44 protein-coding genes and 2 pseudogenes (1 of these 46 running past the window's edge) are annotated in these 57,671 nt (G+C 66.1%); 25 read left to right on the top strand and 21 right to left on the bottom strand.

Annotated elements, in window-relative coordinates; genetic code table 11:
- A protein-coding gene (pdhA, locus tag ACZ5IK_RS40955) for a pyruvate dehydrogenase (acetyl-transferring) E1 component subunit alpha (protein ID WP_465492628.1) crosses the window boundary here: on the bottom strand, positions 1–19 show its 5' portion. 1,079 nt of this gene lie to the left of the window's left edge; 19 of the gene's 1,098 nt are visible here — the first part of the coding sequence; its start codon is at positions 17–19; the stop codon falls past the left edge of the window.
- 135 nt (positions 20–154) lie between these two features.
- Between pdhA and ACZ5IK_RS40950 the strand changes: the two genes are divergently transcribed.
- From ACZ5IK_RS40950 to ACZ5IK_RS40940, 3 genes are all read left to right on the top strand, one after another.
- Positions 155–634, top strand: a complete 480-nt coding sequence (locus ACZ5IK_RS40950; protein WP_465492627.1) for an Lrp/AsnC family transcriptional regulator — start codon at positions 155–157, stop codon at positions 632–634.
- A 343-nt stretch (positions 635–977) separates the two neighbouring features.
- Entirely contained in the window at positions 978–1,895 is a 918-nt protein-coding gene (locus ACZ5IK_RS40945) for a lysyl endopeptidase (RefSeq protein ID WP_465492626.1), read from the top strand.
- A gap of 303 nt (positions 1,896–2,198) precedes the next feature.
- Positions 2,199–2,660, top strand: a complete 462-nt coding sequence (locus tag ACZ5IK_RS40940; protein WP_410601080.1) for a hypothetical protein — start codon at positions 2,199–2,201, stop codon at positions 2,658–2,660.
- Here the strand turns inward: ACZ5IK_RS40940 and ACZ5IK_RS40935 are convergent.
- Positions 2,617–3,792 (bottom strand): ROK family transcriptional regulator, encoded by a 1,176-nt coding sequence (locus ACZ5IK_RS40935; protein WP_465492625.1) that lies wholly within the window; start codon positions 3,790–3,792, stop codon positions 2,617–2,619. The genes ACZ5IK_RS40940 and ACZ5IK_RS40935 overlap by 44 nt on opposite strands.
- A gap of 92 nt (positions 3,793–3,884) precedes the next feature.
- Between ACZ5IK_RS40935 and xylA the strand changes: the two genes are divergently transcribed.
- Positions 3,885–5,054 carry a xylose isomerase gene (gene xylA, locus ACZ5IK_RS40930; protein ID WP_465492624.1) on the top strand — a complete coding sequence of 390 codons (1,170 nt, stop codon included), beginning with the start codon at positions 3,885–3,887 and terminating at the stop codon, positions 5,052–5,054.
- On the opposite strand, the pseudogene ACZ5IK_RS40925 reads toward xylA, so the two are convergent.
- A pseudogene (locus ACZ5IK_RS40925) lies at positions 5,051–5,485 on the bottom strand (alpha/beta fold hydrolase); the annotation flags it as partial. The gene xylA and the pseudogene ACZ5IK_RS40925 overlap by 4 nt on opposite strands.
- Before the next feature lie 866 nt (positions 5,486–6,351).
- On the opposite strand from ACZ5IK_RS40925, the pseudogene ACZ5IK_RS40920 reads away from it, so the two are divergent.
- Positions 6,352–7,187, top strand: a pseudogene (locus ACZ5IK_RS40920) (IS5 family transposase).
- Between the two features lie 69 nt (positions 7,188–7,256).
- Here the strand turns inward: ACZ5IK_RS40920 and ACZ5IK_RS40915 are convergent.
- The 6 genes from ACZ5IK_RS40915 to ACZ5IK_RS40890 form a co-directional block, all read right to left on the bottom strand.
- The gene (locus tag ACZ5IK_RS40915; protein WP_465492623.1) at positions 7,257–7,493 is read right to left on the bottom strand and encodes a helix-turn-helix domain-containing protein; all 237 of its coding nucleotides are present in this window, start codon (positions 7,491–7,493) and stop codon (positions 7,257–7,259) included.
- 261 nt (positions 7,494–7,754) lie between these two features.
- Entirely contained in the window at positions 7,755–9,542 is a 1,788-nt protein-coding gene (locus ACZ5IK_RS40910; RefSeq protein WP_465492622.1) for a hypothetical protein, read from the bottom strand.
- An 87-nt stretch (positions 9,543–9,629) separates the two neighbouring features.
- Entirely contained in the window at positions 9,630–10,763 is a 1,134-nt protein-coding gene (locus tag ACZ5IK_RS40905) for a 3-oxoacyl-[acyl-carrier-protein] synthase III C-terminal domain-containing protein (protein WP_465492621.1), read from the bottom strand.
- Between the two features lie 80 nt (positions 10,764–10,843).
- The gene (locus tag ACZ5IK_RS40900) at positions 10,844–11,053 is read right to left on the bottom strand and encodes a hypothetical protein (RefSeq protein ID WP_465492620.1); all 210 of its coding nucleotides are present in this window, start codon (positions 11,051–11,053) and stop codon (positions 10,844–10,846) included.
- Positions 11,054–11,090: 37 nt separating this feature from the next.
- A complete protein-coding gene (locus ACZ5IK_RS40895) occupies positions 11,091–11,579 on the bottom strand; it encodes a hypothetical protein (protein WP_465492619.1) in 489 nt (162 codons plus the stop codon).
- Between the two features lie 24 nt (positions 11,580–11,603).
- Positions 11,604–12,701, bottom strand: a complete 1,098-nt coding sequence (locus ACZ5IK_RS40890) for a hypothetical protein (protein WP_465492618.1) — start codon at positions 12,699–12,701, stop codon at positions 11,604–11,606.
- Between the two features lie 322 nt (positions 12,702–13,023).
- On the opposite strand from ACZ5IK_RS40890, the gene ACZ5IK_RS40885 reads away from it, so the two are divergent.
- Positions 13,024–13,485 (top strand): hypothetical protein, encoded by a 462-nt coding sequence (locus ACZ5IK_RS40885; protein WP_465492617.1) that lies wholly within the window; start codon positions 13,024–13,026, stop codon positions 13,483–13,485.
- Positions 13,486–13,621: 136 nt separating this feature from the next.
- Here ACZ5IK_RS40885 and ACZ5IK_RS40880 read toward each other — a convergent pair whose 3' ends face one another.
- Complete coding sequence (locus tag ACZ5IK_RS40880) at positions 13,622–14,461, bottom strand: L,D-transpeptidase (RefSeq protein WP_465492616.1); 840 nt, start codon at positions 14,459–14,461, stop codon at positions 13,622–13,624.
- A 144-nt stretch (positions 14,462–14,605) separates the two neighbouring features.
- Positions 14,606–16,528 carry a S53 family peptidase gene (locus ACZ5IK_RS40875; RefSeq protein WP_465492615.1) on the bottom strand — a complete coding sequence of 641 codons (1,923 nt, stop codon included), beginning with the start codon at positions 16,526–16,528 and terminating at the stop codon, positions 14,606–14,608.
- A gap of 532 nt (positions 16,529–17,060) precedes the next feature.
- Between ACZ5IK_RS40875 and ACZ5IK_RS40870 the strand changes: the two genes are divergently transcribed.
- Positions 17,061–19,361 carry an NB-ARC domain-containing protein gene (locus ACZ5IK_RS40870; protein WP_465492614.1) on the top strand — a complete coding sequence of 767 codons (2,301 nt, stop codon included), beginning with the start codon at positions 17,061–17,063 and terminating at the stop codon, positions 19,359–19,361.
- On the top strand, positions 19,358–21,748 hold the full coding sequence (locus ACZ5IK_RS40865) for an NB-ARC domain-containing protein (RefSeq protein WP_465492613.1): 2,391 nt from the start codon (positions 19,358–19,360) through the stop codon (positions 21,746–21,748). The genes ACZ5IK_RS40870 and ACZ5IK_RS40865 overlap by 4 nt, the downstream gene beginning before the upstream one ends.
- Before the next feature lie 17 nt (positions 21,749–21,765).
- On the opposite strand, the gene ACZ5IK_RS40860 is transcribed toward ACZ5IK_RS40865, so the two are convergent.
- From ACZ5IK_RS40860 to ACZ5IK_RS40835, 6 genes are read right to left on the bottom strand one after another with little or no spacing between them, the layout of a single operon-like run.
- A complete protein-coding gene (locus tag ACZ5IK_RS40860) occupies positions 21,766–23,094 on the bottom strand; it encodes an NtaA/DmoA family FMN-dependent monooxygenase (RefSeq protein WP_465492612.1) in 1,329 nt (442 codons plus the stop codon).
- A gap of 13 nt (positions 23,095–23,107) precedes the next feature.
- A complete protein-coding gene (locus ACZ5IK_RS40855; protein ID WP_465492611.1) occupies positions 23,108–24,256 on the bottom strand; it encodes an acyl-CoA dehydrogenase family protein in 1,149 nt (382 codons plus the stop codon).
- Positions 24,253–25,173: an ABC transporter permease gene (locus ACZ5IK_RS40850; protein ID WP_465492610.1), complete on the bottom strand. Its 921-nt coding sequence runs from the start codon at positions 25,171–25,173 to the stop codon at positions 24,253–24,255. Before ACZ5IK_RS40850 ends, ACZ5IK_RS40855 begins: the two co-directional genes overlap by 4 nt.
- Positions 25,166–26,242 (bottom strand): ABC transporter permease, encoded by a 1,077-nt coding sequence (locus ACZ5IK_RS40845; RefSeq protein WP_465492609.1) that lies wholly within the window; start codon positions 26,240–26,242, stop codon positions 25,166–25,168. The genes ACZ5IK_RS40850 and ACZ5IK_RS40845 overlap by 8 nt, the downstream gene beginning before the upstream one ends.
- Entirely contained in the window at positions 26,239–27,741 is a 1,503-nt protein-coding gene (locus ACZ5IK_RS40840; protein WP_465492608.1) for an ABC transporter ATP-binding protein, read from the bottom strand. Before ACZ5IK_RS40840 ends, ACZ5IK_RS40845 begins: the two co-directional genes overlap by 4 nt.
- A complete protein-coding gene (locus ACZ5IK_RS40835; RefSeq protein WP_465492607.1) occupies positions 27,738–28,766 on the bottom strand; it encodes a BMP family ABC transporter substrate-binding protein in 1,029 nt (342 codons plus the stop codon). The genes ACZ5IK_RS40840 and ACZ5IK_RS40835 overlap by 4 nt, the downstream gene beginning before the upstream one ends.
- A gap of 299 nt (positions 28,767–29,065) precedes the next feature.
- Between ACZ5IK_RS40835 and ACZ5IK_RS40830 the strand changes: the two genes are divergently transcribed.
- Together ACZ5IK_RS40830 and ACZ5IK_RS40825 are read left to right on the top strand one after the other, a co-directional pair.
- Entirely contained in the window at positions 29,066–29,542 is a 477-nt protein-coding gene (locus ACZ5IK_RS40830; RefSeq protein ID WP_465492606.1) for a hypothetical protein, read from the top strand.
- On the top strand, positions 29,535–30,713 hold the full coding sequence (locus ACZ5IK_RS40825) for a DUF6545 domain-containing protein (RefSeq protein ID WP_465492605.1): 1,179 nt from the start codon (positions 29,535–29,537) through the stop codon (positions 30,711–30,713). The genes ACZ5IK_RS40830 and ACZ5IK_RS40825 overlap by 8 nt, the downstream gene beginning before the upstream one ends.
- 51 nt (positions 30,714–30,764) lie before the next feature.
- On the opposite strand, the gene ACZ5IK_RS40820 is transcribed toward ACZ5IK_RS40825, so the two are convergent.
- Entirely contained in the window at positions 30,765–31,409 is a 645-nt protein-coding gene (locus ACZ5IK_RS40820; RefSeq protein ID WP_465492604.1) for a hypothetical protein, read from the bottom strand.
- Positions 31,410–31,751: 342 nt separating this feature from the next.
- Here ACZ5IK_RS40820 and ACZ5IK_RS40815 point away from each other — a divergent pair, with 342 nt between their 5' ends.
- From ACZ5IK_RS40815 to ACZ5IK_RS40765, 11 genes are all read left to right on the top strand, one after another.
- Complete coding sequence (locus ACZ5IK_RS40815; RefSeq protein ID WP_465492603.1) at positions 31,752–32,861, top strand: hypothetical protein; 1,110 nt, start codon at positions 31,752–31,754, stop codon at positions 32,859–32,861.
- Positions 32,862–32,961: 100 nt separating this feature from the next.
- A complete protein-coding gene (locus ACZ5IK_RS40810; RefSeq protein ID WP_020636272.1) occupies positions 32,962–33,123 on the top strand; it encodes a hypothetical protein in 162 nt (53 codons plus the stop codon).
- A 47-nt stretch (positions 33,124–33,170) separates the two neighbouring features.
- Positions 33,171–33,980, top strand: a complete 810-nt coding sequence (locus tag ACZ5IK_RS40805) for a hypothetical protein (RefSeq protein WP_465492602.1) — start codon at positions 33,171–33,173, stop codon at positions 33,978–33,980.
- Positions 33,977–35,362, top strand: a complete 1,386-nt coding sequence (locus tag ACZ5IK_RS40800) for a hypothetical protein (protein WP_465492601.1) — start codon at positions 33,977–33,979, stop codon at positions 35,360–35,362. The genes ACZ5IK_RS40805 and ACZ5IK_RS40800 overlap by 4 nt, the downstream gene beginning before the upstream one ends.
- Before the next feature lie 8 nt (positions 35,363–35,370).
- On the top strand, positions 35,371–36,861 hold the full coding sequence (locus ACZ5IK_RS40795; RefSeq protein WP_465492600.1) for an SCO6880 family protein: 1,491 nt from the start codon (positions 35,371–35,373) through the stop codon (positions 36,859–36,861).
- Positions 36,855–38,372: an ATP-binding protein gene (locus ACZ5IK_RS40790; protein ID WP_465492599.1), complete on the top strand. Its 1,518-nt coding sequence runs from the start codon at positions 36,855–36,857 to the stop codon at positions 38,370–38,372. Before ACZ5IK_RS40795 ends, ACZ5IK_RS40790 begins: the two co-directional genes overlap by 7 nt.
- A gap of 5 nt (positions 38,373–38,377) precedes the next feature.
- The gene (locus ACZ5IK_RS40785; RefSeq protein ID WP_465492598.1) at positions 38,378–39,637 is read left to right on the top strand and encodes a C40 family peptidase; all 1,260 of its coding nucleotides are present in this window, start codon (positions 38,378–38,380) and stop codon (positions 39,635–39,637) included.
- On the top strand, positions 39,525–41,369 hold the full coding sequence (locus tag ACZ5IK_RS40780) for a type IV secretory system conjugative DNA transfer family protein (RefSeq protein WP_465492646.1): 1,845 nt from the start codon (positions 39,525–39,527) through the stop codon (positions 41,367–41,369). Before ACZ5IK_RS40785 ends, ACZ5IK_RS40780 begins: the two co-directional genes overlap by 113 nt.
- Positions 41,369–42,058 carry a hypothetical protein gene (locus ACZ5IK_RS40775; protein ID WP_465492597.1) on the top strand — a complete coding sequence of 230 codons (690 nt, stop codon included), beginning with the start codon at positions 41,369–41,371 and terminating at the stop codon, positions 42,056–42,058. Before ACZ5IK_RS40780 ends, ACZ5IK_RS40775 begins: the two co-directional genes overlap by 1 nt.
- Before the next feature lie 51 nt (positions 42,059–42,109).
- Positions 42,110–42,571 (top strand): hypothetical protein, encoded by a 462-nt coding sequence (locus ACZ5IK_RS40770; protein ID WP_465492596.1) that lies wholly within the window; start codon positions 42,110–42,112, stop codon positions 42,569–42,571.
- A 165-nt stretch (positions 42,572–42,736) separates the two neighbouring features.
- Positions 42,737–43,132, top strand: a complete 396-nt coding sequence (locus ACZ5IK_RS40765) for a hypothetical protein (RefSeq protein WP_465492595.1) — start codon at positions 42,737–42,739, stop codon at positions 43,130–43,132.
- Between the two features lie 131 nt (positions 43,133–43,263).
- Here ACZ5IK_RS40765 and mobF read toward each other — a convergent pair whose 3' ends face one another.
- From mobF to ACZ5IK_RS40750, 3 genes are all read right to left on the bottom strand, one after another.
- Positions 43,264–48,363 (bottom strand): MobF family relaxase, encoded by a 5,100-nt coding sequence (mobF, locus tag ACZ5IK_RS40760; RefSeq protein ID WP_465492594.1) that lies wholly within the window; start codon positions 48,361–48,363, stop codon positions 43,264–43,266.
- A gap of 644 nt (positions 48,364–49,007) precedes the next feature.
- Positions 49,008–49,532, bottom strand: a complete 525-nt coding sequence (locus tag ACZ5IK_RS40755; protein WP_465492593.1) for an HAD domain-containing protein — start codon at positions 49,530–49,532, stop codon at positions 49,008–49,010.
- A 144-nt stretch (positions 49,533–49,676) separates the two neighbouring features.
- A complete protein-coding gene (locus tag ACZ5IK_RS40750) occupies positions 49,677–50,339 on the bottom strand; it encodes a hypothetical protein (protein WP_465492645.1) in 663 nt (220 codons plus the stop codon).
- Between the two features lie 199 nt (positions 50,340–50,538).
- Between ACZ5IK_RS40750 and ACZ5IK_RS40745 the strand changes: the two genes are divergently transcribed.
- The 4 genes from ACZ5IK_RS40745 to ACZ5IK_RS40730 all read left to right on the top strand — a co-directional run.
- Positions 50,539–53,256 carry an alpha/beta hydrolase gene (locus ACZ5IK_RS40745; RefSeq protein WP_465492592.1) on the top strand — a complete coding sequence of 906 codons (2,718 nt, stop codon included), beginning with the start codon at positions 50,539–50,541 and terminating at the stop codon, positions 53,254–53,256.
- A 187-nt stretch (positions 53,257–53,443) separates the two neighbouring features.
- On the top strand, positions 53,444–53,998 hold the full coding sequence (locus ACZ5IK_RS40740) for a hypothetical protein (protein WP_465492591.1): 555 nt from the start codon (positions 53,444–53,446) through the stop codon (positions 53,996–53,998).
- A 93-nt stretch (positions 53,999–54,091) separates the two neighbouring features.
- The gene (locus ACZ5IK_RS40735; RefSeq protein ID WP_465492590.1) at positions 54,092–54,622 is read left to right on the top strand and encodes a toll/interleukin-1 receptor domain-containing protein; all 531 of its coding nucleotides are present in this window, start codon (positions 54,092–54,094) and stop codon (positions 54,620–54,622) included.
- A 59-nt stretch (positions 54,623–54,681) separates the two neighbouring features.
- Positions 54,682–57,671 (top strand): NACHT and WD40 repeat domain-containing protein (locus ACZ5IK_RS40730; RefSeq protein ID WP_465492589.1); only part of this gene is annotated, 2,990 nt, incomplete at its 3' end.

Here is a 57,671-nt window from a genome sequence, read left to right as displayed (position 1 = left end):
CAACAGTCTCCCGCGACATGACGCAGCACCACCTTTCGCAGACATATGATGCTGAAATGGTGGTTTCCGGAGTTCTGGTGTTCAAGGGGCAGGCGAAATGAGTGACAAACTGTCCGCAGAATCGGTTCAGTCGCGCCAACCGTCCACAAGTGGCGTGGCTCACGGGCCGGATCCGGGACGAACGGTCCTTGCCCTCGACGACATCGACCGCGAGATCCTCAACGAACTGTCCACCGACGGCAGGCTCGCCGTCCGAGCGCTGGCGGAGCGGCTGCACATCTCGCGCACCAACGCCTACGCGAGGCTGGACCGGCTGATGTCCGAAGGCGTCATCACCGGCTTCGGCGCGCGGATCGACCCACGGCGGGCCGGACTCGGGACGAGCGCGTACATCCTGATCACCGTCGAGCAGACGTCGTGGCGCACGATGTCGGCCGAGTTGCGGGAGATCCCGTACGTCGAGCACGTGTCGCTGGTCGGCGGCGACTTCGACATCCTGCTGCTGGTACGGACGCCGGACAACGCGTCACTGCGGGACGTCGTCCTGGAACGCCTGCAGGCGCTGGAAGGTGTGCGGTCGACCCGGACCTGGCTGATCTTCGAGGAACAGCAGGGCGCCGCCCCACGCGTTTAGTCCTCTAAATGCGGGGGTTGCGCTCGCTGGCAGTACGTGAAGGTCCCCTTCATATACCTAGGCGCAATGAAGGGGGCTTCACGTACTTCACCTTCTCGGGAAGGCGTGAAGGTCGAGTTTCCTTCGCTGAGCCGAGGGAAGGGGGCCTTCACGCGCCGCGGCGGCGACTGTTGAGGTCCATGGGGTGATTGTGGCGTCACGGACAGTCCGCCCGCTATCAGCCGCGCCGAGAGCGGTCGCATGCGCTGAACGGTCTATTCCACCGGACAGATCTCTGAACAAACCTGGCTCTGCCGTTGGAAAATCTCATACCCTCCGGAACAGGCCGAAGGGAGCTGACCTGATGAGGTGGACCTGGGTGCGGGCGATGGTGGCGTTCGTGGCCGCCGCGGCGATCGTGCAGACGAGTCAACCGAGCGCCGCCGAAGCCCAGACGGCACCCGCCGTGGCCGGACGTTCCGCGATCTACGGCGGGGGACCGTTCTATCAGGACGGACAGGGCGTCATGGACACCCTGCGCTCGTCGGGGTTCACCACGGTCATCCTGTGGAGCATCCACGTCCACGACAACGGGGATCTCTACTACAACGACCACCTCGTGGTCGCGGGCGGCCGGTACGTCGGCGACGCCGGATGGCCGGCGAGGCTGAGGACGCTGAAGCAGGCACCGACGTCGGTCAACCGCATCGAGGTCTCGGTCGGCGCCTGGGGCACGCCGGACTGGGAGGCCATCGACAACCTGATCACGCGCGATGGCACCGGCAGCGGGACCATTCTGTACCGCAACTTTTTGGCGCTGAAGAACGCCACCGGCGCCGACGCGATCAACAACGACGACGAATCACACTACGACGTCGACTCCACCGTCACCTTCGCCCGGATGGCGAACGCCATGGGCTACCGCAACTTCACCCTCGCGCCGTACACCGCGGTCTCGTACTGGCAGGGCGTGAAGAACGGACTCGGCGGCCTGGTCGATCGTGTGTACCTCCAGGCGTACGCGGGCGGCAGCGGCAACAATCCGGCGACGTGGTCGCAGTCGCTCGGCATGCCGGTGGATCCGGGGCTGTGGAGCAAGAACGGCTCCGGCTGCACCGCGGGGAACTCGCCCGCGCAGGTGGAGAGCCGGATGAGGTCGTGGAAGTCGTCCGCGGGCATCCCCGGTGGCTTCATGTGGCTGTACGACGACATCAAGAAGTGTTCGGCGCAAGGCACGGCCGCCGCCTACGCACGGGCGATCAACACCGCCACCACCAGCTGACCCTTGCCGCGCCAGTGAGTCCCGGGGGGACGTCTCGCACGCGTCGCCCCGGGACTCTGTAACGCTCTCCGCCCACCCGCCGAATACAGGCGGGTTCGATGGGCAATCGGTCCTCGGCAGACCAGTGGTTACGTCAGCATCCGGGTTGGTGCCCCGCGGGCGAGACGGGAGCCGTGGCACTCTGTTGACCGAGAGGTACGGCCGCACACCCCATTCGGGTGATAACGGTTCGGCATTCGCTGTATCTGAAGTACTCCCCATTGACACCTCCCTACGATCTCGGCGACTGGGTGGAGGACTGCGGTGACGGTGGAAGGCGCGGGTCAGGATTACCTGACGCGGCAGATCGGGGCGCTGCTCGAAGCGATTCGCGAGGAGGGGCCGGTCGGCGAGGGCAGACGCAGTTTCCGGCTCGCCGGGCATCTCGCCGCGGAGGGCGGGTTCCACCTCGGCGACATCCTCGCCGCGACGGCGCAGTTGCTCGCCGTCCACGCTTGGAACAACGGCTACCTCGGTGCGGCGGAACTGCTGACGCGCCGGATGCGGGATTTCGGCGCCGAGTCCGCCGAACTGGTGCAGCACCTCGTGAGGCTGGAGACCGGAAGCGAGCAGGGGTGGCTACTGCGGGAGGACCGCGAGGCCCTTATCGACTACGCGCGGCGAGCCCAGCGGCCCGACATCGAGCAGCGGGCGCAGGCGATCGAGCCGTTGCTGCCCGGGGTCACCGGCCCTGAGCGTCCTGATCGGATGGCCAGTGAGTCGTGAGATGGTGCTCGGGATCCGCGAGGATGCCGCGGATGACCGAGCCGGCCGCACCTCGTACGGCGGCTCCCGTGCCGAGCGCCGAGCGGACGACCCGCACCGGCGACCACGCCGTGCTGGGTACGCGGCGCTCGAACTCGGCGAGAAGTGGCTCACGCAGCCACGGCTCCAGTCGCGCGTAGGTCCCGCCTAGCACCACCGCCGGGACGTCCATCAGATTGACCACAGTGGACAGTCCGACGCCGAGATGACCCGCGACGACGGCGATCGCGGTGATCGCGGCGGCGTCGTCCGATTCCAATGCGGAGATCAAGTCGTCCACCGTGTCGGCGCCCGCCAGCCGCAGGATCTCCTCCTGACCCGCCATCCGTTCCAGGCAGCCGTTCGCGCCGCAGGAACAAGGCGGGCCATCGGGCGCCACCGGCAGGTGGCCGATCTCGCCGCCCGCGCCGCGGACGCCCTCGAACAGGGCCCGGTCCAGCACGATTCCCGCGCCGATCCCGATCTCTCCCGACACGTGGACGAAATCCGGCAACGCGGTGCCGTGCCAGAGTTCGGCGAGCGCGGCGAAGTTGGCTTCGTTGGCGACGGTGAAGGTCTCGCCGAGCCGGTCCGCGAGGTCGACGTCGCGCCAGCCCAGGTTGGGGGCGAGCCGCACGACGCCGGATTCGACCAGGCCCGGAACCGCGATGCCCACTCCGCCGACGGGCACGCCGAGCGCTTCCGCCCGCTTTCGCGCCGTGCGCAGGAACGCCGACACACGCTGGAAGACACGCGGAGTCCGGTTGTCCGCGTACCGGACCTCCTCGAAGCGGACTGCCCCGTTTAGATCCACCAGGCAGGACGCCAAATAGTCGACGCCGATCTCGATGCCGAGCCCGTGCGGCCCGGTGGGGGAGAGCGACACGACCGTGCCTCGCCGTCCCGGGCCGACGCGGCGCTCCGGCTCGCCTTCGGCCACGAGATCGGCCGCGATCAGGCGGTCGACCACGCTCGACACGGTGGCCTTCGTGAGACCGGTGGCGGCGGCGAGGCCTGCCCGCGAGGTGCCGGGGCCGTCCGCGATCGCGCCGAGGACGAGGGCGGCGTTGTGCTGCCGCACGGTGTGCTGTCCAGCCGGACGCGTGCCGATCATCGCGCGAGTGTATTCGTTCGATGCTTGAACGAAAGCCTTGACCCGCCGGGATGGCGTCGATAAGTTCAGGCATCAAACTAATGGGAGGCGTGATGGTTCAGGCACCGACGCGTGCGGACAAGTTCAGCTTCGGACTCTGGACCGTCGGCTGGCAGGCGAACGACATGTTCGGCCCGGCGAGCCGGGCACCGCTCGATCCGGTCGAGGCCGTGCACCGCCTCTCGGACCTCGGCGCCTGGGGCATCACCTTCCACGACGACGACCTCATCCCGTTCGGCTCGGACGACGCCGAGCGGGCGCGGCACCTGAAGCGATTCCAGGCCGCCCTGGCCGAAACCGGCCTCGTCGTCCCGATGGTGACCACGAACCTGTTCAGCCACCCCGTTTTCAAGGACGGCGGCCTGACGAGCAACGACCGCGAAGTCCGCCGCTACGCGCTGCGGAAGGTGCTGCGGAACCTCGACCTCGCCGCCGAACTCGGCGCGTCGACGTTCGTGCTCTGGGGCGGTCGTGAGGGCAGCGAGACCGATGCCGCGAAGGACGTCCACGCGGCGATGGACCGCTACCGCGAGGGCATCGACTTCCTCGCCCAGTACGTCATCGACCAGGGTTACGGCCTTCGGCTCGCGCTCGAACCGAAGCCGAACGAGCCGCGTGGGGACATCCTGCTGCCGACCGTCGGGCACGCGCTCGCGTTCATCTCCACGCTGGACAACCACGAGATCGTCGGCGTGAACCCGGAGGTCGGGCACGAGCAGATGGCCGGGCTCAACATCGTCCACGGCATCGGGCAGGCCCTGTGGCAGGGCAAACTGTTCCACATCGACCTCAACGGCCAGCGCGGCCCGCGGTTCGACCAGGACCTCGTGTTCGGCCACGGCGACGTGCTGTCGTCGTTCTTCCTGGTGGACCTGCTGGAGCACGGCGGCTACGACGGGCCGCGCCACTTCGACTACAAGCCGCTGCGCACGGAGAACATGGACGGCGTCTGGGCCAGCGCCGAGGCCAACATGGCCAGCTACCTGCTCTTCGCCGAACGCTCCCGCGCCTTCCGGTCCGATCCCGAGGTGCGGGCCGCGCTGGACGCCGCGCTCGTCCCGGAGCTGGCGAAACCGACGCTCGACGAGGGCGAGACCGCCGCGGATCTGCTGGCGGACCGGTCGGCGTTCGAGGACTTCGACCCGGACAAGGCGGCGGAACGCGGTTACGGCTTCATCCGCCTGTCCCAGCTGGCACTCGAACACCTCACCGGGGCGCGCTAGAACCGGTCGACGTCGATGACGGCCTTGGCGAACTCCTCCGGAGCCTCCTGCGGCACGTTGTGGCCGATCCCGTTCAGGACGCGGTGCTCGTACTTGCCGGAGAACTTCGACCGGTAGACCTTGCCGTCGGTGTTCGGGCCGTCGAAGTCGCTGCCGATCGTGATCGTGGGGACCGAGACCGCCGGGCCCGTCGCGAGTTTCTGTTCGAGGGCATCGAGTTTCGGGTCGCCGTCGGCGAGGCTGAGCCGCCAGCGGTAGTTGTGGATCACGATGGCCACGTGGTCCGGATTGTCGAAACAGGCCGCCGAGCGGTCGTAGGTCGCGTCGTCGAAGGTCCACTTCGGCGACGCGATCTTCCAGATCAGCTTGTTGAAGTCGTGGCGGTTCTTCTCGTAGCCGAGGATGCCGCGCTCGGTGGCGAAGTAGTACTGATTCTGTCATCTTCGGTGTGTTAGGGAGCCTACCGGAGGGTGTTGGAGGTGCCTAGTCACCCCTGGGCGAGCTGTCCGGAGAGCAACGGAGAGCCATGGGGTAAGACGGGGCGTCGCAAAGGCATGGGTAAACCATGGATGCCTCGGTCTCTGGGGCATGATCCGGCTGAGATTGGATCGAACACTAGGCATGCCCGAATATGCCCTGGCCAGACCCCGCGTTCACCAAGCCTCGTAGCATCGATAGCTGACACCTGGGATGTCGCGCCGCTCCTCGTGGTCACCGCCTGTGAACGCACTCTGACTGCAACCGCGAGCGCAGGTCGTACTCGCGCTCGCGGTCGGCACAAAGTTCGGTTTAGGCCCTTGTCGTTGTAGGAGCGATCGCTTGATGAAGAGATCGCAGCCTTCTAGGGCGGCGCTATTCATCAGGTGCCAGAGGTCGCTGGCAAGGTCGCTAGTTGCTGCCCTCGCTCGAACTGGCAGGCGGGGCAGGTCCACGTCATGTGCATGTGCCATGACCGCCGGCCCCTCCGCGGTTTCAATACCACGCGGCCGTGGCCACCCGGCATTCTCGATCCACTGCTCCTCGGCGCTGCATGCGGAGCAACGGGAAGCATCAGGTTCACTGGAGAGCTGCGCTTCGTGCTGTGGGCCAACAGTGAAAGCGTAGGTACTGATCCGCTCAAGTGCCCGACCTAGGTGTATTGCCCTGTGAGGTTGTGAACGGGCCGACACGTAGTCGGATGATCTTGGTATGAGGGAGGGCCTCCGGGTTCGGTGCGGATTGCGACATCTGCACCGGCTGCCTGGAGGCTCTCGTGACTCCACGTTAACGCACCGCTGACCCCTGCAGGGAGGCTGCGCTGGAGCCGTTGTTGCCTGTCCCGTCGCGGCCGGGTCGGCCGTCGTTGTGGAGCAGGCGGCAGTTGATCGATGGGATCCGGTGGCGGGTGCGCACTGGCGCGCCGTGGCGGGACATGCCTGAGGCGTATGGGTCCTGGGCTGCGGTGTACGGGTTGCTCCGGCGGTGGCAGCGTGCTGGTGCCTGGCAGCGGATTCTGACGCAGTTGCAGGCGCTGGCCGAGACGGCCGGACGGATCACGTGGGATGTAAGCGTGGACTCCACGATCGCTCGGGCGCATCAGCATGCCGCGGGTGCGCGGAAAAGGGGGATCTGCAGGCCGAGTTGCCGGGTCGGAGCGGCACCGAGCCTGATGATCACGCGTTGGGTCGGTCCCGCGGTGGGTCGACCACGAAGCTGCATCTGGGGTGTGAGCAGGGGCAGAAGCCGGTGTCGATCGTGCTGACCGCCGGGCAGCGGAATGACAGCCCGCAGTTCATTCCGGTCCTGGCCGGTGTCTGGGTGCCCCGTATGGCTGGTGGCCCGCCCCGCACCCGCCCTGAGCGTGTCCTTGCCGACAATGCCTACACCTCGAAAGCCAACCGCGCTTACCTGCGCGGTCGCGGGATCAGGGCGACTATCCCGAGCAAGGCCGATCAGGACGCGCACCGCAAGGCGAAGGGGTCGAAGGGCGGGCGGCCACCGGCCTTCGACCCTGAGATCTACAAGCAGCGCCGCGCGGTGGAGTGCGGCATCAACCGGCTCAAACGTCACCGTGGGGTGGCTACCCGCTACGACAAACTTGCCGTCCGCTACGAAGCCACCACCCACATCGCAGCGATCAACGAATGGCTCTAACCGACTTCGATACAGGCCTTAGTGCTAAACCCAATTTTCGGCTGGCATCTGGATGTGGCGGACGCCGAGCTAGGAGCTCGATCCGTCCATGTCTAACTGGCGGTCACTGCCAGTCAATAGCTCAATGACATGTGCGCCACTGATCTTCCAACGATTGCCGACTCGACGTGACCCGAGAACACCTTTCCGGCACATTGCGTGCACGGCCCATTTCGACTTGCCAATTATCTCACCGACTTCGCGAGGCGAGAGCCAAGCGGTTGGTGCGATCCCAATCACGGCTCCCGTTGTGGACTCTTCCGTCATGCTCCACCACCTCTGACAGCGTCCTCGTGCTTGAGGTGCACCTTGAACTGTCTTGGTTCTGTATCAATCGCGAGAACAGGCGGCTGGCAAAGAACTGAGGACGTCATGGGTTTCTCCCAGGCTCGTGGGTGCACAGTTGTCGCGGGTTACCTCGCGGTATAGGTGAGGTGTGGTCTGTGGTCCCAGGCTATTCGACGGTTTGGTCTTGGCGCAGGCATTCCTGCTTTATTGCCCTGGATATGTTCATCTCTGAAAATCGGATTATTTTTGCGGCTTCTTGAAGATTTCAAAGCGCAGTATCGCGGGCTTCAGGGCATCCAATTTGCGCATTGTTTGCACGGGTCTTGCTCTGATTTGACACGCATTCTGGGTTTGGTGCGACGAGATTGACTCCCTATTGTATAATGGGGCACGGGCGAGTTGGACTCGTCCTCTGCGGATGCGCAACTTGGGCGAACTTCTGGTCTTGGTGTTTGCTTGCGACAAGTCGGGGTAATGTGGTAAATGGCAGAATTGCACAAGGGTGAGTCGTTGTATTTTGGATGCTTTGGAAGTATTGAAATCTGTCGATCTATGAGTGTTGTAATTAGTTTGAGGTGTAGCTTCTTGTGGTTGGCTTGTCGCTATCCAGGTAGCGCGCCACATGGCTTGTTCCGCTTGATGGGTTCGGCGCAAGCGAACATAATCTGCTGCGCCGAGTTGGGGGGCGTGGGGGGTGTACAGAATAGTGGGGGATTTTAACGATAAGCGGGAGGTCAACTCTTCTAAGTGTTGGGTGAGATGCCAATGATCACAGTCGTCCGGTCCTCCCTGGTAGGCGTGGGTGCGGCGGATGAGGCCGAGTCTTTCGGCTGCGTCACGGGCTCGGCGGACAGATTTGGGGTCCAGAAGAGATTCTTCTGCCCAGGTGCGAATAGATAGCGATCCCGACCGAGTGACGATGGCTGTCGCGAGCGCGTCAAGTGCGGCGTAAAGAGTGATCGGCTTCACGTTGATTGACCCTGCTGATGGAGCACGCAAACGAAAAGAGGCGGTGATTCGAAGGACTCGCCGTGTAGCGGTGATTTGCAGGTGGCGGTTTTGTCCTGCTGGGAAGGTTTTCGACTGTGCCCTGAGGCGATATCGGCGAGGGCGTTCGCTGCGTGCTTCGGCGACCGCAGGTAGCCAGCGCTCTATACGCCAGCGATTGTTGCCAAGGTGTCCTGCCTGTTCAGGGGATGCCTGTTCGAAGCGTCTCCATGCGGCGTCCTCTGGAAGATTTTGCTCGGCGTCGACGATCGTTCGAGCGGGTGCCCAGATCCAGCGTTGCCAGGCTCGTTTGCCGATTTCGGCGGCCTTGGCCCCATGACGGTTCGCGGCTCGCCACGCTTGATCGGTGGTCCAGCCTGCGCGGGCCCGCGCGAGAGCGTCGCCGTATTCGCTCTCGGAGCGGCTTCCGGCGTGGGGTGATCGAGAAGGCCGCCGCTGACGACGTGTTGGCGCGCCAGGTCGTTCGGCTCTCGTAGATGCGGGCAGGTCGCGCGCTTTGAGCGTGCCGTCGATGATCGGGCTGGGTAAGCCGAGACGGTGCGGTGCTGCGGTGAGACGAAGTGTGTTCCGGACCGTTGCTGAGATCGCATGGTGCCGTGCGAGTTGAGCGCTGAGGGTGCGAAGTTCCTGCCGGAGTTGCTGAGGGACGAGGGCAATGAGGTGAAGGTGGCCCGGTCTGCCGGAGGAGCGACGTAGCCAGGGAAGGCCGAGGCGATCGCACCAGGAGGCGATGGCGTCGCCGAAGGCGTGTCCAGCTTCGGCGGACGCTCCAGTGTCGCCGGGATCGATGTCGATTCCGCAGGTAGCTGGGTGCAGGGTGCCGACTGTGCTGACAGCGTCGGACGGCCGAGCGTCGGTTCGGTTGGGTCGCTGATGAACGACGGCGATAGCTGTGTTGTCGGCGGTGATGTAGATATACGGAGGGCCGAACAGTGCCTTGTCGAGGTCTGAGCCCGCAGGGTCTCGAGCAGGGTGGTCGACGGCAGTGTGGTCGGGCTGGTCGTTGCGGAGGTCGTTCATGCGGATCACCAGTGCTGCGGTTGGGAGGTCTGGTCGCCGGTGAGTTCAAGGCCCGTGTGGAGTGCACGAGCGCCACTCGGCTCGGCGCTAGCGGAGGTAGCCCTGCTTGGCGTGATTCGTGGGCCTGGGCGGTGTCCGGGTTTTCCAGGGCTGCAGGGTCGGTAGCTGGTAGTTCCGCATCTCGCTGGGGACGGTGGTGATGCGCAGGATGCTGGCGGTCCAGGTCATGCCGATACCGATACCGATGAGTGCGACGTGATCGCCTGGTTGTACGGCGTGGCGGGTGAGCAGGTGGGTGAGGCCGATGAGCTGGTCGTTGGGTCCGACGTGGCCCCATTGGTCGCCGGCGTGGATCAGGCTTCGGTCGGGGGACAGCCGGAGTGGCTGGAGGCATTGGCTGTGCAGGAGACGATGTCCGTAGTGCGGGAGCAGGACCCACGTCAGGTCGGCGGCGTCGAGTTGGGCGTGGTTGAGCGCTTCGTCGACGACGTAGGTCAGACCGGTCGTGTTGCGTTGATGGATGGATGCGGCGCCGACGGTGTCGGTGTAGTGGGCTTTGCGTTCGTGGATGGTTTCGATGCCGACTTCGGTGGTGCCGGGTGGCTGGAATCGTGTCGCGCCGCGGTGGAGCTGTTCGAGGGTGGGGTCGCTCCAGGAGCTGGTCGCGAGGACTTCGGCGAGTCCGGGCTCGCGGCCGATGATGAGTGCGGAGCCGCCGTCGCCGTAGGCGATGTCGCGGTCGGCGGTGAGGTGGTCGAAGGCAGGGGGTCCGAAGGTTTCGCCGCCGGTGAGCATGACGGTTCCGGCGTCCTTGCTGCCGGCGAGGATGCGTGCGGAGAGGTCGAGGCCGCCGACCAGGGAGTTGCTCATGGCGTTGATCTCGGTAGCGATGCCGGGCCCGGCTGGCAGGCCGAGCCGGGAGCGGACGTAGGCGGCGCGGGACCAGAAGTCGAGTCCGCGGGAGCCTCGCCAGATGGCGGCGTGGAAGTGCAGGTCAGGTACGGCGAGAGGGCCGTCGGTCGTCATGGCGAGACTCGCGAGCGCGTTGCGGCCTGCTTGGACAGCGAGGTCCATGCCGGTCCTCCCGCGGGCGAGGGAGATGGACCGCTGTCCCGTCGCGGAATCCGTGCGGCGCGCGGAGGCGGTGGTGAGTTCCCGAACCGGGACGAGGTCGCCAAGCGCGGCTCCGACGCCGCGGATGTGGATGTCAGTCCAGCGCATGTGCACTCCTGGTGGCGGTGGTGAGTTCCCGAACCGGGACGAGGTCGCCAAGCGCGGCTCCGACGCCGCGGATGTGGATGTCAGTCCAGCGCATGTGCACTCCTGGTGCTCGTCGAGTCGTGGCGCAGGTCGCGGACGATCGCGTCGGGAGAGGTGTAATAGGCGCGCAGGTGATGCCGGGACAAACCGGAACAGGCCGCGACCTCGTCCAGGGACAGGTCCGTCTTGTCTCTGTCGCGGGCGTGGTGGGTGAGCAGATCCTTTGCTGTGGCGAGAATGATGGCTCGCATCGGAGGCTCCGGACGGTGTAGTGGGTGCTTGAGGCTTCTAGCGGGTGCGGCGCACGTGCCCGGTTCGGCGGCTCATGAGGCGGTGCATGTGGTCGCTGCGGAGTTTGTCCACTTGCCGGAGTACTCGTGACCCCAGATCGGGAAGGTGTTCGATGTCGGCGCTGAAGCCCGGGTCGCCGCGGAAGCTGAGGATGAGCACTGAGGCGTTGAGGCTCAGATTCACGACGCAATACGGGGTCGACGGCGGGAGGTAGATCATGTCGCCGGGGCGTGGGAGGGCGGTTTCGAGGTGGTGGCCGGACAGGACCGCGGAGTATCCGCTGATGACGGTGAGAATTGCCTCGGTGGTCCGGTGTCGTTGTGGCGTGGTGGTTTTGCCGCCGGGGATGTGCATGCGTCCGGCGGAGACGGCCCGGACAGGTACAGCTGGTGCGTAGATGACGGCGGTGTTGGCGCTGCCGTCGTCGTGAATGTGGGTGTCGGCTCCCGTGGACAGCCGGTGGACGGCTGTGCTGATGCTGCTCATGTCTTGCTCCTGAAAGTTGTCGGTTTAGTGGAGGATGGGCGTGCGAGCGAGCCTTTGTGCGAGCCGTGCGTTGGCGGCGGCGGCCTTCGGTGATCGGCGGCCGAGTCCGCAAGCGGCGGCTATCGTCCTGATTGGACGGTCGAGTTCGTCCTCGGCGAGCTGGAGGGCGATGCGTGACGCCGTGGCGTTGTTTTCGTCGACGAGTCCGGCGATGATGTCGATGTTGCCGCGGAGGTGTCCGAGCACGCGGTAGAAGGAGCGGTCGGTCGGTGGCGCGCTGGTCCCGGTGCACAGGGGAATGTGCGCGGTCGGCATGGGATAGCCGACCTTGGTCAGGCGGCGTTCGAGCGCGTTGAGGTAGAGGACGGCGGCGACCACGTCAGTGGGCTCGAACATGGGCTGATGGGCCAGGTCGCCGTAGCAGAGGTGGATGATCCAGTTGATCTCCGGTGGTGCGGCGGTGATCAGTTCGGCGATTTGTTTCGCAAGACCGAGGGCGAGCATCTTCCACAGTGGCCGCGGCGTGCGTTCGAGGAGGGTGAGCACGGCGGGCGTCTCGAGCTGGAAGGTGACTTCGCTGTCCCAGCGATTGTGGATTTCGAGGATGTCGTCGATCAGCGCGTCTCGGAAGATCGGCAGGGCCGCGAGGGCGGGCCGCGCTGCGCCGAAACAGAAGTAGCTGAGGTCCAAAGCGTTGGGGATCGACACTTGGTGCGGTGGCAGATCTCCCGTGGTGCGCAGACGTGGGCGTGTGGCCATGGCGACGGTGACGTCGCGGACGCGGCGTAAGGAGACATCTTCGGGAGCGAGGAACCGGTCCGGCGCCAGGCGGTAGGTCGGCATGTCGTCATACCCGGTCGAGCGGCCGGTTCGGCGGGGTTGCAGCGTGGGGACGTTCGTGAGGTTGTCGAGCCAGTCGATGATCCAGCGTGGGTCGCGGTCGCTGGGGAGCGTGAGGAGGTTCGTGTCGCCGGCATGGTCGAGGAACCACTGCATGGTTTGCAGGTCGGTGTGAGATATCGCGGCCGGAAGTGATCCGAGGAAATGGACGGATCGTTCGGGGATCTCGCCCGGGTAGGCGTGGGTGTGCGGGGTGGTCTTGGACTGGATGGTCGTTGACATGGTCTCTCCCCGTGGTGGGTAGGAACGTTTGGCGGGTGGGGGCGTGAGGGCGGCGCGGGGAGGTTCGCCGTGGTGTCACGTTCGGTGGGCGGTCTGCCGGTGCTCGTGACCCGTCCTCGTGTGGAGGCGAGGACGGGTCACGGCGTCGCCAGGTGGCTGGGGTTAGCCGGTGACCGGAAGGGAACCGGGTTTCGGCTGAGGTGCTGGCGCGTGCCGGGTATCGCGGTCGTCGTGGTGAGTAGTGCGATCACCAGGGCGACTCGGCTGTGTCGCCTTAGGCGGCTCTCCGGGTTTGGTGGGTGCGGGGGTGTCTGGCGGAGTCGTGCCAGGAGGTGTACCAGCGCTGCAGGCGACCGTCGCGACGGTGATGGTGAGCGCCGTGTTCTTCTGGCGTGGTTCGCTCGTGGTCGTGGTGCTGCCTGACCCGGCCGCGGAGACGGTGATGACGGCTGCGGTCGCCTTGCCCTGGCCGGATGTTCCGGGGCGGACGGTGAGGTTCCCCTTGCTGCCGCCGGAGCCGCTGACCGTGGTCTTGCCGTTGCGGCACGTGGCGGAGAACGGTCCTACTGTGGTTCCGCCGACGCGGACGCTGGCGACGGTTGCTTCGGCGATCCCGGCGCCGGCCTTGACGCTGATTCCGCTGGCGACGACGGCGCCGGATTTGGTGGAGACCGATCCGCCGCCGGTCTTGACCGTGGCACCGCTGGACACAGTGGGCTGTGTAGCGAGGGATTCGGCGCCGCTGACGGAAATGCCGCTTGCGGCGGAGATGGTCTCGGCCTGAGCTGGAGTGAGGCACGAGGTCGTTCCGGCCGCTAGGAGCGCGCCGATGCTGAGTCCGGTGAGCATAATGCGTGCATTGACGCGCTGGAAGGTGGTTGTGGTCATGGTCGGCTCTTTCTGTTGGTGGAGGTGGGCCATCAGTCGATGAGGACGGGGGTGCCGAGGGGAACTTCGGTGCTCAGCAGCCGGAGGGCGTCTGCGGGCACGCGGATGCACCCGTCACTGGAGGGCTTGCCGAACACGTCTGTGCTGGGCCATCCGTGGATCCCGGTGGTGCCGGGGCCGCCGCCGTAGGTCTCCAGACTGGTGGAGTGCGTGCCGAGCGGAAGGATCACGGGGCTGAACGGCTGGTGCGGATCGACGAGCGAGGCCAGAATGAAGGTTCTACCGCGAGGAGTTTCCGTTGACGGTCTCCCCAATCCGACCGTCCAGCGACCGAGGAGTTGGCCGTTGCGGTAGAGCGACAGCTCAAACGATGCGCGGTCTACGGTCACCAGGTATGGGCTCGTCGCGTGTTCGAGTACGGAGTCCTGAGTGGATAGCCAGCCGGTGGATCCGTTGGGGCGGACGGGAAGCAGAACTTGCAGCCATCCTGGCTCGTCCGCGATCACGGGGACCCACGTCTCGGAGCTGACCTGCATGGAAGGCAAAGCGGCGAAGACGTCGGATCCGGGGGCGGAGTAGACGGGAACTGTCCTGGTGGGATGGACGACGTGCCCGACCGGTACCTGCTCGCGGTTGAGGTCGGGGGGCGCTCCGACGACGACGCCGAACGTCGTCGCGCTCGGTAGCCGTGTCAGGTCGGAAACCGGCCGTGGTGCCACAGGGAGCGCTGACACCATCACTGTCGAGGTGTCGTCGGTGGGAGCGATCGCCGGGTCATCGGTCGGCACCAGGAGCGACGCCAGAACAAGGAGACCTACGCTGACGACCGACCAGACCACGATGAATAACGCGAGGCGCGACGTCTTCTTCATACGGCTCGGCGGGTGGTCGCTGCCGTACTGGTCCGCGGCGATGCGGCTGGAAGTTGGTCCTGTCACGAGGAGGCCTCCGACGTGAGTTGCGGATTTGGGGGTTCGCCGTGCCCGCCCGCGACGAACGGGCACGGCGAACGTGGATCAGCGGGCAAGCGCGCGGACGAAGTCGCGGGCCGGGGTGCCGACGCCGGTCACGGGGTCCCAGCCACGGCCGCTGGTGAGGTTCTGCGGCCGGGCATCGAAGTCGACCAAGTAGCTGCCTTCCGCGCCCGGGACCTTGGCGCCGGGCAGAGCGTGCATGACCGTGGTCCACACGCCCGCCTTCTGCGGCACGACGTCGACGAGCGCGGAGGTGTCACCCCGTAGGGCATAGAGCGCCGGATTCAGCAGACCACCTCGCTGCGCACCGCCGCGGGCCTGCTGCGCGTCGGCGGCGAGACCTGCCATCAGTGGCGCGGCCAGCGACGTACCGCCGGAGGTGCTGAGGCCGTAACGCCCTGAGGCGTCGGTGAAGCCGATCAGCAGACCGGTATAGGAATCCGCGAGGGCCGCGACGTCCGGGATCGCCCGTCGTCCACCGGCGACGCTGGCGGGAACGACGCCCTGCTGCCATTCCGGGGCGTCGTAGAGGGCGGAGGGCCCACCGCCGGCTCCGCCGGCGAACGGACCGTCCGCATCGGACTGCGGAATCCAGCGCTGCCCGGACAACGTGTTACCGCTGTTCTCCCAACCAGTGAGGACCTTGGGCTTGTTGTCCTGCCCGAGCCCCACCGTGGTGCCACCGACCGCGGTGACATACGGGCTCGTGGCGGGGAAACTCGCGGTGGGCGTGCCAACAGCTCCGCTGTTGTTTCCGGCATCGCCGCTGGACACCATGATCGACTGACCCTGGATCGCGGCCTGCAACGCCATCTGGTTGAACAGATCCCGTGTGGCGGGCGGCATGCGCCGCTCACCATCGGCGTTGCCCCACGACGCGCTGATCACGTCGACGGCGTTGTCCTCGACCGCTTTGTTGAAGGCCTCGTACAAACCGCCGATGCAGGACTTGCCGGCGTAGTAGCGAAGTTTCGCTGCCGGGGCGATGGTGTGGGCGGCCTGTACGTCGAGCGTCTGCTCGAACTTCCAGCTGCCGGAGTCGCATTCCTTCTCGTCGGTGAACCCGCCCTCGGGAAGAACTTTGCTGTACTGCCCTGAGGTCAGCCCTGGGGTCTGGGTGTCCGCCGCTGCACGGTTGACATCCGCGGCCAGCGTCGCGGAGTCGTAGGCGCCAACGATGCCGATCGTGGTGCCCGAGCCGGACTGGCTTGCGTTCAGGCCGTACATCGCGCGCACCGACGGGCCCGTGTAGCCGCACAGGGAGTTCGACTGCGCTCCGGCCGGATACTTCTGTGGTACGTCGCGATTATTCTGCTCGCCCCACCACCGCGCGCAGTTCTGGGCCTGGGCGGTTGCGTGCGGGATGGTGTGCTGTGGCCGGATGGACTTCTCGCTGTCATCGAGGCCGAGCACCGCGGTGATAGACGCCTTCAGTCGCGCCGGGACGCTGATTGGCGCAGCCGGGGCGACGAGAGTGGTGATCTGGCCGGCGACCTTGTCCCGGTAGGTGGCCAGTTGCGTGCCGAACGCCTGCTCCAAGACCGAAGTCGGCGCATGGGCCCTGATCATGAACCGGTTGCCGCTGACTCCCTCGACCGCAACTCCCTGCGCGGTCAACCAACCGCTCACGGAGGCGACGGCGGTCTCGGTAGGAGCGAACCGATCGAGGAACTGCCGCGAGGTGAGAAAGCGCCCGCGCTCGGCGCTGTTCGGTGACGCCAAGCGTGTGGCGAGCGTCTGCGCGGACGCGGGGTCGCGCAGGGACAGGGCGAGCTGGATGTGGCGGATGGAGTGATCGTTCGCTTCGCCCGTGCGGGACTGCGGTGTGGCCCACGCGGGCACCGTCCCAGCGACAGTGGCACGGTCGCCAGTGTCGAACGGTTGGGCCGAGGCCGGTGCGACGGCGCTCAGTGTCACGGCGGCCAAGCCCGCGACGGCAGCGCCTAGCCAGGCGTTTTTCGGCATGAAAATCCCCTCATGCGTTATCGCGGAATGCGAAATGAATCAATGCGGGCGCGAATTGCCCCTGAACAAATCCCCAGAACCCGAGCGTCTTTAAGGACGATCGGACGTGACGTACTACCGGATGGCCGACATGATCGGCGAGCTGGTCGTGTGCGGAGTTCCGCGCGCAGGAAGCCGGGCTCCGGCGGCCCACGGGCGTGGTATCCGCCTTCGGCGGCGGCTCCCGGACTGTCCATCGAAGCCTTCAATCTCAGGCGTTGAAAGTGCTAAAAAGTGGTCGATCTGAGATCAAGGTAAGACAAAGTAGCCAGATCGTCAACTTTCTAGGACGATTTTGGTAGTTGTCTGCACTCTGGACCTATAGGCAGATGACTAAGTGGGCTTGCTTGGGTCGAGGTAGGTAGATCCACTCAGCTGACGTGTCGTGCGGCCTAGATACACCTGAATGGACCAGTTCCCATCTCGGGAACACGGTGGACAGCACGTCACCGTGTGGCACGATCCAATGTCGAGGAGTGAGGGGGGCGATCGAGTGACCGAAATTCGAGAGGTAGCGAGTCCGGGAAGCGCCACTCGGCCGTATTTAACGCTGGCCGAGAAGTTCCGTGCCGAGGTGATGTCGCTATGCGACGAGCGTGGCTGGGCCTTACGAGAGCTGTCTCGGCGCGCCTTCCTCGACGTCGGATTTCTCAGCAAGCTGATCCGCGGCCTGGTGCCTCCTACGGTCGATGTCGCCAAGGCTCTCGATCAAGCTTTTGGTACCGAAGACTGTTTGCAAAGCCTGGTTGCCCGGATTCGGTCAGACCTTCATCCGCAGCTACCTGTCGGCGGGGCGTTCGTCGGCAGGGACGTGCAGTGCGCGCGACTCGACAGCCTGGTAGCCCAGATGACCGCGGACTCGCCTGCCGCAGTAGCGGTCCTCGCAGGAGCGGCGGGGGCAGGGAAGACCTCCCTCGCCGTCCACTGGGCCAACTCGCAGAAAGCGGCCTTCGACGTGATCCTGTGGGGCGATCTCTATGGATTCACCGGCGACCAGACTCAGCAGGCTAAGCCTGGAGACATCCTCGGGGAGTTGCTGAAAGGCCTCGGTGTCTCCGCCAGCCGTATCCCGGTTACCGACGACGAACGGCTGCACTCCCTGCGTGGGCGCCTCAGCACTCGGGCCGCGCGCGTGTTGATCGTGCTTGACAACGCCGTCGACTTGACGCAGGTGAAGCCGGTATTGCCCGGCACGCCCGGAACGCTGACTCTCATCACCACCCGCACGCGCATCCGAGGACTGGCTCAGATGGCGCGCACGGTTCACGTCCCGGTCAGCCCAATGACCGAGACTGACAGCGTCCACCTCATCAGCTCGCTCATCGGGCCTGACCGCGCCGCGCGGGAGCCCGACGCCGTCGCGCGGGTCGTCGACCTGTGCGCTTCCCTGCCGCTCGCGCTCTCCATCGCGGGGAACCTGATCGCAGCCGACCCGGCGACTACCGTGCTCCAGCACGCCGAGGCCCTCGCGGACCGAGGCCGGCTGCACATGCTCGACGGCGACGACGCGGGGATCGGCGTGCGCACAGCAATCAGCTGGAGTATCGCTTCCGCCCGGCCAGGCGAAGCTCGGCTGTTCCGTCTCCTCGGAATCCATCCCGGACCGAGATTCACTTCAGGCGCCGCCGCCGCGATAGCCGGACTGACCGAACCCGACACACTCCCACTGCTGGACCGGCTCGTAGACGCCCACCTCATCCAGCAACATCAAGGCGGTTACCGATTTCACGACCTTCTCCGCGACTACGCCACTGAGGAAATCCGTGACCCGCTCTGGGAAACCGAACGCCACGCCGCGACGGAACGACTTGTACGGTGGTACGTCCACAGTTGCCACGCCGCCAACCTTGCCCTGACCCCCTTGCGTGATCACCATGAACTGCTCGACGCGCCTCCACCCGGCATCCATCCCGCGACGTTCGACAACCCGGGCGTCGCCTTCGCCTGGTGCACCGCCGAACTTCCAAACATCACGCCGGTCTCACAGCTGGCGCTGGATCAGCGGATGTGGTGGGAAGCCTGGAGACTGCCGACCGTCCTCATCGACTACCACATTTTCGCTCGACCGCTGCACGTCTGGACGAGCAGTATGCAGATCGCCCTGACCTCAGCCGAGAACGCCGAGGAGGACCTCTGGCTGGCCGAGGTGGCCGACAAGCTCGCGGCAGCCTACATACGCACGCGGGATTACGACCGAGCAGATGAGCTCGCCCGCCGCGCGATAGCCCTCACTGAGGATCGCGTTCCCGTCTATCCCCGGCTGGGCTGGCCCTACGTGAACCTCGGCGTCAGCGCGCATGTTCGTGGCGACGTCGCGACGGCAGTCGACCTGATCGGTCGAGGTGTGGACGCGTTCGTTGCCGGTGGATCACGCATCGGTGAACTCGCGGCACGCATCGAGTGGGGCACAGCGCTGCGAGAGGCCGGCGATCGCGACCGTGCGCTGCAGCAAGGTCGTCTGGCGCTCGAGGGATTTCGGGCTGATGGGGATTCTCACGGGCTCGCCTCCGCGCTGGCTCCGCTCGCTCGAACCTGCCGCGCTTTCGGAGAAGTCGACGAAGCGCTGGCGTGCAGCGAGGAAGCCGCTCAGCGTTTCCACTCGGTGGGCGACGCATGGGGTGAGGCTGACGCGCTCGAGATCAAAGGCCTGGTGCTCGCGGATCGCGGGCGTCGTGCTGACGCCATCGATGTGCTGACAGCCGCCCTGAAGCTGGTCGAGACCCTAGACGAGGTCAAGGCCGATCAGCTGCGACGAGCGATCAAGGCATGCGACTCTGCCGGTGGCCTGACATGATCTGCCGCAATCGGGACTCTTTCACCGACCAGGACGAGCCCGGCTCCGGCGTGCCGACTTCCTACCCGTCCGCGGCGGAGCAGTACGGTCAGAGGCTCTTCGAACTCCGAACCCGCCGCGGACTAAGAGTCCGGGATCTCGAAAACCGGACCCGTGACATCGTTGATGCCCGCATCGCCGAACTGCGCGTGCGTCCCGAGAGCGCAGACCTGACGCCAGCCGAACTCGACGATCTCGCCGGGAAACCGGTCAGCAAAAGTGCGATTTCCCGTATCGAGAAGGGAAAGCCGCCGAGTGTCGACGCGAGCCGCCTTCTCGACGAAGCCCTCAGCGCAGGCGGCACGTTGGAGATCCTCGCAGGTCCGGCACGAGCGGAACCCTCCGGCCATTTGCCTGTCAGCCCACCGTATTTCGTCGGGCGGGAATCCGAACTGACGCAGCTGAGCAGGCTCAGCTCTCAACCGCTCGACCCCGAGCTGCCGACGGTGATCGTCATCGGCGGCCTGCCAGGCGTCGGCAAGAGCGCGCTCGCGCTGCACTGGGCCCACGGCATGTACGCCCGGTTCGACCTCGTGCTCTACGCGGCCCTGGGCGGATACACCTCCGGCAACCCAGCGACCCACGCTGAGGTCCTTGCGGATCTGCTCCGCGGTCTCGGTATCGAGCGCGACGACGTACCGGCATCCGAGTACCAGAGAGAAGCCGTTCTTCGTGAGCACCTTCGCCGCCGTGAGCAACAAGTGCTGGTCCTGCTGGACAACGCCCGCGACTCCCAACAAGTCGTGGGCCTGCTGGGAAGCCTTGCGGGCACGACCGTCGTGGTTACCAGCCGCACGGAACTCTCCGGGCTGGTGATCAACCACGCCGCCCGCACCATCCGGCTCGACACTCTCACCGACAACGAGGGGTGCGCGCTCGCGGCGGACATCATCGCCGACGAACGCGTCGACGCCGAACCCGACGCCCTGGCACAACTGGTGGACATGTGCGCGTCGCTGCCGCTAGCGATCCTGGTCGCTGCGGAACGCATCGCCGCTGATCCCGACATCAGTATCAGTGAGCACGTCGCCGCGCTGACTGACGTCGAGCGGCGCCTGCAACTGCTCGACATCGACGAATCCGCCGGTGTCCGCGGCGCGTTCGAATGGTCTTATCGAACATTGCGAGCAGAGACGGGGCGCATGTTCCGCCTGCTCAGCTTGTATCCACGCCCCTGGGTCACCGCCCAGGCGGCAGCGGCGCTCGCGGGCGTGACCGTCGACAAGGGCCTTCGGCTGCTGGACGACCTGGCCCAGGCCCACCTGCTGCACCAGGTCACAGCGGACAGCTTCCACTTCCACGACCTCCTCCGCGTCTATGCCGCCGAGCAAGCCGACCTACAGCCCGAAGCAGAGCGGCGCGACGCGATCGTGCGGCTGGTGGCCTGGTTTCACCACACCGCGAACGCGGCATCGTGGGCGCTGACACCGATGCGTGACCACCACGTCCCCCTTTCCCCGACGCCGCAGAACGTGACCCCGCTGACTTTCGACAGCTTTACCTCAGCGTTTGCCTGGTGCTCGGTGGAACTGCCCAGCCTGCCCGCCGTCGCACGACTCGGCATCGATCACGGCCTCTTCTTCGAGACGTGGCGGATGACGATCGACCTGTTCGACTACCTGGTCCACAGCCGCCCGACTGAGCTGTGGATCACGCTGATGGAACTCGCCGTCGAAGCTGCGGAAAAGGACGGCGACACTGCCCGGCTTGCCGAGGCGCAGGAAAAGTTGGCCGAGGGGTACCGGCGGGGTGGCCGGCTCGACGACGCCCATGACCTCGATGTGCGCGCGGTACGCACCGCAAGCCCGCGCGGTCCGAGCCGCACGCTCGGATTCGCCTTGCTGGGCTTGGGAAACAGCGCACACACAGCAGGCGACCTGGCCGAAGCCTTCGCGCTCACGCGGAGTGCTCTTGACACGTTCACTAGAGCCGGAACGCGCATCGGCGAGGCCATGGGGAACATCGCGCTCGGCAGCGTGTACCGCGACCTCGCTCTGCCCGACCTGGCGATCGAACACGGCGAGAGGGCCGTGGAAATGTTCGCCGCTGTCGACGACCAGCACGGTGTCGCAGTAGCACTGCTGCCGCTCGTCCAGACCTATCTGGCTTCCGGGAACCTCATGCGAGCGTTGCGTGCGTGTGTCGATGCTCAGGCAGCGTATGCCGCAACCGCGGACAGATGGGGACGGGCGGATGCGCTCGGATGTAAGGCACACGTCCTCAACCGACTCGGCGATGCCCAGGCGGCGGTGGCGTGTCTGCGTGAAGCATTGCCGCTCCTGCGAGGCCACGACGACGATAAGGCGGATACCTTCGCCGCCTACCTCTCCGACCTCGAGACTCGCTAGAGCAAGCGTTCCTGGGCTCAGCCGTCTCGCGCGGGATGCTCGCCTGGAAGGCGCGGGCCGTGGCCGAAGAACTTCTCGCGGAGAGTGCCGTTGGTGTATTCGTCTTGCATGAGACCGCGACTCTGCAAAATCGGGACCACATGCTCGATGAACTCCTGGAAAGACCCAGGCGAGGTGACGTATTCAAGGTTGATGCCGTCGACACCGGCGTTGTGCCAGCGTTCGATGTTGTCGGCGATTTGCTCAGGTGTCCCGACAATCCGGCGGTTTCCCCAGCGGAGAAGCAGTTCGCCGAGTGTCCAGTCATCGCGGCTGGACCAGTCGAGTAGCTTCCTCACGGGAGCGGATACGTCGCGGTGCCGGAGGTCTCCGGCTTTCGCGGCGAGGTCTTCGGTTCCCCAGTCGTGGTTTTCGAACACTGCCATCCTGGCAGCGTTCCCTTCGATGGTCTGCCGTTCGAGAAGCTCCGCGTCGCGGCGGCGAGCCTCCTGCTCGGTACCGGCGAGCAGGTAGGACTGCGGGACAAAGATCTTCACGTTGCGCGGGTCGCGTCCAGCGTCGATAGTCGCTTGGCGAACGTCGGCGACGACGGGCGCGGCGGCGTCGGGGTCGAGGGCGCTGATGAACAGCCCTTCGGCGTGCCGGCCCGCGAAGGCTCTGCCAGTGGGTGACATCCCGGCCTGGAACAGCAGCGGGGTGCGTTGTGGGGATGGTTCACATAGATGTGGGCCATCGAGTTCGTAGAACTCGCCGTGATGTTTGACGGCGTGGACTTTCGCAGGATCGGCGAAGGTACGGGTCGCGGTGTTGCGGATGGCGGCGTCGTTTTCCCAGCTGTGCTCCCAGAGTTTGTACACGGCCGCGGTGTACTCCTCGGCGCGACGGTATCGTTCGGCGTGCTCGGGCAGCCCCCCGAATCCGAGATTCCGTCCGGCGCCTGGAAGAAATGAGGTGACGATGTTCCAGCCCACCCGGCCGCCGGTGAGGTGGTCCAGTGTGGACACGCGGCGGGCGAACTCATAGGGGTGGGCCTGGAGGACGTTCGAGGTGAAAACGAACCCGAGGTGCTCGGTGTAGTGGGCAAGCAGCGGGATCAGGACGGAGGGATCCCCTGTGGGGAACTGCATTCCCTCGGCGATGGTCGCGTCTGGGCTTCTGCGGAACACCTCGTACGGTGCCAGGACATCGGCGAAGAAGATCGTGTCGAAGTATCCCTTCTCGAGCAGGACGGCGAGGTCGATCCAGGGTTGCGGCTGGTGGTAGTCCAACTGCTGGCTGCCGGGTTCGAACGCGAGCCCGGGTCCATGGTGTGACGGTGTGATCATCGTGAATGCGTTGAACTTCATGTAAGGGCGTGTTTTAGCCATGGTGACCGTCCTGCGGGGTGGGGGAGAGGATGCCTGCGCCGATGGTTTCCTGGCATATCTCGCCGGAGTAGGCCATGAGCCATCCGGCTTGGGCGTCGCGGAAGGCTCGTTCGATGTCGCCGCGGGTGTAGCCGGAGGCGCCGCCGACGCGGATTCCGAGGTCCGCTGCGTCCCGGGCGATGGCGTTGGCCCGGAGTTTGGCGTGCATGGTCGCGGGCAGGAAGCCGGGGTCGTTCTGGTCGGCGAGCCAGGTCATGTGCTGGGCGTACATCGCGACGGCCTCGAGTCGGGAGGCGCCGTCTCCGACGGCGAAACGCACCCACTGCATCTTCGCCAGCGCCTCGCCTGTGGTCGGGATCGTGCGGGCGCGCGCGTGAGCGGTGAGCGCGGTGAGCGCCGCGTCCGCGACCCCGAGCGACAGGAACGCGAGACCGGCGCGGATGTGGTTGGGCCGCGGCCCGGTCGAGGGCGGGCAACGGCGATCTTCGGGGAGCAGGGTGCCGGCGAACTCGATGAGCTGCGAGCGGCTCGCGCGCAGGCCCAGGGTGTCCCAGATCGGCACGAAGCTCATGGTCGAGGGGTCAGTGTCGAGGCCGAAGAACGCGGGCTGGCTGTCGACGAGCGCGTTGATCAGGAAGTGGTGGGCGACCTCGCATCCCGAGGAGAAGCGTTTCGCGCCCGACAGCCGATACCCGCCGTCGGTGGGTTCGGCGTGCTGGAGGGGCTGGAGGAACAAGTTCCCGCTGCTCGGTTCGGACAGCGCGTTGGCGAACCGCGCGCCGCTAGCGAGTTTGTCGGCCCAGAACCTGGCGGTGTCCGGTGTGGACATCTCGATGAGGCCGACCGCGGCGCCGATGTGCATAACCCAGATGCACGCGGTCGACGGGCACGCGGCGCTCAGCGCGCGGACGATCGCACCGTAGCTGCGGTAGCTGAGTCCTTCCCCGCCGTGGGTGGTGGGGATGAGTGCGGCGTCGATGCCGGCGTCGTGCAGGGAGCGCAGGTTTTCTAGCGGCAGGTCTGCCGTCCGGTCTCGTTCGGCCGCGCTCTTGGCAAACTCGCGTGCGAGCCGTTCGGCGGTGGTGACCCAGTGTTGTTCGGGCGCTGGTGGCGCGAACGGATGGTGGGTTGCGGTGGTCACGTCGGCTCCTTTTGTGGTGGGAGGTGGTGGGCACGTCGTGATCTGCGCCGTCCATCGACGATGAGTAGCGCGATCGCCGCGATCCACGGCAGCAGCTGATACGCCTCGACCGGCAATCCGAGCGATCGGGTTTGCGCGAGCAGGGCGAGGCTGTCGAAGACACCGATCAACATGGCCGTCGCGGCGACCCCGATCGGATGACGGCGCGCGAGGATGACGACGGCGAGCACGATGAAACCACGTCCGGCGGACATCATTGGGGCGAACGTGCCGATCGACGAGAGGGACAACACCGCGCCCGCGAGCCCGCCGCTTCCGCCTGCGATCAGCGCCGCCGTGGTGCGATGCCTTCGCGCGGAGATCCCGAGGATGGCCGCGGAGTCGGGATTGTCGCCGACAGCACGCAGCCGCAGGCCGAGCCTGCTGGAGCGCAACATCCACCACACGGCCACGGTCGCGGCGATCGCGAGGTAGGCCGAGACGCTCGTGCCGGTGAACAGCGGCCCGAGCACCGGGAGCTTGGCCAGGCCCGGTAGAGAGATGGTCGGCAGTGTCGGCACGCTCAGCGCGGTCTTGTCGGCGGGGTCGGCGACCTGGGAAACGTAGGTGCTGAGACCCGTACCGAGCAGTGTCAGCGCGATCCCCACCAGGACCCCGTCCGCGCCGCACGCCAGCCCAGTCGCGTACAGGGCGCCGAGTACGAAACCACTTAGGACACCCGCGCCGAGTCCTGCCCAGGGACCGGCCAGCTCGGAACTGAGTACCCCGGCCAGCGCCCCGCACACGATTGTGCCTTCCAGGCCGAGGCCAATTCCGGCGCCGGAGCGCTCCAGTACCGCCTCGCCTAGCCCCGCAAGGATCAGCGGCGTCGCCGAGCTGATGGCACCGATCAGCACTAGGACCACGAATTCAGACATCGTGACCACCACGGCCGGCGGCCGCATCGGCCGCTGCGGTCCGGCGGGCTGTGGCTCGCTGGACGAGGGCGATCGCGAGTACCGCCGCGCCGAGCAGGACAGCTTGAGCGACAGTACCGATCGCCGAGGGGATCCCAGTACGGACCTGGATACCGCCTGCTCCGGTGGCGATGGCCGCGTAAACGACACCGGCCACGACGATCGGTATGGGGCGGCACCCGCCCAGTACCGCGACGATCAGGCCTCCGAACCCGACCCCGCCGGCCACCGTGGGTGTGAGTCTTTCGTCGACGGCGGCGAGCTGGTACCAGCCAGCCAGCCCGGCCGCCGCGCCAGACACGACAGTCGTTCCCAGAAGTGCTCGCGCCGGTGTGACACCCGTGCGTTCGGCGAGCCAGTGGCGCTCACCGAAGATCTCGAGCAGAACGGCGCTGCGGCCGCGATGCCACCAGATCGCCACGACGAGCAGAACCAGTACGCCGAACACCGCGGCGCTGACCCTGCCGGGCACAGGCAGCCACGGAATGAGCGCGGTCTCGGGAAGATTGGCGCTTCGCGCGGTCGCGGACCCGGCAGGATCCCGCAAGTGGGTTCGCAGCAGATACGCCAGCAGTTGTACTGCGATGAACGTGGCCAGTAGCGCCGTCAAGATCTCCGATATCCGCCACCGCAGCAGCGCGAGGCCGGGCAGCAGTGACCATGCCGCGCCTCCGCCAGCACCAGCCACCGCGCCGAGTGGCAGCGCGAGCCAGGGTGGCAACGATTCGCCCAGGGACAACAGAACCGCTGCCGCGGTTATCGCACCGACGATCATCTGACCCTCTGCGCCGACCACGACGACACCGGCCCGCAGCGGCACCGCCGCCCCGAGCGCGATCACGACAAGCGGAATCGCGGATGTCACGGTCTGCGAGGCGTTGTACGGCAGCCCGAACGCGCCGTCGAACCAGCCGATGACGGCGTCCGCAGGATCGCCACCGGAGGCGAGGACGAGGACGACGACCAGGGCGAAGCCCACGGCAGCGACCGCGGTGCCGATCAGATGTTCGCGTCGCAGCAAGGCTGTCACCCGGCATCTTCCTCGGCGGGGCCGTCCGGAGCGGCGTCGGCAGCAGGCAGACCGGACGTCAGGCGCCACACCACCGTGTCGTCGAGCTCGCCGGCGGGGACGTCAGCGAGGACCCGGCCCTTGGACAGCACGACGATGCGATCCGCGACCTGACGGGCCTCGTCAAGATCCGAGGAGATCACCAGGACGGCTGTTCCGGTGTCGGCCGCTCGCTTGATCTCGGCGTAGATGGCTCGGGTCGCCAGCAGGTCCAGGCCTTGGGCCGGTCCGTGCAGGACTGCGACATCCGGATCGCTACCGAGTTCGCGACCGACCACAAGCTTCTGCTGGTTGCCGCCCGACAGCGCCGTTACAGCGACTCGCGGGTCCCGGGGGCGCACGTCGTGCCGATCTAGCAAGGCTCCAGCGGCCCGTTCGAGAGCGGTCGTGTCGAGCGCGCCCCGGCGGGTAAACGCCGGTTCGCGCAGACGCGTCACCATCGCCGACCACCATGAGGCGCGCCCCGGCAGCAGCGCGTCGAGCCGACGCTCAGGCACGTATGCCACTCGGTGCCCGCTGGACACCGTACCGGCAGACGGGGCGATATGCCCCGCCGCGACCTCGGCCAGTGCGCGCTGGCCGTTGCCGGCGACACCGACAACGCAGACGACTTCCCCCGTTCGCACCTGAAGGCTGATGTCGCGGACCGGGACCGGGTCGCCGCATGTTGCGGTGACGCCAGACAGCACCAGGACCTCCTCGCCGAGTTCACGAGTACGGGGGACGGGAGGTGCTGGCGCCTGCTCATTGCCGATGATGGCGTGCGCCAACGACCCGTCGTCGACGTTGGACACCGGACCGGTGTGGACCACCCGGCCATGCGCGAGCACGGTCGCGGTGTCCGCGACCTGGCGCACGTCGGCGAGGTGGTGGGTGATGAGCAGGACCGCCACCCCCGTATTGGCGACTGCGCGTAGGTGCCCGAACAACTCCTCGACCTCGCGCGGTCCGAGAGCGGACGTGGGTTCGTCGAGCAGCAGAACACGAGCGTCCTGCGCCAGCGCGATCACCAGTTCCCCGAGCTGGCGTTCGCCCCGGCTGAGATGCCGCGCCGGAGTGTCCAGAGCGATCGGAACGCCGGCCCGCGAGGCGACGGATCGCAGTTTCGCTGTGAGCGCGCGACGTCGTACGACGCGATGGGGCTGGCTCAGAGCCAGGGTCTCGACGAGCGTGAGGTCGTCGATGAGACTGTCGGCCTGCGGGATAATCCCGATTCCGTACGCGATCGCGTCACCGCGTCCGCCGAAGCAGACTGGTGAACCGGCGACCTCAATATGCCCTTCGTCAGGCGCGTCCAGTCCGGCCAGGATCTTGCCTGCGGTGCTCTTTCCTGCGCCGTTCTGACCGAGCAACGCGTGAATCTGCCCGCCGTGCAAGGCCAGATCGACGGTGTCGAGCGCCTGGACCGCGGGAAACCGTTTGGAGACCGAGCGCAGCGCCAGCAGCGGCGCCGCGGTCATCGACCCGGCTGCCAGGGCGTGATGGTCACCGCGCCCGCTCGCAGGCGTTCCGCCAGTTCGGCGATCCGCTTGTCGAGATCCGCGGGCATTCCCGGCGCGGCAGCCACCTTGTTGAGGTCAGAAGGCACGAGTGATCCGTTCGAGATCGTCGAGGTTGTGCCCTTGTTACCGAACGTGCCGTCCTTGAGCCGCCCCGCCCACTGGCTCAGGATCGGCAGCATGTCGGTCTTCACCCGGCCGATGTTTACCGATGCCGCAGCGGCACTGGTCGACGCCGCCAGGCCGATGGTCGCGATACCGGCGGTTTGTGCCGCGGACGCGACGCCTGCGCTGTATCCCTCGGCGTTGGTCGCGACAAGCTTCGCGCCGGCCGCGATCTGCGCGCTCGCGGCCTGACTGGCTCGCTGGGCATCTTCGAAACTGCCGGTGTAAACAGGCGGAAGCTGGCGCACCGAAGGATTCGCGGCGTTAAGGCCTTGGCCGAAGCCGTGCCATTGAGCCTGGAGAAACGGGACCTGCTCGCCGTCGACGACACCGACCGGGGAAAGCTGGGTCGAACCGGCGATGTACCCCATCAGGTAGCCGAGTTGCAGCGCGTCGTAGGTCCACGTCTCGACAGACGCGGTCGCCTTATCTAGAATGTCTGCCCCGCCAGTGGCGACCATTCGCGCGTTAGGCACCTGCTTAGCCACTTTGAAAACCGTGTCAGAGAACCCAAGACCCCACCCAATGACTAGGTCGTAGCCTGAGGTCGCGTACTGCCGCACCTTGGTCTCAGCCTCGGCATTGGTGACGTTCTCCGAGAGCTGAACGCTGATCTCGCCGCGTTTCTGAAGTTCGCGTGCGGCATCTGCCGCGACCTGATTGAAGCCGCGGTCCTGGGCGCTTCCGCCCAGGACGATCGCCACTTTCGGAACCGCACCGACCGGGGCAGGCTTGTCGCTACCTGCACTACAGGCCGTTAGCTGCACCGCTACCACCGTCGCCACCACGGCGACGACCCCACGCAGTTTCGTGCCTTTCACCCGTGTGTTCCTCCCAAGATCCCTCGGGCAGACCCTGCCAGAGTCGGCGCTGTCCCACAGAAAGAGGCAACACCCATCGCCAGGCAGTCGAGAGCATCTTCGCAGGTCAGCGCTGTCCCCGCATGATCGGCAACGACAGGCCCTATCCAGCTCTGTTGGTTTTCAACAGACTGACAAACACTCGGTAGGCGGCCCATGTCGTCATAGTGGCGCCGGTTTCGGCGCGGGTATGGGTCTCAAATATGTCCGTTACCGGACACGGGCGCGGGCTACGAGGCGTAGCGGGGAGAGGGGACATCATGGTTTTCGGGACCAGCCGGAGAGAGCTCAGGCGGCGTTGCGACGAGCTGATCGAGACGTTGCCGATCCGCCCAGAGTTCGAAGTGACGGCCTTCCTGGGGGAGTTGAGCGCGGAACGGAAGACGCCGCTGACGTTGTGGCGGATGAACGCCACGGGAGCGACACCCAGCGGCATGCTCGTGACCACCCGGGAAATGGACTATCTGTTCGTTGTGCGCGGAACCCCGCTGGCGCACGTTCTGCACATCTTCGCTCACGAGCTCGGCCATCTCCTGTTGGGACACCAATGCTCGCGCGCCCAGCGTGGGCCTGGTGGTCGGCAGCAGTCCTGGGAGGAGATAGAAGCTGAGGAGTTCGCCTACCGCTTCGCGGCCCGGGTACGGCTGGTCGAGCGACGGCACCGGATGCGTGGCTCTTGTCGGCAGGTGCTCGCGGCGTTCGGCTCCCGTGCCCACCGATACCAGTACGGTGTCTGACCTGGATAGCGCAGCGGTCTACGTCGCGGCTCTGGTCGCGCTCAGCGAATGCGTTCGCAAGCTGGTCGCGGATCGACGGATGCCCGCTGCGCTCAGCCGCGACTACCTCGCGTTTGGGCTGCTGTTCGCCAGCGTCTCACTCGTGGCGGGCGCTCCGGCCACGGTCCGCTGGAGTGACCTGCACACGGGCACACAGCATTTCGCTTATCTGATCCACTGCCTTATGGCCATGGCTGCCATGGTCTGCATGGCGGGGTTCCTGCGCACTGTGATCATGACGACGGTCCGGGTACGGACGACCGTTGCCTTGTTCATGGTGTGTGCCATTGCCCTCGGCACGTTGTTCGTGTTGTTCGGGGCTGCCGATCCACGGTTCGGTGCCACCGGCCGACAGCCGGCGTCGCTGGCGTTCACGATGATCTACCTCGGGTTCATGATCTCGTGGATTGTGGCGTTCATCCGGGGGGCTTGGCGAATCTCGCGTGGCACCGATGCCGTGGTTCGCGTCGGGATAGGTCTCGCCGTCGTGGGCATGAGTGTGGGGCTCATTGGCCTGGTGTGGAAGGCGTTCACCCTGCTCGAAACTCTCGTCCGCGCTGAACAGGTTGTTCGGTACCCCGACTTCACGCTCCTTGCCGAAGCCTGCGGAACTGTCCTGTTCGCGGCGGGGTCGGGGTTCGCGGCCGCGGTTCGCTGGATCGAGGAGTCCAGGGCAAGAGCGCGTACCCAGGCGATTAAGGGACTCTGGGAGCGACTCCGCCCGGTCTGGTCGCAGTCAGGATTGTGTGACGGACGGGACGAACTCGATTTCCGCAGGCAGGTCGTGCAGGTCTTCGACGCTTGGCTGATACTGCGAAGCTACGTTGATCCGGCAGCGCAGCACGTTGTCGCCACTGTGATCGGGGAACGACGGCTGAGTGCGAGGCGAGCGGCGCGCGTGACGGCCGCGGCCGAATTGCGGACTGCCTTGGCCGCGTTCGAGAACGGAATCGACGCGACGGTGGTAAAGCAGAGCGCCGACCCCGCGCCGCAGCCCGCCCTGTTGTTGGCGGACGAACAGCGAGAATTCAACTGGATCGCCGAGGTTGCGCAGGCATGGACCGATGATGCGGTCACCGAGATCGTGGAGCGGGTGTGCGCCCGCGCCAATCTCGGGAGGTGTCACCAGTGAGGTTGTCTGCCACTCCGACGTGGTGGTTCCGGTCACGAGGCCGGTGGCTGATCAGTGTTCGTCTGGCGGGGACGATCGGCTGCGGTCAATGGCATGCAGGATCTCGAGGAACGCCATTCGTTGCACGATATTGTCCTGGCCCAGCGACTGGACCTCGCGGGGTCGGACGCCAGTGAAACCGACCTTGTTCATCAGCTCAAGGGTCCGCCGGTCCAGATCGTTGAGCCCGTCGGGGTCATCCAGCAAGTCCTCGAGTTGACTGGCTGGCACAGAAGGGTCCAGCAGGCGAGCATCGATACGCCAGAAGTCGGCCAGGGCAAGCGCAATCGGAGCGCGCAGGTTCTTCGATTTTCCGTAGGCGTAGTTGTAGATCATCGTCTTGCTGAAGCTCTCACCGGTCCGGTCATGGACCCATGCCCCGATCTTCGGGGCATACATCCTCTTCTGCTTCAGGCCACGCGGACCCTTGCTGATCGTCTCGGGGTCGAAGACCAGTTCGCCACGCCATACGTAGTAGAAGGACTCGTTGTCGATCAGATACGACAGGCGCTCCCCGAGGGTGTCCAGCGCCAGCAACGTGCTCGTCAGCGCGACCTGCGCGGCCGGGGTGCGCAGCGGCACGGGTGACCCGGCACGCTCCTTGGGGGCATGATCATCGGATCCTCCGGCACTCGTTTCCTGCGTGTCGTCGACCATCGACGTCCCCCTTTCGGCCCGTCGTGCATCGTACTCAAGCGATCGTTCGCCGGACTGTCCAACTGCCTCAAACGCTCACTTTAGTTGACATTATCGACCGATCGCATACTGTTGAGGCATAATAGTCAACAAAGTAGGACGATCTGACCTGCTCTGATGTTCGTCGTTCCGGCGTCGACCAGGGCGTCGTCCCGTCGGCTCCCGTACCGACGACACGCGTCAGCTCGTGAAAGTAGCCCGCCTGGGCGATCCCCCATGCGGAACCGGTCACTCTCCACCGGATCTTGTCGCCGACAACCCTCCCGGGATGTCGGCAGATCCCAGATGGAGAGGAGGCCGAACGTGAGCCGACAGGTGCCGCAGTCGAGGCCATCCGCCGCCCGGTCCAACGAAGCGGCTTTGAGCCCCTCCGATCTTCAGGCAGCCGTCGACGCTGAGATCCTGGCCCGTGGCCTCGCAGCCGGGCGGATCGGCGTGGACCCCTCGCGATTAGCCCTCGGCGTCGGTCAGAGTGCCTCGGTCGCCGAGGCGACCGCCCGCGCGGTAGCCGCGTCCGTCTGGCAGGACAGGCAACCGACTGGTGGCCCTGTCGACTGGACAGATTTCGGACGCGTGGTGCCCGTGCTCGCCGCATCACCCGGCGCCGGAGCCAGCGTCACCACCGCAGCCGTCGCCGACGCGTTGCAACTGGCCGGCCGGTCCGTGCTGATGATCGACACCGCCGACCCGAACCGGTCCGGCCTGGGGCGTGCCTCCGCAGTCGATGGCCCACAGGTGCCAGGTCCCCACCCGGCAATCCGAATCCGGTACTCCTGGCGTGCCCAGGCGCTTCTGGCACGGGCGGAAACAACTCTGCCAATACTGGCACCGGGAATGTTTCCCGCTCCGCGTTTTTGGCGTCCGGGCCCGCGCAAGATCGACGTCACGGTAGTCGACATCGGACACGACCCCTGGCGAGTCGGCGCACACCCGCTCGCGGGGGCGGGAGCGTGGCTGCGCGCCGGAAAACCTGTCCCTATACCGATTCTCGCAGTGCGGCCGAGCGCACCGTCACTGGCCCACGCCGAACAAGTCCTCGCGCGATTCGAAGCCTGGATTCGTCTCGGCGCCACCGTGCCCACTGCACAACTCGTGGTGGTGGGGGCCCGGCGGTGGCCCGCCACCGTCACGGCCACCGCCGGAATCCGTGTACAGAAGTTACTCGACAGCGCCATCTTCCTGCGGCCCGATCCCGAACTGGCCGCTCACGGTGTGACCGCCGAGGTCACTCCTTCCCGAGTCCGTGCCGCTGTGCTCCCGATGCTGCGTCGGCTCGAACTGCTATCCACCGACAAGCCCTCCCGGCTCCGTACGCCCGGTCCGAAGGACCAGGCCCGTGAAAAGGGAGGGCGCGCTCATGATCGCCCACACCATCCTGGAATGGCTGCCCCAGCAACCGACTCCACCACCTAGCCCCGTACCGCTGCCGAACCCCGTTCCGGTACCGCCACCGGGTGCCCCAGCGATCCTTGGCCTTCTCAACAACGTCAAGTGGGCCGCGGGGATCGCCTTGATGGCGGCGTTCTTCATCGGACTCACCGTCTGGGCCGGCGGCCGCTGGGTCGACCACCACCGCGCGGGCAAGGTAGGCCTGGTCATGATGCTCTGCGCCATCGGCGGAGCCATCCTGTACGGGATCGGCTATTCGCTGATCGACGGCTTCTCCAAGGGATGAGCGATATGTTCACCCCCGACGCTGTTCGTCGCCCCCGGCGTGCCCGGATGACGATACTCGCCCTGGCGCTCATCGTGCTGGTCGCAGTGGGGCTTGCCGCCGTGCTGGTCATCTCGAACTCCGGTACAACATCCACGTCACCGCCGGTCGAAGCGGGGCCCGGATATCCGCCTGCGGCGGGAAAAGTTACGACGCTGGAACCTGAACCGACTCCGGAGCCCGGCTGGGACGTTGTAGCGCAAAAGAAGCTGGCGCTGCGCCCGATGCTGCGGCTGCCCGGCGAAGCTGCACAGCCCCATCCGCTGAGTCCGCAGGCCGGACCGGAACTGCGGATCCCGGAGCCGGGGAACACCGCCGGTGTGTGGATTCCCAGCGGGTTCCCCGGAACCGCCGAGGGGGCACTTGCCCAGCTGAAAGCAGCGGATGAGGTCGGCCTGCGGGGAGGAGACCCCGCCGTCTACGACCGGGCCTACGCCGACATCGCGTTACCCGGGGCGCCGGCCGTCGACCGGACGGGACTGCACACCCTGCTGAAAACCTTCCGCATGCGCGCCGGAATCGCGCCCGGAGAGGCGAAGCCCGGGTTGACGGTCCACTACGACGTGACGCACGGGCAGGTCAAGGGAACTACCGACCAGGGGCGATACGCCGTGGTCTGTGTCCTCGGCGTTCTCACTTTCGACTACAAGGGACAGTCGACGTCACTGGGCGTCGGTGACTGCCAGGCGTTGCGCTGGACTGGGGAGGTATGGCGGGTCAGCACCGGAATCCAGGCCGCGATGGCGTCGAATGCTTGGCCGGGAAGTGCTGAATCCGTGCAGGCTGGCTACCGCAGCCTGGGCGGTGTTCCGCGATGACCCCGGAGGACATCTTCGTCTGGCTGGGCCAGACCGCCGGAGGCTTGGTCGCCGGTCTGGCCTCCACCGTCTTCGAAGTAGCCATGCAAGCGATCTGGATCGCGTCGCTGTGGCTGCTGCGCGAGGCGTTCCTGTTGGTCGACCAGTTCTCGACGTTCACGGTATCGACTGCCGACGGACCTGTCGGTGTGCTGTGGCCGATGATGCTGTGGATCGGGGGTGTCATCGCGATCGGACTGTTCTTCTGGCAGATCACCGTATCCGTCTTACGAGGGGGCCGCGGATTCACCCGCGTCATGTCCGGGCCTGTCCAATACGGGGCCGCGCTGGCGGTGACTGTCGGCGCTATCGCCGGGCTCTTGGCCGCGGCGGACGGGGTCACGAAGGGGATTCTGAACGTCCTGCACGTGGGAAACTTCAGTGACGCCGTGAAGGTGATGGGGCTGGTCGACGCCGGGACCGACTCGGTGAAGGCTGTCGTGTTGGGGCTGACCGCGATCTTCGGTCTCGCACCGGCGGTGCTGGGCTTCACGATGGAAATGGTCTTTCGTGAAACCGCCACCTATTTGTTGACGGCTACCGTACCTATCCTCGCGGCTGGCCTCGTCGCGAACACGACCGCCGTGTGGTTCTGGCGCGGTATGCGATGGGTGCTGGCGATCGTCTTCGTCAAACCGGGCGTCGCCGTCGTGCTGGTGATCGGCATCGGGGCAACCGGTGAGGCACAGGGGCTTTCGGGCCTTCTCGCCGGTGTCGCGATTCTCTGGATGGCTGTGTGGGTACCCCTTGTGCTGTTCAAGCTGTTCGCCTTCATCGACCCCAACACGGAAGCCGGGGCGGCTGTTCGCGGAGCGTTCTCTGATGCCGGGATGGACTCCTACGGTTCCGACAGTCCCGGCGGCAAAGCCGCGAAATCTGCCTATAACGCAGCGAAGAAGAACCTGTTCGGTGGTGCTGGCGAGGGCGATGACGCCGACGCTGCCGACGACTCGGAGTCGGCGAACACCGACCGCTTCGACTCGTCCTCGGACGACACCATCCCCGGCCCGTCTGACGAACCCGATGGCGCTACGCCGGAGGTGAGCGACGGGGACAGCGACAGCGACGGCGACGGCAACGGCGACAGAAGCCGGCCTGAGGAAAGTGCGACCGCCGCCGGACGCAGCGATTCGCCATCGATGCCTGATCCGATCCGCGAGGCCGGCGAGACCATCGAGCCGGGTGCCGGATCCGCGACCGAAACGGAACTCGCGGAGTCCGAGGCTGCAGACGTGGCCGCCGGAGTGCTCCCGGAGGCATCTGCCGCATCCGCCATCCAGGGTGCGGTCGAGGACGCCGACGACGAGGACGGCGACCCGAACGCGGGGAAGGTGCTCGAATGACTAGCCGTGTGTACCGGGGGCTTTCGCGCCGCGAGCACGACGGCTGGATCCTCGGGCTCACGCCAGTGCAGGCGCTGACGTGCGTTGCGCTCGCCGTGCCGGTGGTGATCACGTTGTCCGCAGGTGAGATCACCAAAGCTTTGATCATCTCATGCGTCAGCTGCCCGCTCGCAGCGCTGGTGGCCGTGCCTCTACGCGGCCGGACCGCTGCGCGCTGGTTCGCGCACCTACTGCTGTTCCAGGTCGGCGCGGCCTTGGGCTGGACACGCTGGCAAACCCGCGCCGCCATCGGGCAGGTCGACCCCGACGAGCCCGACTTGCCCGGGGCGTTGGCCCGGGTGTGCTTCCCAGACGGTCCACCGTTGCGTGACCAGGGACGTGTCTGTCTGATCCACGACACCGGCGAAGGACGGTGGGGTGCGACTGCACGTCTCTCCCACGCCGGAGTGGGAATGCTGTCGGACAACGAATGCGAGCTGCTGGCGGCGCGGTTGGGGAACCTGCTGGAAGCACTTGGGCAGCGTGAGGTCATCGATCGGATGTCGCTGCTGGTGCGGACCGTTCCCGACGACGGCACCGATTACCGCGCTTGGCGGGCTCGCAACGAGATCTCTCCGGCGCCACCACTCGCGGCCGAGACGACCAGGGAGCTGGACCGCACTATCGGCCTACCCTCGGTACGGCACGAGATCTTCGTGACGATCAGCGGACGCGAAGACACCCTGCGTCGTCCCGCCATCGCTGCCGGAGGCGGTGCCAATGGCCGTGCGGTCGTGCTCTATCGGGTCCTGGACAGCCTCGACGAACGGTTCCGCGCTCTCGGTGCCCACGGTGTCCAATGGTTGTCGGGTGGTCACTTGGCCGAAGCGATACGTACCGGGTTCAACCCGGCCACGGCGGCGATGCTCAACGCGAGCCGCAACCGGGAGGAACACGGCTGCGCGCCGCTACCGTGGGCGGCCGCCGGACCGACCCACGCGCCCGCGCCATCTGCGCGGGCCTACCACCATGACGGCTTCTCCACTGTCTCGTACGCGGTGCTGATGCCACACCGGGGCACAGTCTTCGGTTCGCTCAGCTCTCTGTTGGCCGTGAAAACCCCAGGTGAGCGCCGCAGCTTGGCTGTGCACTACGAGATCATGCCCGCTGGCCGCGCACATCGCGCCGTCCAGGGGACCCGGTTCCGGACACGCGTCATGCGGGATTGGAAGGCCAGCAAAGGGTTTGCCGCTAGTGCCGAAGATCGACATGAAGCCCGGCGTGCCAGCGTTCAGGAGGACGCGATCGCGTCCGGCCACGGCATGGTCAGGTTCGCGGTGGTGACCGCGGTCACGGTTCCTTCGACCTGGCCGGTCGAAGACCACGCGGCCCGCCTAGAAAGCGCCATCGCAGGCCGATTTCGCCTGCTGCGCATGGAGCTGGCACAAGACGCGGGCTTCGTCGCGACGGTCCTTCCGCTCGGCATCGGGCTTCCCCGGCTGCGCGGAGGTGGATGGTGACCCGCGATCAAGTAGCCCGCGAACGGTCCGTGCGTGACCTGCTGTCTACCTTCGGCGCACCTCCCGACGTGAGGAAGCCCGACCGGGAGCGAACGCAACGTCGTGAGGTGGTCAACCGGGCGAACGCGCCGCGTCGTGGTCGTCGCCGCCCAGGTCACGGGTGGTCACCGGTGCCTGCTCCCCTAGCGGTCTATCAGGCCAGCACACACGAAGTCGGTGGCGTGTTTCCGCTCCTGGCCTCCAGTCCGATGCCCGCGGTTGGGGCGCGGATCGGCTACGACGTCACTGCCGGCGGAGCCTTCTACTTTCATCCCGTCGAAGCCGTCCTCGCCGGCACCTGCACGAATCCGAACGTCGTCGTGTTCGGCGAGCCGGGGACGGGGAAGAGTTCCACTGTCGTCGCGTTCCTGTTGCGCATGATGCCTTTCGGTGTCAGGACCTTGATCAGTGGTGACGTGAAGGGCGAGTACACGCCAGTCCTGAAGGCGCTGGGCGCGACGCCGATCGTGCTCGGGCCAGGCAGCCCGGCCCGTGTGAATGCCCTCGACCTCGGCCCGCTCGCGGCACACTGGGACACCTGGACCGCGAGGCGGCAGCGCAGTGAACTCACTTGGATTCTCGGCCGCTGGGTACAACTGCTCACCGCGCTCGCTGAAGCCCAAGGGTACGCCGCCACCGTGACCGACGAAGCGGTCCTGTCCGCCGTGCTACACCACGCCGTCGGCGCCGCAGATGCCAATACCCGGCTTCGCCCGATCACCATCCCCGACGTACACCGCGCGCTGGCCGACCCGCCTGATGAACTCTGGCGCGAGAACAGGTTCGCGGATCGTCGACAGTTCCTCGACCACCTGCGCCACATCACCGACGCGCTGAAGAATCTGGCTTCCGGGCCGCTCGCCGGCATGTTCGACGCACCGACCAACATCACACTCGACTGGGATGCACCCGCGCAATCGATGGATCTGTCCCGGTTAGACAGCCGCGGAGACAAAGCCGTGGCTGTCGCCCTGACCTGTCTCGGGTCGTGGTCGGCCATCGCCACCGACCTTCAGGACGACGGTGAGATCCGCATCGTCGTCCGCGACGAGGTATGGCGCCAGATGCGCCTCGGAGCCCGCGCGCTGATGTCCTTCGACAGCGAACTGCGCCTCTCCCGCAAGCACAAGATCATCCAGATCGCACTTGTTCACAAGCCCGCGGACTTCCTGACAGTCGGAGACGCCGGGTCGCAGGCGGCATCGATCGCTCGCGACATGCTGAGCCTGTTCAGCACGAGAGTCCTGTTCGGACAGACAACGCGGGTCGCGTCTGAGCTCGGTGACGCGCTCTCCCTCGCGGAAAAAGAACAGCATGCGATCTCCGGGTGGGCCAACCACCGCCGCGGACGCGCGCTTTGGAAGACAGAAAATCAAACCGGCCGCAAAGTGCAGACTGTGCTGAGCGCCGTCGAACGACACCATTTCGACACCAACGCCCAGCTCCGCTCTTTCTCCCGCACACACCGGTGACCGCGATGGACACCCCCCGCAGCGGCCTCATCGCCATCACAATTACCGCGATCGTTATCCAGATCCTGGCGCCGATCGCCGCGCTCGGATTCGTGCTGATCGCCGCGGGAGGCGGGGAGGGACAGATCTGCGAGCCACCAAAGACCGGCATCGGCCGGATCGTCAAAGACCCGACTCCTGCGCCGTCCGCCGAACAACTGGATATCGCTCGGACGATCGTCACCGTCGTCCGGCAACGCGGCCTGCCCCGCAAAGCAGCGGTCCTGGCCATCTCGACCGGGCTAGTGGAATCCAAACTGGCCAATCTCTCCTACGGAGACCGAGACTCCCTCGGAGTCTTCCAACAACGCCCTTCGCAGGGCTGGGGCACACCGGCACAGATCCTCAACCCGGTCTACGCCACGAACGCGTTCCTCGACCGGCTGGTCGCCATCCCCGGCTGGGACACCCTGCCACCAGGGCAAGCACAGCAACGGGTCCAACGCTCCGGCTTCCCGGATCGATACGCGCCTCGTGAACCCGAGGCGGCGCGCATCACGGCTGCGGTATGGACCGGTATCGCGCCACCGGCCGCGCCTGGTCGACAGCCAGCTGAGATAACGGATCTGCCCGCAGGCTGCGTCGATGACGGCGGCTCGAATACCCCGATCAGCCCGAACGAGGTAGACCGGATCAAACTGCCCGCCGGCTACCAATACCCGGCCGATCCCCGGCAGCGCGCAGCGGTCACCTACGCCCTCGCTCAACTGGGGAAACCCTATATATGGGGCGGAAAAGGTCCCGACGGATTCGATTGCTCCGGGCTCATGCTCGCCGCGTGGGCCACCGCCGGGGTCGCGATTCCAGCCGGAACGGTCAGCCAAGTTCGCGCCGGACACGCTGTCGGTGGCCTGAACCAACTCATGCCTGGTGACCTGCTGTTCATTCCCGGATCTCTTGGGACACCAACCAATCCGCGCCATGTCGGCATGTATGCCGGGTATGGCCTGATCGTGAACGCCTATGACTCCAGCACCGGCGTGATCCTCGAACCGCTGTCCGCCTGGAGCGGAAAGATCGTGATGATCCGCCGCGTCACGGACCCCAGCACGCCCTCCCCGAACTCGGGAGGGAGACCGCCAGATGGGCAACAACCCGGCCCGCGTCAGCGGCATGGACCGCGACGCAGCCCTCATGGGCCTGATCATCGCCGCGCTCACACTCATCCTCGCGCTCGCAGCCGCGATCAACACAGCCGCGGCCGCGACGTGCGGCGTCACTGGTAACGGCTGGTCCTGGCCACCGCTCCCGGCGTGGCTCCCGAACGTCGGCCGCATCATCGCGGCCCCTGCCAGTCCTGGCACGTACCTGCGAGAACCGTGGGCCTCGGCCCTCGACGACCACACCACCGTCTTCTGGTCGGTCACCGCGCTGCTCGTAGCACTGATCGCGGCGGTCGTCGTGACGCTCGCCGTGGTCGGGCGACGACGCTGGCGGCCGGTAAAACCCGGTCACGCCACCCGCAGGGACATGCGCAAGACCCTGTCACCGCGCCGTGCCCGCGTCACGGCCACCTGGACTCGCGGCGACCTCACCAAGAAGGAATCCAAAGCCGTAGACCTCATGGAGGTCGCCGTCCCGCTCCACCGGGGACCGAATCACCAGTTGCTCGTGACTTCTCTGGAAAACCCGACCGGGGTCATCGCGCCAACGCGCTCTGGGAAAAGCCGCACCGACCTCATCCACAAGGTGCTTGCAGCACCTGGTGCCCTTTACGCCTCCACCACCAAGCCCGACCTCGCCGAATGGGCGATGCTCGCGCGCACACGGCGACCTGACGCCGGACCGGTGTTGCTGTGCGACGCGACCGGCACCGTCAACTGGCCTGCTCGCGTGCGCTGGTCACCAATCACCGGCTGCCACGATCCGTCCGTCGCGCTGCGCCGAGCCGAAACCCTTATCGAAGCCTCATCGCTCGACCTCCGGGAGACCGGCGGCAACGACAAGGTCTTCCGCGGCCGCGCCTCGATCGTCCTCCAGGCGTACCTGCTCGCCGCCGCCCTACACCAGCGGACTGTCACTGATCTTGTCAGCTGGGCGATCACCAAACCCGCCGACCACGAGCCCGTCGAATTGCTCAGTACCCGCTACCCGGACTTCGCCTACAACCTCCGCTCGGAGATCGGCATGGTCGCCGAGACCTCCGACGCGGTCTGGATGTCGGTCCGTCGCGCCCTCGAACCTTTCATGAACCCCGCGATCCGCGATTTCGCCACTCCACCTCCAGGCGAAGAGCTCGACATCCGGGACTTCCTGCTGCGCAAAGGGTCCATGTTCGTCATCGCAGGTGAACATCAAGCGCCGCAAGCCCGGCCCGTACTGACCGCGCTCGGGGAACAGGTAATCACCACAGGACAGGACCTCGCGCTTGAGCAGGATCGCAGGCGGCTGGAGCCGGCCGCCAGCATGGTTTTTGACGAGCTCTTCGACGGAACACCGGTCCCGCGACTTCCCGGGCTGCTCGCCGACACCTCTGGACGTGGCGTGCTCATCCACTGGTCCGCACAGTCCCGCTCCCAGCTCGACGAACTCTATGGCGAGCACGGCCGACGACAGCTGATCGACAACACTCTGACCCTGACCGCCTTCGACAGCATCAAGGACGACAAGACACTCGAATGGCTCTCCACTCTCGCGGGCCACCACCGGCGCAAGACCTACCAGCAACACAGCGACGGCTGGCTCGGCGCAGGCCGCACGGCCACGGGCGCGGAAGACGCCTTGACCTACCGGCCAGGCGCCATCCGAACGCTCGAAAAGGGGCGGGTTCTGATCATTCATGCCAATCTTCGTCCTATCCTCGGCCGCACTGTTGACGTATCCCGTCGGCCGGATTGGGACCAGCTCAGCACCGACGTCGACACCATCCGGTCGGGCAATATCCAGATCACCACTGACGGCTACACCTACCAGCGGGCACAACAATTGCGGACTGCCGCGGCCATCGGTGGCTTGTGATGGGCGACGACGACATCTCACAGCCCGTCCAGCGACAACCGCACGACGACCACGGCGGTCAAACTGATCGCCGAAGTCCGGCTGTGGATGGCACACCCGAGCAGCAGATCGTGGCACTCCAGGCCGCGGTAGGCGACCTCAGGCGACAAGTCGCGCAGCAGTACGACGTGGCCAAGGATCTCGCGCTACAACTGCAAAAGCTCGTCGCCGAGGACGAAGCGGACCCGGACCAGAGAAAGAACCGGCCAGCTCCCTGGGTCCCTTTCGAACCACCTGGGACCGTCCACTCTTCCGGGGCTCGCGATCCGCTGGTCGGAATCGCTCTGTTCGTCGAGTACTACAACACCACCTACGTCGGCCTGCCCGGCTCCCGCGCGATCGCCATCCCTGACTGCTGGCTGAGCCATCCGGGCCTCCTGGCTGAGATCGCCACACTCGCCTACTTCTGGCGCGCGGCCAACACCGGCCCCAGAGCCAATGTCAAAGACGCCCAGTACTGGCACCACACCTTCCGGCCCGGATTCGCGGCGCGACTGGCCGGTGAATGGACCCATGCGCACTGCCGCGCAAGTAGCCACAAAGACGCTGGCGCGCCAGCGCGACCCGACCGCTACACCACGCCCGGAAACGGCAGCGCGGACAACGGCCCTGCGGACCGCCGAGAACCTCGAGTCGAAAGCGCACCTTAACGCCCATGCGATCGCACGAGCGATTGGCAGGAGCGGGAGGAGGAACAGACAATGGCGTACCCGGGCAACCGCGTGTCCCTCACACCACACGACACGACAGCGAATCCAGAGATGGAAGTCGTCGTGGGATGGGACCGCGGAATGCAAACCTACTTCGCCCAAGTCTTCAACGGTGTCAACGAATACGGTGAAGAAGTCATGCCCGTCGACATTGGCAATCGGACCGGTGAAATCACCTACCCCGGCGCCGTCATCGACGCCGTCCGGCCATTCGCTGAGGTACCTGACGACCTCGGGCGAGTGCTGGCCGCTCAGCGAGATGCCGACACCTCAACCTACGGCCAGCTTCGGCAGGAAGCCGGACACCTCGCACGTACTGCAGATCTTGCAGGGATAGACATCAGCGTCGCGTTGAACGTCGCTCTGCCAACGGAGACACGCACACAGGCCTTCGAGCATGAGGACGACGACCTCGACGGAGGTGAGGACGTTGGGCACCGGATGGGCTACTGACACCCACCTGAACCAGTCCGACGACAGTACCGCGGAGATCGCTCCAGAGACGAGCGGTCCCCAGAACACTTCCGGGGCCTGGCAAGCCTACGTCCCGACTGGTTGCAGCAGAGCCGCCATAACGTCACGGTCGGCCCTGGCGCCACAGAAGCTGGGCAGCCGGTCATGACGGAAAGCATTCGGGACAACGAGAACGAGTTCGTTCGATACCAGGCAGACAATGCCATCGGCGAGTACGAAGCGCTGACCGCCGCCGGCGTCGCCGCCCCGGTCGCTCGTCAGCAAGTGACGATCGGCAGCCCGTTGACCTATGACGGCAGGACGATCGCTGAACACGCGATCAGCCAGTACACCCACCTTCTTGACCAGCCCATCGGACGCAACGCTGCCAGGGAACACGCCGCCGCCGCAACCGGCGGCGCCCTGACAGACTTCGACGACGATGCCGTCGATGACGCCACTGCGGCCGAGTACATCGACGAGGAACTGCTCTCGGACCTCGGAGACCCCTTGGCCTCCAGTGCCGACGAGGAGCTTGGTGGCGGGCTCAGCTACTCCTAATCCCTTACAGACATGGCAAACCGGCCGACCCTGCTGCGTCCGCCGAACAAAGGTTGGCGGTGCAAGCGCGGGCCCAGCGCGCTGAAGGGGGAGGGAGCGCGCCGGGCCCGCGACCTTGAGACTACAACCTGTCAGAAGCCTAGGCCGTTTCGTAGATCAGCGGCTTCGGCATCGGTCGTATCCATGTTCTCGTCGTGGTGCTGGTTCTGCTCGTCGTCGAGTTGGTTTCGCTCAGCTGCGACGCTGTCGCTGAGTACCGCTGTCTCGGCGCCGTCGCGTGTGTCTCGTGCGGCTTCGACGCTGAGCAATGCGTTGGACTGCTGGTCTTCCGGATCGTGCGGTACAGCCATGATGTTCCTCCATGTGTTGGTGATGGTGTTCCAGGACTGGGCCTTGGCACCCGGATGGCCAGGTTCAGATCCCAGGGGCGCGTGCGGGTTGTTGCTCGTGACATGGAAGTTCTCCCGGTAAGCGGCAGCCAGGCCGACGGCGAAGTCCCAGCGCTCGGCAGCAGCCAGATCGGTGGGTCGCTGACCGATGTGCTCGGCCCACGAGGGGCGCTGACTAAGCACTTGTTCTCGGAGCTGGTGGACGCGTTCGGTGATCTCCGCGTTGAGCGCGTCGAGTCGCTCGATCCGGCTGGCAGGTTCACTGGTATGACCGTGATCCGCTATGGCTTGCCAGGGCAGTGGGAGATGGTGCCCGCTACCTGAGTCGAACTGCGCCGCGAGCTCGGCGACCAGTGCTTCCCCTGCTAGGCGTGGAGTAATCTCGCCAGTCACCGGTGCGGTCGCAACAAGTTGTGCTGCGGCGTCGGCCAGTGCGGTGTCGGCGTCGAGTCCACGGATTCGGCCGCCAGCTGCGTGGCGCCACACGATCCCCCACGTCTCCCCGTCGACGCCCGCCTCTGGAAGGTGCTTGGCGACGATGGACCGCCACCGCCCGACCTGATCGTCGTCCGGAACACCGATCACCGCGGGTGGGTCGTGGGTGGCGACGTGTGCCGAGACGCGCTTCGCGAGCACGGCGGCCGGATCATCCGCCCAGCCGAAACCCGTCTGATCTGCGACGGCGCGGACCAGGCGCTCGGCCTGCCAGCCGAGATCCTGGGCGCGGGACAGAGCGGCGAGCACGGCCGGTTCGGCGCCGGCGTTAATCGCGCCCGGGACGTAGCGGGCGAGGATGTCCAGGTATCGATCCTCGTCGCCATCGCGAGCGTGCGTGTCGTACTTACGCACCAGGACGTCGATCGTCTCGGTCACGTAACTGCTCTCGACGGAGCCGAACTCGGTGACGGCCTCCTCCTGCTCGGCGGATTCAGTCTCAGGGAGAACGGGCTCGCCGGGAGCCGCGGTTGTTGTTCCTTGAGTCAGGGCGTCCCATCGGGAGGTCAGCGTGTGCCACGCGTGAGCGCGGGCACCGTGGCTACCGGGGGCAGGTCCGAGCGGCTCGCTGGGGTCGCCGCCAGTGATGCGGAAGGTTTCTCGGTATCCCGCAACGAGCCCCACGAGGTCATCCCACTCTTCTGCGGCGATCGGGTTGTCCGGGCGTGGTCCGAGCTGCGCTGCCCAGGCCGGTGATGTACGGATTGCGGCGGCGCGTAGCTCGTCGACGCGGGACGCGATCGCCGCGTTCGTCTCGGTGAGGTACTGGGCGTGGCCTGGAACGTGGCGGACGAAGGCGAAATCGGGTCGCGCGAGCCATGGCACGGCGGGCTGATGTACTTGGCCGAGGCCAGCGCGGCGCTCGAGCTCGGTACCCAGAATCGCATCGGCGTAACGGTCGTCGGACATTGGATCTGGGCCCGAAGGGCGCCCTGCAAGCCGATGAGCAACCATCGTGAGTGCCGCGTCCGCGTCGAACCCGGCCGCCAGAGCACCGGCGGCGCGCTGCCAGACCTTGCCCCATTGCGGCTCCTCGACAGCCACGTGGGGAGCGATTGCGTCGATGATGACGCGCCACCGCGCGACGTCTTCGGCTGCAGCTGGCGTCGTCGGTTTCGGTGGCGCCAGCCGTTCGACCCGCATGGCAATGCGTTTCTGAAGAACAGCGCCAGGGTCATCGACCTTGTGCAGTGGGCCACTACATACCGCCTCGCGCACCAAGGGATCGGGTTGCCAGCCGAGGTCGTGGGCGTTGCGCAGAGTCTGGATCAGGGCGGGTTCGCTGTCCAGATCGACGGTCATCGGAGCGTGCCGGGCGAGTACCGCGCGGAAGCGCTCCTCGTCGCGATAGGTAGCGGTGTAGTTGTAGCGCAGCACGAGTGTGCCCAGCGAGACCGCGACGTCCTGCGCCTCACGCAACGTTTCGGTGGCCGAGATCTCGGCACCGGAATGGTTCAGGACGCCGGTGAGCACAGCTTTTGGGGTTTGCGCCTCGGGAGTCTCTTGGTGTTGATCGATCACGTGATGAACCGTGATCACGTACATGAAGTTCTGCCGCATGGCGCGGGTGATGCCGGGGTAGAACTGCTCGCGGGTCATGGTCGGAGGCACCAGCAGGTGGGCGTTTCCGGTACTGGTCATGCCCTGCACGCGGTTCACGGTCGCCGCGTAGGCGAGTTCGACATGGGCTTTCACATAGGCTGCGGGGAGGGTGATCGTCCCCTTGTGCGATCGGTGGGTGACCGTGATGCGCCCGTCGTTTCGTACGTACTTCACGGTCCACACGTCGCCGTTCTTCACGAAGTCTTGGCCACCGAACAAGCTCAGCAGGCGCTGGTTGTGGCGGGTGACGACCCAGTCGCCTACTCCGGCGGTGGTGGTGTCGTGCAGTTCGACCTCGCGGCCGCGGACGATGTCACCGCGCTTGAGCCGAACTTCACGTGCTGCGGTGTTGAGCGCGACGGTATCTTCGTTCGTCGGGACGATCAGTAGCGACTGCACGCCGCGGTCGAGGTCGGCCCGCCAGTTGGCGTGGGCGGCGTCGCGCATGGTCTCCAGCGAGCCGTCGAGTACCCGGCCGCTTTCGACGTAGTACTCGAGCCCTTTCGGATTGGCGTTGCGGATCAGCAGTGACGCCGCTGCTTGATCGAGGCGGTCCTCACCCTGGAAACGGACGATCTCTCGGAACCGCACGGCGCCGACGTCATGCGCGACCAGCCGGATCGCGCCTCCTGCTTCGACCGCGGCGAGCTGCGCGTCATCACCGATCAACCGGACGTCCGCGCCCCTGTGCAGCGCGTACTTGACGACCGCGTGCAGCGTGTGGGTGCCGGCCATGGCCGCCTCGTCGATGATGACCAGGTCGCCGGCGTCCATCGGGAACGCGCGATCGACGAATCCCAAGCGTTGTGCTGTGGTCAGTTGGTGCAGGGTGTGCGGTCTGGCGCCGATCGAGGCGCCGAGCTCCTGCGCAGCGCGCGCGGATGGACCGAAGGCGTACACGCGATGACCAGTACGACGCCACGCCGTCGCGAGAACCGTCATGGCAGTGGTCTTCCCAGCTCCCGCCGGGGCCAACGCGAGTTGCAGACGGCGGCCGGAGCGGGCGAACTCGGTCACCATCCGCCGTTGCCCGACGTTGAGTTTCTGGCCCTCAAGTGCCTTCTCGACGGTGCTGGTGCGCAGCCGGTGACCACCGCTGCGGCGTGCCCAGGCGACCAGGTCGCCCTCGGCGGCGAGCGTCGCGGTGGTGGTGTAGCGCGGAGAGCGATACTCGACGAAGACCGATTCGCCGTCGCGGCGGCGCAATGACACCGGTTCTGTGACCGCGACGGGTCCGGTCAGTGCGAGCGTGTCCGGCTCTGCCAGTACCGCGGCGACCACGTCGTCGATGAGCTGCTCGCGTTTGTCGGTAGGCACCACGAGACGCGCGGACTGGCGGTGCGCCTCAGCTGCGAGGTTCCACCACGAGAAGTGACTGTAGTGGTCGGAAACGACCTGACGGGTGGTACTGGCCAGCTTGGCGATGTCAACCGGGGCGTGTTCTTTGGTGCCGGTGAGGAACGCTCGCCGCCCGAGGACGTCCAGTATGGTCGGCGGGACGATGGTGATCGCGTGTTCTCGCCAGACGCGCAGATGTTCCGCTAGAGTCCGGGGAGGGAGTTTCCCGGGACGGTTGTCGTACTGGGCGGCCCGGTCAATCGCGAAGATCTCTTTCGGTTTGGGTTCACGGCCGTGTGTCTTGGTGAACTCCACGATCCGCTTTGCGCGTGCTGCCTCGAACTGCCTGTGCCGCTGGGAGAACGCCTTCACCAGCGACACGGGTATTCCGGCGAGTTGCCAGACTGGTCGCGTCATGTCGACGCCGTGTGCTCCGCGCTGTGTCCATGAGGCACCCTGCTCACGAAAGAGGTCGCGCACGCGGCTGTCGAAGTATTCGCTCGCGGTGACGGTGGCGGCCAGAATAGTTCGCCCGTCCAGCGCGGTCCACTCTCCGTCGTCGCTGCGCTGTACCTTGGAGGAGATCAACGCGTGGATATGCAGGTGTGGGTCCGAGGCGCGGCTGTCCCAGTGCTCGAACAGCGCAGCGGTGATGCCGTTGACGTCCACCTGTGCTTCGCCCATGTTGCCGCGGCGGGTGAACGCAGTCTTGCGTTCCACATAGGACAGTGTGTCTCTTACCGCCTGGCGCACGATGCCGGCGATCAGGTCGCGTTCGATCGGATTGGCGTTGGCCCACGCGAGTGACACGGATTTGTCTGGTGCGAACACCATCTCGAAACCAGACACCGCGGTCTTCAGGCTGCGCTTCTGCTCAGCAAGCCACTTCTGCAGTTCCTTCTCGCTCTCGGGTCCGACGCCATCGTGTGCCTTAGTGAACGTCGCGACCTGGACGGCGTAGCGCAACTCGGCGCGCTTCGCCGCGGGAATCGGCGCACCGACCGGACGGCCGTTTTCGTGGTTGTAGTCTTTGTACGCCTGCGAGACATGGCTCCGCATGTGGTCGAGTGTGGAGTACTGCGGGAATCGGCGCCCCAGTCGCGTCGCCCGCAGCGCCTCCTCCGCTGTGGCGCCGTCGGCGATCTTCTCGTTCTCGATGGCGTCAGCGTGTGGATGTCGGCCCTCGCCGAACAGTGCGTTCATCTGCGCAGCAGTGACCTCGCCGGACAGTCCTAATTGGTCTGCTCCAGCGCCGAACCATTCGCCTGCCGGGTATCCACGGGAGAGGTAGTAATCACTTAACAGCTCGCCGGGTTCGAGCTCGCGGTCGCGATCAGCGCACGCGACCGAGTTCGTGAGGTACTCATGTCCACCAGGGCTCAGCTTGCGTAAGCCCATCACCACCATCCACCGTACGCGCGAAATCCAGGAACGCCCACCCGGTTACTGGTATGGACGCGTATTCGATCGACGCGTGTTCGTCGGTGGATGTTGTGCCTGGGGCGTGGGTTCTGCCGGTACGAGGACGGCGGAGGCGGGCAGGGCCGTGGCGAGTGTGACAACGAAAACGACGTCGGAGACAGCGCCCATGGGGAGCCCGCCGAGGAGCGTTCACAACGATAGAGGCTTAGCGCTCCAGCACGCGGAGTCGGGCACCATCGAAACCGGAGCCCGCTGGTCCCGCGCCGCAGACGATGCCGAGCCGCCACCTGTCGCCTGCCACCATCGTGGGATCACCAAGTTGCCAGTCGTCGGATCGCCGACAGCGCCGCAGAAGTGGGGCGCTGGCCGCGATCACCGAAGCGGCCGATATCCGGCGTCCGCTGGTCAACCAACGCCTGCACGTGCACGCTGCGGTGCGGTGGTACCGGTAGTCGGACCAGTCGCGCGTCGAGATGACCCGACAACACTCGCTCGTCGGCGTACCTCGCGACAGGTTGCAGTGCATCGACCGCTTCGCGGCATGAGTACGACGTCGGCGGACTGGCAATGGTTGTCGCATTCAGTCTGGCTCTTCGGGCGGGGCAAGATGCGTGGTGTGGTGGCGTTCGTCAGGCTCTGTGTAGCCGTAGCCACTCACCGAGGTCGGTGTAGTCGGCCTCGGTGAGGCCCGGTCGTGGGTCGACGCGGTGCAGTAGAGCTGATGCCTCATGGCAGGTGTGCACCCAGTGTCGGTCTACGTCGGTGATCTCGTCGTCGACCCAGGCGAACGGGCGTCCCGCAGCCCAGTTGACGAGGGCTCGGGTTTTCCAGTGCAGTCCGTCGCGCTCGTCCTGCTCGTCGAGGCCGGATGGCTCCGGCCAGTCCACCACCGGCAACGGCGGAAGGCCAAGTCGCGGCGAGAGGCACTCGTTGGCGTCGGAGGTCCACGTCGTGGCCCAGACCAGATCGCAGGGTAACGCGGCCAGCCGAGGCCCGTGAGCGGGATTGACCCTGGCCAGGAGCGGGTTCGAACCGGCCGCGGTTGAGTCGAGGTGGGACCGGTAGGTCGGGTACCGCTCTGGAGGGGCGCCGAAGGGGATGAGCGGCCCGTCGACGTCGAGGAAGAGCAGAGGTAGTTGTCCGGTGCCGGTCACGACCGCACGATAGCTGCTGATCAGGCTGCCTCAAATCAGATGATGAAACTACGAGTTCGACTCGTGATCGCAATCAAGGGATTCGGTGGCTCTGACCGCAGATTCCCGAAGCGGCCTTGCGTAACTCGATATCTCGGCTTCAAGTCAAGGGGTGTCGGTGTGCGCTTCGAGGTTCCTGGCCGACACGTCGGCGGGTATTGGGAGGTCCAGTGCGCGGGCGAGGGCTGCGATGACGGGGACGGCGTGGCGGGGCAGGTTCTGGTCGGCCCAGACGGCTGCCAGCGCGAGGAAGCCGACAAGATCGTGCTCGGCTCCAGCGAGGAGACGCCGTAAATCAGCGTCAGGCAACTCGATCACCGGACTGTCGTTCAGCTTGGCGTCGACGGTCAGCCGGACAGTCTCGCCGTGGCGTTCGGCGCAAGGATCGGGATCGTGCCCGAACCCGACTTGTCCGTTGCCCTCGAGGACCGCGTGCCACTCGCGCCAATCCTCCAGACCGTTACAGCAGCCCGGCAGAAACGCCACGCCCGTGACACTGTCTGTCACCCGAAAGCCACCAGCCGCGAAGAGCGTGTCGAAGGTGAGCAGGCCGTGCAGGAACGACCCCAACGGGTCGGCGGGGCGGGGCGGGCGGCCGTCGTGCTCAGGGTCGATGTCGTTGCAGCCTGCGATGCGCATCACCGCTGTCCCGACCTCAAGGGGCGTGAGTTCGCCGCTGAGCGCCAGATAGCCGAACGATTCGACCTCACCGACAGGCCAGAGGGCAAAGCCATCTGTCGCGTGGACCTCCAAGACAGGCTGCATCATGATCACCCAGGAAGTGTCGCGCAGCCCAACCCGTCCTGCCTCCCAATTACGTTGTGCGCCTCGCTCGGAACGCGCGCCTCGCGGCATGAGCGGATGTTTACGTACGGTGATTGGGCATGTAACGCGGCCGCAGCAGCAAGCGACAGTTCACCAAGCCAAGGTCGCTGTGGGCGGCACGAATTCGATGTGGGGGCAAGCGGTGACCGAACTCGTCGAGGTTAGTGCAGACGGGCCCCGGGTGTTGGACGTCGTTTTCGTGCATGGCCTTGACGGTGACGCCTATAAGAGCTGGTCGGCGAAGCGGAAAGGTTCGTTCTGGCCAGAATGGCTCGGGCGGGACATCGAGGGATTGGCAGTCTGGTCGTTGGGGTATGACGCGGCGTCGAGCCGCTGGTTGGGTCATGCGATGCCGATTCAGGATCGGGCGATCAATCTGCTAGCCCTGCTGGAGAGTCGCGGGATCGGGCAGCGTCCGCTGTGTTTCGTCACCCACAGCATGGGCGGCTTGGTGGTGAAAGAGATGCTGTTGCACGCGGCCGATGGCCGGGCCGACTACACCGAGTTTGCCACCACCACGCGAGGGGTGGTGTTCCTGGCCACCCCGCATACCGGGTCCGACATCGTTACCAAGGCCGTCGTCAAGGCGCTGGGCGTCGTCTACCGCAAGACTCCGGCGGTCGACGCCCTGGAACGCAATAGCGCGCATCTTCGGCAGCTCAACACCAAGTACCGCAACTGGGCCGTGCACCCGGAAACGGATATCGAGCACAAGATTTTCTACGAGACCCAGCGCACCAAGGGTGTGCAGGTGGTCGACGCGGGCTCGGCCGACCCCGCCATCCCGGGCCAGACACCAATTCCGGTGGACGCGAACCATATCGACATCTGCAAACCCGTTGCTCCCGGCGACGTGGTCTACGGCCAGGTCAAGCGCTTCGTTACCGGAATCATCACGGCACTGCAAACCAATCCGGCTGATACCGGCCAGCAAGAGCCACCCCGCCAGCCCCGTCTCGACGAGACCCCTCAGAACCTCGGCGCGGAGGCAGGTCATCCCGCGTTTGGAATGCCTGTGATGGAGTCGCTCCCGACTGTACCGGGTATAGGTCGTATCCCTGCGGAGCCGGACTTGTTCGTGGGCAGGGTGCAGGAGTTGGCCCGATTGGAAGCCGGAGTGGCCGCGTCAGGTAGTCGCGCGGTGGTTGTGGCGGTGCACGGTTTGGGCGGGGTAGGCAAGAGCACCCTGGCCGCCCGGTTCGCCGAGCTGCACGCCGACCGGTTTCCGCTGGTGTGGTGGGTGACCGCGGATTCACCGGCGGCGATCGAGACAGGCTTGAGCGAATTGACCACCGCGCTGACGCCGGAGACGGCGGTGCTGCCGTCGCAGCAGCGGGTGGAGCTGGCTGTGCGGTGGCTGGCCACCCACGAGAATTGGCTGCTGTTGCTGGACAACGTGACCAGCCCGCGGGATGTCGAGGGTTTGCTGGGGCGCGTGCGGACGGGCACGGTGGTCATCACCAGCCGTCAGCGCTCGGGATGGCGGACGGTGGAGACAGTGCCGCTGGACGTCCTCGCCGACGACGAAGCGGTGCGGTTGCTGGCCCAGATCGCGCGGTCGGAGTGGCCGGACGCGGACCTGACCGGTGCCGACCAGTTGTGTAGCGAACTGGGGTGGCTGCCGCTGGCGATCGAACAAGCCGGCGCCTACCTGGCCCAGACTCGGACCAGCCCTGCCGCCTATCTCGATTTGCTGGCACGGTTTCCGGCGCGGATGTTCACCGCAACGGCGGAGGGCGGTGACGCGCAGCGGACGATGGCGAGGGTCTGGCACGTCACCCTCGACCGCCTGACCGACACCCCGGCCGCAGGCCGGGTGCTGCGGCAGCTGGCCTGGTACGCCCCGGACGGGATCCCCCGGGACCTGCTGGCCGGTTCAATCGAGGAACCAGAGCTGTCCGAGGCGCTGGGCCGCCTGGCCACTTACAGCATGATCACCCTCACCGGAGACACCGTCGCCGTGCACCGCCTGGTTCAGGCAGTCACCCGCACACCCGACCCCACCGACCCACACCGCCGCCCCGCCGACATCGCCACCGCCCGCGACGGCACCGTGACCTTTCTAGCGGCCGACCTCACCGATCTTGACCCACGCGTTCCTGCGGATTGGCCTGCCTATCGGATGGTCCTGCCCCATGCGAGGGCTCTGCTGGAACACACCACGCCCGACACCGACACCACGCAGACCGGCCGACTGCTCAACAAGCTGGGCAGCTACCTCGCAGAGCAGGGCGATGTCGGCACCGCCATCGCCTACTACACCCGCGCCAGCGACAGTTACCAACGCCTCAACGGCCCCGACCACCCCCACACACTGCTCTCGCGCAACAACCTGGCCTACGCCTACGAGGCGGCGGGTGATCTTGCGCGGGCGATCCCGCTGTTCGAGGGCACCCTCGTTGATCGGGAGCGGGTGCTGGGGCCCGACCACCCCGACACACTGGCCTCGCGCAACAACCTGGCGAGCGCCTACGAGTCGGCGGGTGATCTGGGCCGGGCGATCCCGCTGTTCGAGGCCACCCTCGCCGACAGCGAGCGGGTGCTGGGCCCCGACCACCCCCACACACTGGCCTCGCGCATCAACCTAGCCGGCGCCTTTCGGTCGGCGGGTGATCTTGCGCGGGCGATCCCGCTGTACGAGGCCACCCTCGCCGACAGCGAGCGGGTGCTGGGCCCCGACCACCCCCACACACTGGCCTCGCGCATCAACCTGGCCTACGCCTGCGAGTCGGCGGGTGATCTGGGCCGGGCGATCCCGCTGCATGAGGCCACCCTCGCCGACAGCGAGCGGGTGCTGGGCCCCGACCACCCCACAACCCAGATCGTCCGCTCGAACCTCGACGGGGCGCGAACGACCTGAAGCTGCCATCGTGCGGTCGTTACGGAACCAGCCGACGGTGGCGCCGCACGTCCGCCCATCGGCATGAGCGGAAGTTCGACGAACGTCCCCGCTCGACGGCATGAGCGGACGTTCGCAAGTGATCAGACCCCACCTGTCTTGGATACGTCGTTGATGATCCGATCGACGAGTGCGGCAAGCTGTGCTTGTGCCGACAGCAGTGATCACCGCGAGCGCGAGCGTGCTGGTCGCGGTTCTCGTGTTTGTTCTCAACCAGCGTGCTCAGATCCGGCAAGAGCGGCGTCAGGCTCGGCTGGCAAGGGTGAATAGCCAGCTTCGGGAGTTGTATGGGCCTCTCAACGCGCTTGTGGAGGTCAACGAGCGCGTCTGGGAGGCTCTGCGCGATTCGGGGCTGCCTGGCAAGGCGAATCGAAGGCCTTCGAGTGCTGACAGCGACTGGCGGCGGTGGAGAAGCCAGGCGTTACAGCCGGTCAACCTGAAGATGCGTGACCTGATCGTCGATCATGCCGACCTCCTGATCGAGCCTGAGCTTCCGCAGGCTCTGCGCGACTTCTGCGCCCACGTGGCCGCTGTGGAGATCGTATTGGCGGCAGAGGCCGAAGGCGTGCACGAGCGGGCCCTCATCGTCCACCCCGGCGCTCCGTTCGCTACCTGCGTGCGCGAGGCCTTCCTTCGTCTCAAGCACGAGCAGCGGCACCTGCTGGCTGCGGTGAACCGGTCTCGTGAAATCCGAGCCAAGTAGCGCTCGCTCCTCCGAACCCCGCCCCGTGTACTATCCTTGGTTAATCAGACAGTATTGCGACACATCCCGACAAGCGGGCCGCGGGAGGCAAGCATGAACACCGACAACGCCGAGATGCTCCTTGAGGGGGAGACCTCGGGTAAACCGCTGGTCCGAGTGTTCCTGAGCTTCGCAGGGCGTGACGAGGCGCTGGTTCTGCGCTTATGGGACCTGCTGGCCGAGGCGTTGGTCATCGACCGGGTGTACGAATTCCAGCTCTGGCGACCCGATGATGCAATCCTTGTCGGTGAGGACTGGGACCACCGGATTCACGGCGCGTTGTTGGCGGCTGAGATCGGAGTTGTCGCTTTGAGCAACGCCTTCCTGGGCAGCGAGTATATAACCGGCGTGGAACTGCCCGCGCTCGTCGACGTCCCCGGTAAGCGTGTGGTTCCGTTGCTGCTCCGCCAGGTCAGTAAGCAGGCGGACTGGCGTGGGTTGAAGAGCAAGCAAATCTACGGCTATGAACGACCGTTCAGCGACGCGCGCGGGATGTCGGCGCGGGACGCGTGGGTGAACGGCCTTGTGGCCGAGCTGCATCGGGTGCTCGCCCGCTACGCGATGCGCGACGAAAGGCAGCGGTGATCCCGCCCATGCGACGGATACCTCCCGCAACGGCTCGCGCCCGGTTGCTCAGGGTCCCCTTGAGTGCGGTCGACCGCACGGCGATGAGCGTGCTGCTGGACGCGATGGGGACGGCGGACGAGTTGACTGTGGAGCAGGTGCAGCGTCTGCTGTTTGCCCAGCGGACGTCGGCGGCCGCGACGAAAGCGTTGGAGCGCTTGGTCAAACAGGTGAACGCTGCCTCAGCGGACGGGGTTGTGGATCTCCAAGTGCAGGTCCACGGTGCGAAGAAGTCAGGCGTGCGGGGCCGGACGCTGAGCTTCTGGGCTGAGCGTGACGACGTGGCCGGCGCACCTCTGCGTGAGCACGAGGCGGTTCGTGACGTGCTCATCGAGGACCGGAAGGCGACTGTGCTCGGGCCGAGACGGCTTGTGTTGTGCAACGCCCCGGTGGACGACGCCACAGCCGGACCCCTGTGGGACCTGCTGTTCGAGACTTTGGGCGGTGAGCAGCACGGAATCGCCGTGTGGCGGTCCGATAAGGACGTGCTGACCGGTGACGATCGGGAAACGCGATTCCGCATGGAGGTGGCGGGCAGCGAACTGGTGGTGGTCGCGGTGAGCAACGCTTGGTACACACAGCCCGCGCTCGGCGAGACGCTGCGTGCCTACAGCGGTTCCTTCGGCCCGACGGTGATGCCGGTCCTGCTTCGGCCGACGAGCTCACGGGCGGGTGGCTTCGAGACCAAGGCTATCTATCCCAGTGGGTCTCAGGCTGTCCCGTTCAATGGGCTGAGGAACCCGGCCCGGGACAAGTGGGTGAATGGTCTCGTCGAGCACATCTACCGCCAGCTCGACCGTGTAAGCGCGAAGCCACTGGACATGGGCACGAAAGACCGGCTCATGCTCAAGGAGACATGCGGGGACCAGTTCTTCGACCTGCACGGCCGTCCCGGAGGCATGGATCCGAACACGGCCGACGGTGCGTACGACCAAGAGCGACGGGTCGAGGACGTCGTGGCGTACCTCGTGGAGTGGGCACGTGATCCGGACAGCGCTCCACTTGCCGCGCTGCTGGGCGAGTACGGCACCGGCAAGACCATCACCTGCCAGGAGCTGACCGAACGGCTGCAAGCCCAGCCGGCACCATTACGCCCCGAACCGCTGTACTTCGACCTCCGGCGTCTCGGAAACCTGCACAACATGGTGCCGCCCCTTCCCGCCATTCTGACCGAGTGCATCAACCACGGTTGGGCAGCAGGCAACACGCGGCTTCCGTCAGGGGAGGAGGTCATCGCACGGGCCAAGACAGTACCCACCCTGTTCATCATCGATGGTTTGGACGAGGTCCTTGTCCGGCTCGACGCCGCGCAAGGTGCCGCCTTTACCCACGAGTTGCTCAAGCTCCGCCCGATCCGAGTGAAGAGCAAGGGCACGGCCTACGCCCCGTTCGCCGGAGCGGACACCAAGGTGCTGCTGTCCTGCCGGACTCACTATTTCCGGTCGCTCCGGGAACAGTCCAGGCATTTCCTCGAGCACGACCGTGATCTCGCAACCGCCGAGGACTACGTCGCGCTGATGTTGTTGCCGTTGAACGACTTACAGATCCGCGGATACCTGGACAAGGCGCTGTCGGACCAGGACGTCGCGCAGGTGATGGACATGCTGGGCGCGGTGCACGACCTGTCCGACTTGGCCACGCGCCCGTACACGCTGACCAAGGTCGCCGCACAGATCCCGTTCATCGAAGACCGCCTCTCGCGGCAACGGCCGGTGCACTCGGCCACGATCTATAGGCAGGTTCTGCGCGATTGGCTCGAACGAGACCTCGGCAAGCACCGCCTGCGTGCCGATCACAAGCTCACCTTGATGGCCCGGCTGGCCGCGTGGTCGTGGAGGCGTGGTGACCGGCGGGTCGACAGCGCAGACTTGGACGACTGGCTCGACGAACAGCTCGCCACGGATCCCGTGCTCGGCAGGCGCTACGGGAACACCTCCCGCGATCAACTCGAGGAGGATCTGCGCACCGCCACGTTCGTGGTGCGCAACGACCACAGCGGGCCTGACCGCCCCGACTTTCAGTTCGCACACAGCTCCATCCACGAGTACTTCCTCGCCCAATACCTGTGTGACGCGATACGCGATGACCGCCGTGAAGACTGGTGCCTTCCCATCCCGTCGGTGGAGACATTGGACTTCCTGGGCCAGTTGATCGCCGACGACGACGATCAAGAGGCACTCCGGGCAACCCTGAACCGATGGCGTACGCCGTACTTGGCAGGAGCCAGTGAGCTGTGGCTCCGGTACGCGCTTTACGCCAGAGCACACGACCGACCACACCCCACGCTGGCCGGCTGCGATCTCAGCGGTGCCCGGCTACGGGGCTGGCAGTTCATCGGCACGAAGGCCAACCCGCTGGTGTTCACCGCCGCCACCCTGGCTGGAGCAGATCTGCGCGAAACCCGCTGGGACCACGTCAACCTCACCCACACGCGACTTGAGACCGCCCGTCTCGAACGAGCCGTGCTGCATGAGACCACAATCGTCAACGGAAACTTGCGCAATGCCGACCTGACCGGTGCGTTCCTCCGCCGCTGCCGCTTGGACAACACCGACCTGACCGGCGTGAACACCAACCAACTCCGTCACGTCCACAGCGGCGACGACCTACCAACCCCGCCGCCGCCCGTCCGGACCCGACTCCGGTCACTCACCAGACACGGCGGTTCGGTCCGGGGTGTCGCGTTCAGTCCTGATGGGGCCCGCCTCGCCACAGCCGGTAGCGACGGTAGTGCGCGGATCTGGGATGTCGAGACGGGCGAGAACCTGCACACCCTCACCGGACATAGTGGCCCGGTCCGGGGTGTCGCGTTCAGTCTTGATGGGGCCCGCCTCGCCACAGCCGGTAGCGACGGCAGGGCGCGGATCTGGGATGTCGAGACGGGCGAGAACCTGCGCACCCTCACCGGACATAGTGGTTCGGTCCAGGGTGTCGCGTTCAGTCCTGATGGGGCCCGCCTCGCCACAGCCGGTAGCGACAGGGCGCGGATCTGGGATGTCGAGACGGGCGA

The organism is Amycolatopsis sp. NPDC031561 (assembly GCF_055580625.1).
The sequence above is the reverse complement of the archived record's forward strand: the minus strand, read 5'-3'. Positions and strand labels throughout refer to the sequence as shown.

What these genes read in the sequence shown, in the direction of transcription:
- ACZ5IK_RS40820 (WP_465492604.1), bottom strand. Translation starts at nt 31,409, where the DNA reads ATGGTCGACGACACGCAGGAAACGAGTGCCGGAGGATCCGATGATCAT.
- ACZ5IK_RS40905 (WP_465492621.1), bottom strand. Translation starts at nt 10,763, where the DNA reads ATGCGCTGGACTGACATCCACATCCGCGGCGTCGGAGCCGCGCTTGGC.
- ACZ5IK_RS40805 (WP_465492602.1), top strand. Translation starts at nt 33,171, where the DNA reads ATGACGATACTCGCCCTGGCGCTCATCGTGCTGGTCGCAGTGGGGCTT.
- ACZ5IK_RS40860 (WP_465492612.1), bottom strand. Translation starts at nt 23,094, where the DNA reads ATGAAGTTCAACGCATTCACGATGATCACACCGTCACACCATGGACCC.
- ACZ5IK_RS40880 (WP_465492616.1), bottom strand. Translation starts at nt 14,461, where the DNA reads ATGAAGAAGACGTCGCGCCTCGCGTTATTCATCGTGGTCTGGTCGGTC.
- ACZ5IK_RS40735 (WP_465492590.1), top strand. Translation starts at nt 54,092, where the DNA reads ATGAACACCGACAACGCCGAGATGCTCCTTGAGGGGGAGACCTCGGGT.
- ACZ5IK_RS40790 (WP_465492599.1), top strand. Translation starts at nt 36,855, where the DNA reads ATGGTGACCCGCGATCAAGTAGCCCGCGAACGGTCCGTGCGTGACCTG.
- ACZ5IK_RS40875 (WP_465492615.1), bottom strand. Translation starts at nt 16,528, where the DNA reads ATGCCGAAAAACGCCTGGCTAGGCGCTGCCGTCGCGGGCTTGGCCGCC.
- ACZ5IK_RS40800 (WP_465492601.1), top strand. Translation starts at nt 33,977, where the DNA reads ATGACCCCGGAGGACATCTTCGTCTGGCTGGGCCAGACCGCCGGAGGC.
- ACZ5IK_RS40765 (WP_465492595.1), top strand. Translation starts at nt 42,737, where the DNA reads ATGACGGAAAGCATTCGGGACAACGAGAACGAGTTCGTTCGATACCAG.
- ACZ5IK_RS40850 (WP_465492610.1), bottom strand. Translation starts at nt 25,173, where the DNA reads ATGTCTGAATTCGTGGTCCTAGTGCTGATCGGTGCCATCAGCTCGGCG.
- ACZ5IK_RS40915 (WP_465492623.1), bottom strand. Translation starts at nt 7,493, where the DNA reads ATGACGGAAGAGTCCACAACGGGAGCCGTGATTGGGATCGCACCAACC.
- ACZ5IK_RS40900 (WP_465492620.1), bottom strand. Translation starts at nt 11,053, where the DNA reads ATGCGAGCCATCATTCTCGCCACAGCAAAGGATCTGCTCACCCACCAC.
- ACZ5IK_RS40945 (WP_465492626.1), top strand. Translation starts at nt 978, where the DNA reads ATGAGGTGGACCTGGGTGCGGGCGATGGTGGCGTTCGTGGCCGCCGCG.
- ACZ5IK_RS40865 (WP_465492613.1), top strand. Translation starts at nt 19,358, where the DNA reads ATGATCTGCCGCAATCGGGACTCTTTCACCGACCAGGACGAGCCCGGC.
- xylA (WP_465492624.1), top strand. Translation starts at nt 3,885, where the DNA reads ATGGTTCAGGCACCGACGCGTGCGGACAAGTTCAGCTTCGGACTCTGG.
- ACZ5IK_RS40775 (WP_465492597.1), top strand. Translation starts at nt 41,369, where the DNA reads ATGGGCGACGACGACATCTCACAGCCCGTCCAGCGACAACCGCACGAC.
- ACZ5IK_RS40840 (WP_465492608.1), bottom strand. Translation starts at nt 27,741, where the DNA reads ATGACCGCGGCGCCGCTGCTGGCGCTGCGCTCGGTCTCCAAACGGTTT.
- ACZ5IK_RS40770 (WP_465492596.1), top strand. Translation starts at nt 42,110, where the DNA reads ATGGCGTACCCGGGCAACCGCGTGTCCCTCACACCACACGACACGACA.
- mobF (WP_465492594.1), bottom strand. Translation starts at nt 48,363, where the DNA reads ATGGTGGTGATGGGCTTACGCAAGCTGAGCCCTGGTGGACATGAGTAC.
- ACZ5IK_RS40780 (WP_465492646.1), top strand. Translation starts at nt 39,525, where the DNA reads ATGGACCGCGACGCAGCCCTCATGGGCCTGATCATCGCCGCGCTCACA.
- ACZ5IK_RS40750 (WP_465492645.1), bottom strand. Translation starts at nt 50,339, where the DNA reads ATGATGCAGCCTGTCTTGGAGGTCCACGCGACAGATGGCTTTGCCCTC.
- ACZ5IK_RS40935 (WP_465492625.1), bottom strand. Translation starts at nt 3,792, where the DNA reads ATGATCGGCACGCGTCCGGCTGGACAGCACACCGTGCGGCAGCACAAC.
- ACZ5IK_RS40830 (WP_465492606.1), top strand. Translation starts at nt 29,066, where the DNA reads ATGGTTTTCGGGACCAGCCGGAGAGAGCTCAGGCGGCGTTGCGACGAG.
- ACZ5IK_RS40785 (WP_465492598.1), top strand. Translation starts at nt 38,378, where the DNA reads ATGGACACCCCCCGCAGCGGCCTCATCGCCATCACAATTACCGCGATC.
- ACZ5IK_RS40910 (WP_465492622.1), bottom strand. Translation starts at nt 9,542, where the DNA reads ATGAACGACCTCCGCAACGACCAGCCCGACCACACTGCCGTCGACCAC.
- ACZ5IK_RS40810 (WP_020636272.1), top strand. Translation starts at nt 32,962, where the DNA reads ATGGCGGCGTTCTTCATCGGACTCACCGTCTGGGCCGGCGGCCGCTGG.
- ACZ5IK_RS40890 (WP_465492618.1), bottom strand. Translation starts at nt 12,701, where the DNA reads ATGTCAACGACCATCCAGTCCAAGACCACCCCGCACACCCACGCCTAC.
- ACZ5IK_RS40895 (WP_465492619.1), bottom strand. Translation starts at nt 11,579, where the DNA reads ATGAGCAGCATCAGCACAGCCGTCCACCGGCTGTCCACGGGAGCCGAC.